Consider the following 57,671-nt stretch of genomic DNA (forward strand, 5'->3'; position numbering starts at 1 on the left):
ATTTAGTGAGGCCGGCAGTGAAGCTCGGGAGCCAGTCGCGCAGGCCCGGGCCGAGGTCGTCGCTGTCAATGGCAAGCTGGACGCAGGCTTTGAGGTAGCTGAGTTTGTCACCGGTATCGTAACGGCGGCCGCGGAACACCACTCCATAAACGCCGTAGCCCTCGCCGCTTCCGGCAGCCAGTTCCTGCAGCGCGTCCGTCAGCTGGATTTCACCGCCGCGGCCTGGACCGGTCCGCTCAAGCACTTCGAAAACTTCAGGGTGCAGAACGTAGCGGCCAATGACTGCCAGGTTGGAAGGTGCCTCATCCACGTCGGGCTTTTCGACGAGCTTGTTGATCCTGACGTAACTTTCGCCGTCGATGGACTGAACGTCCGCGCAACCGTATGCACTGATCTGGGAGGGCTCAACCTCAATGAGGGCCACCACGGAGCCGCCCGTCTTGGCCTGGACTTCAATCATGGTGCTGAGGAGTTCGTCCCGGGCATCGATCAGGTCGTCGCCGAGCAGGACAGCAAAGGGCTCGCGGCCCACGTGCTGCTTTGCACGAAGGACAGCGTGGCCCAGGCCGTTGGGATCGCCTTGCCTCACATAGTGGATGTCGCCGAGGTTGCTTGCTGCCTGAATCGACTCAAGCTTGGCCAGGTCACCCTTGGCTTCGAGGGTGTCCTCCAGTGACGGAACCCTGTCGAAGTGGTCCTCCAGGGCGCGCTTGTTGCGGCCTGTGATCATTAGGATGTCGTTGAGACCAACACTGACGGCCTCTTCAACCACGTACTGGATGGCCGGCTTGTCCACCACCGGGAGCATTTCCTTTGGCATCGCCTTTGTGGCTGGCAGGAACCTGGTTCCGAGCCCTGCGGCGGGAATTACGGCCTTGCGTACAGTCTGCTGAGAGGTAGTCACTGGACTAATCTAACGGAGGGGCTGGTCATTCAATAATTGTTGGCCACCCAAACCTGGCACACTGCATCAGCGCACCCCCGGTTGGGACGGCGGCGCCGGCATAGGAAAGAAGGAACGGCATGTCCGACGGCGACAGGGCGGCAAAGGCCGGCATCCGTGCACTCCATCGCGAGCGCCGCACCGCGACCAACCCTGACCAGCGCGATGAGGCAGGTGCCGCCCTTGCGGCCCACGGCGCCGCCTGGGCCAAACAGCTGACGGGTGGAACGCCGTCGACCTTTTGCGCCTACTTTGGCGTGGAACCCGAGCCTCCCACCCTGCCCCTGATCCGCGAACTCCACCGCCACGGCCACACCGTCCTGCTCCCTGTCTGCGAGCCGGGCCGGCGGCTCAGCTGGGCACATTGGACCCCGGAAGCCGAGTTTGTCCGAAGCCGCTACGCCCCCGTCATGGAACCCGCCGGCACCCGCCACGACCACGACATCCTGGCCTCCGTGGCGGGGCTCTTCATCCCTGCCACCGCGCTGGACCGCAGCGGGAACCGAATCGGCCAGGGTGGCGGCTATTACGATGTCCTGCTGGGCTCCCTGGACAGCAGGGGGCTGGACATCCCGCTGGCCGCTATCGTCTTTGAATCCGAAGTGCTGCCCGCCGGAACAATTCCCGCCGAAGAGTTTGACCGGAAGATCCCTTTGGCCTTGACCCCCTCAGGCCTGGTGGCACTCACCGTCCCTTCCTGAGGGGCGCCCCGCGGCACTCTGGAGGGCCACGCGCCGGGGGTGATAGAATTGGCACTCAGGCCCTGCGACTGCTAATGGACGGCCCGTCCGTTCACGGCAACACAGGACCTCTCGTTTGCCCAAGAGGAGGAGCATCAGTGCCCACTTACGCCTACGCCTGCAAGGATTGCGGCCACGCCTTCGACGTTTTCCAGTCGTTCACGGACAGCACCCTGACGTCCTGCCCGGAGTGCCAGGGAGCCTTGCGCAAAAAGTTCAACAGCGTTGGTGTGGTGTTCAAGGGCTCCGGTTTCTACCGGACGGACTCCCGGGACGCCAAGGGAAGCACCGTTTCAGCTGCCCCGGCCGCCGCACCCGCCCCGGCAGCAGCACCGGCACCCGCCGCTGCTGCCGCCGCCAGCTGACCTTTCACCCACTCTGGCGCGGGCTGATCAGCCCGCGCTAAGGCTGGTGCCTCCGCGCTCCGGAAGGACGCGTCCGACGCCGCCGGGAGAGTTGTCCACATAGGCACCATTGCTGCTGTCTGGCGCTGCCCCGCGAAAGTAGCGTGGGTGCCATGCCCGCCACCCTTTTCCGCCCCAGCCGCCGGTCCGTTCTGCCCGCACGCGGGAGCCACCGCCCGCTCTCCGCACGCCGCCCTGCCGGCCGGGGCGGCAGCCACAGACTCGTGTCGTGGCTGAACCGGAACCGCCGCCTCGCCATCGCCCTCCTGCTGTGCGCAGCTGCAGGCATAACGGTCCACCAGCTCACTCCCCCGCCTGCCGACACGGCGATGGCGCTGGCCGCAGCGCGGGACCTGCCAGCGGGCACAGCGCTGGCGGCAGCGGACCTGATGCAAGTGAAGATTCCGCCGCAGATGGTGCACCCCGGAACCGTAACCGGCGCCGGGGAAGCTACTGGAATGCAACTGGCAGCCCCGCTGCGGAAGGGCCAGCTGCTGACCGATTCCCAGCTGCTGGGGCCGGGGCTCCTCACCGGTTCGCCGCCCGGCTCCGCGGCCGTGCCCTTAAGGATGGCAGATCCTTCCTCGATCCAGCTGGTCTCGCCGGGCCAGTTGGTCAATGTAGTGCTGACCGGTGCCAACGGCTACGACCAAAATTCTTCGTCGGAGGTGCTTGCCGCGTCCGTCCCCGTCCTCTGGACCTCGGGGCAGGGCGGCAAGACCGGGCAGTGGCTCGGCACAGCCGAGACCGACGGGCTGATCGTGGTGGCGGCAGCACCTGACCAGGCTGCCCGCCTGGCTGGCGCGTCCACGCAGGGCAAGCTGTTTTTTGTCCTGGTGGGGCCGTCAGGAGCAGCCGGGTGAAGCGGCGCGGCTTGTCTCAGCCGTGGGCTTTACCCCCAGTGCGGTGGCTTGTTTTCCTTCAGCCAGGCGTCGTGATCGTTGTCGGAATCATCGCCCCAGTTCCTGGCATCGTCCTCGGCAGCCTTGTTCGGCAGGACGCCTGCCGTGCCGCCCTCCTGGTCCCCGGGCACGGGCGACTGCGTGGTGCCTTCGGTGTCCGGGTGGTCGTTGCTGTCAGTTTCGCCCTGGTCGGGGTTCTGTGGGCTCACGGAAGCCTCCTCACTGTCCAGGCGTGCAGCCTGGCCTTCGTTAATGTCATGATGTGCCGCCCCCGTCGTCAAGGGGTCCGCGTCCTCGTCGAAAAAGCCTCCGGAGGCATTGCCGCGGCCGGGTGGAAGGACGTTTTCCAGGCCCAGGTAACCTGCAATGCGGTCAGCGCACGTGGAGGGGTCCGTGAAGACTTCGATGGTCCAGAGCGGCATGTAACGCCAGCCCATCCGTTCCAGCAGTTGCGGGCGGAGACGGCTCCGCTCGCGGACTGTCATGGTGCGGTAATGCTCCGTGCCGTCGGATTCAATGGCTACCGGCCACGGGATATCCGCGTCGTCCTGGCCCATGGTGCTCAGCGGGTCGGCTGCCGCCACCACGTCGATAACACCGTCGTACTGGTGCCAGACCCGGGCGCCGCGGGCGCGCAGCCTGTCACCGAGATCGGCTACCAGCGGATCTGCCCCGAGTGCCTGCTCGCTGGCAGCCGCCCGCGACGCCGGTGTTCCCAGGTCCGTCTTTCCCGCAATCTCACGGTTCAGGAGCTCATAGAAGTCCACGGCACCATAGGAAAGCCGCGTGTGGTCGAGGTCTTCGGGCTGGAAGCACGTCAGGACATGGATGGACCGCCGGGCACGCGTCATAGCCAGCGCGAATTTCTCACGGCCCCCCTCAGCAGACAGCGGACCGAAGTTGTGCAGCGCCCGGCCGTGCGGGGTACGGCCGAAGCCGGGCGAGAAGATGATGTGATCGCGCACCAGTCCCTGTGCCCGTTCGAGGTCAACCACCCGGAACGATTCCGGCCCCCCACCGAAGAACCCGGCGAGGGTTGGGTGGTTGGGCAGTTGCAGCCGGATGGACTCACCGATCCGGGCCGCGTGGCGCAGGCTGGCGGTGACCACGGCGAGCGAGGTGCGGGAGCGCAGCCGCGCGTGTTCGAACACGAGCTGCACCACCCGGTTCACTTCGGCCACCACGGACTCGACACCCTCGTGGTCGGCGCTCGGCAGTCCGGTCCCGTCCGGCAGGTACTCCACTGTCAGTGCGCGGTCCAGGCCGGTGGCGGCCTGGCCCTCGGGGAGCCGGCGGAGCCCGTCGTCGTAGAAGTTCTTGCTCAGTTGCAGGACCAGGTCCTCGTCCACGGCACGGTAGACAAAATTCAGCCGCCACACGGGCAACACCGCGGAGAGCGCAGAGAAGGCACTTTCCACCCGCTGGTGCGGTGCCTCGCCAACGGCCAGGCGCTCCACCCCCACAGTGAAGGTCCGCGGGCTGGCGATTTTGGCGTCACCGAAGGCAATGACCTGCTTCGCCCGCGCAATGGACGGCAGGACAGCCTGCAGCGACGTCGCCTCAGCATCCAGGATGACCACCGCGTCAAAGCGCTGTTCGGCCGGCAGAAGCCCGGTCATCAGGTAGGGGCTCACCGACCAGACGGGAACCAGCATGGGAACAAGGTCCGGTGCCTGGGCTGTCAGCGCGGCGAGGGTCACCCTGCCGTCCTTGAGTAGGCTGCGCAGCAGCTGGGCCTGGCGCGGGTGTTCGGCCAGCGCCGCCTGCCACCGTTCGGAAAGATCCCAGCGAAGCCGCGCTGCACCGCTGGCAATGTGGGCATTGTCGGCGAGCCGGTATTCGGCCTCCAATTGCCGGAGGGCGTCGCCGTCGGACATGGCAAGGTAATCGTCGCCGCTGATCATCGCTTCAAGTGCGGACTGCCACCAGGCGAGCTCAAGCTCGGCGCCCACACACGGCGCGGCTACCTCCCGCTCGGCCAGATCGTCAAGAAGTTCACCCAGGCCGTGCTCGCGCATGTTTTCCACGAGCAGCGTCCGCTCCGGCAGGGTTTTCAGCGTCTGGGTGTCCGCGACCAGCCGCTCAAGCCGTTCCATGAGTTCCTCGTAGCGGGCGGTGGCCAACGAGCCGCCGGCGCGGGTGTGCCGAAGGGCCTCCCCCAGCTGCGTCAGCTCCCCGTCCAGCGAACGGTACATCACGTTCATTTCGGCGAGGCCGGACGGAACAGCCGGGTGGCGCTGCGAGGTGGCGTAACCGGACCAGAGCGCCCGCTGCTCCTGCACCAGCACCAGCGAACTGTGGAGGTCAGCAATGTGGACGCCGGGCCGGACGTACTCCTTGGCCACACGCCGCAGCCGGGAACGCTGCATGGACGCCATCTCAACGTTCCGCTCCCGGCGCCATGCGGAGGACGCAGTGGCGGAAATCAGGTCGTGGACGGGCCTGTCGAAGATGTCCGGGGTGAATTTGTCCAGGCTTTCGCGGACGGCAACGAGCAGCTCGAGCTGTTCGCCCCATTCAGCAAAGGATGTGCCCAGCCGGATCTCGGCGTGCTCGGCCACGCTGTGCATGCGGTCCCGCAGGACCGGGAGGTTCTCCGCCACGGAGCGGGCCAGCTCCTGGGCTTCCTCAGTCTCCTTGCGGGTGAGGAGCCTGGCGCCGTGCCATGGGCTGGTGGTGGAAGCCCGGCTGAAGCTGCCAAGCTCGGCGGCGCGGCGCAGCCTGCCCGCGAGTTCGTTGCGGTCACGGATGCTGTCCAGCACGCTCCGCTTCAGCCGCACCGTGGTGGCGGGGGACGGGTGAATGGCTGTCAGCTCGGCAAGCGACTGCATGGCCTGGTACGGCGAGCAGCCCCAGCGCTGACGCACGTTGTGCAGGGACGCCACATGGTCCATCAGGGCGTGCCGGTGTTCGGTCAGGGTCTTGTGGAGGTTCCCCAGCTGCGGTTCAAGCGATTTTTCGTTCCGCACGATGGCGCGGACCAGCTGGGCCTTGAGCTGCTGCGGGGTGGCGGTGCCGGAAAGCTGGAACAGGATGGATTCCAGGCCCAGGGACTCCAGCTGTGCAGACACTTCGGTGAGGCTGGCCCGCCGGTCACCCACGACCAGTACCGAGCGTCCCGCATCCACCAGGGCGCCGATGGTGTTTATGGCAGTCTGGGTCTGGCCCGTGCCCGGCGGCGTGCTGACCACCAGGGAGTCCCCGGCGCGCGCAGCGTCAATGACGTACTGCTGGTCCGGGTCGGCATCCAGCAGCAGCAGTTCGTCGGCGGGGTGCCGCTCGTCGACACTCGGAAAGCGGGACGGGTCCGGTTCCTCAACGTCAACCACTTCGCCGCCCGCGGCCGTAGCCAGCGCGTTGATAAGGGGGTTGCCGTCGTTGATCCAGGGGTCGTCGAGGTTGCCCGAAAGATCGGCAAAGGTGGACACGAGCAGGTTGTGCTGGGCTTCCGCGCCATGGATGGGCTTGATGAGGGACGCAAGCTTGTCCAGGACCGGCTGCGGGTCAAAGCGGGCGGTGCTGTAGGCGAGGCGCGTGACGGCGTTCACGTCAAAGACAATGCCGTGGATGGTCTTCAGGTGCCGGACCAGTGCGGGATTGATGTGCGCCTGTTCGGTGAGTTGAAGCTCGTAGTCGTCCTCGCCGGGACGGACTGTCAGCGAGATTGCCGTGAGCATGACCGGCGCGGAAACGCGCTGGGGCTTGCCCCCGACGGCGGAGGTCCACACCACAGTGCCCGCAGAAAAGTACCCGGCATCAATGCCGCGGTCGTTGGCCAGTTCGAAGATTTTGGAGCGGATGTTCCGCGATGCCCGCGCCGCCACGACGTACTGCTGCTGGTCCCGGATCAGGGTGGACAGCCGTGTCCTGCGGCCCGCCATCAGCTGGGCGAGCCCGGACGGGTGGGCATGGGTCAGGTCAATTGACCCTTCCGGGGTCTTGGTGAATCGCAGCATGGTGTCTGCCCCGGTAACGGGTTTGAGCCCGGACAGCCATTTTCCGAGCTCCTCAGAACCCTCCGGGTGGCCTTGACCAACTGACACTACTGCCTTCTTTTCTGCGTTTGCACGTGACGCCCTGGACCATACCGGCATGCTTTCGAGCGTAGCCGCAAAAGGGACCGGGATGAGAGACCGCAACACTGGGACAGGGCAAATTAGGGGATTTGAACGGAGGAAAGCAATGGCCGGACTCCGCTGACGGAGGCCGGCCATTCACACTGCTATTCCCACTCGATGGTTCCCGGCGGCTTGCTGGTGACATCCAGCACCACGCGGTTCACACCTTCCACCTCGTTGGTGATCCGGTTGGAGATCCGGGCCAATAGATCGTAGGGCAACCGGGACCAATCAGCCGTCATCGCATCTTCGGACGAGACGGGACGGAGCACGATCGGGTGGCCGTACGTGCGGCCGTCGCCCATGACGCCGACGCTGCGGACATCGGCGAGCAGGACCACAGGCATCTGCCACACCTCGTTGTCCAGGCCGGCTGCGGTCAGCTCGGCGCGGGCAATGGCATCCGCCTTACGGAGCAGGTCCAGGCGTTCCTTGGTGACCTCACCGACGATGCGGATTCCCAGGCCGGGCCCGGGGAAGGGCTGGCGGCCAACGATTTCCTGCGGCAGTCCCAGTTGTGCGCCGACGGCGCGGACCTCGTCCTTGAAGAGGGCGCGCAGCGGTTCGACCAACTCGAACTGCAGGTCCTCGGGAAGACCGCCCACGTTGTGGTGGCTCTTGATGTTGGCTGCACCTTCGCCGCCGCCGGATTCAACGACGTCCGGGTACAGCGTGCCCTGAACCAGGAATTTGATCTTCTCACCGTGCGCGGCAGCCTCGGCGATGATGGCCAGTTCGGCTTCCTCGAACGCGCGGATGAACTCGCGGCCGATGATCTTGCGTTTCGTTTCCGGATCGCTGACGCCGGCGAGGGCTGCCTGGAAGCGCTCCTGCTCGTTGGCAACATAGAGCTTGACGCCGGTTGCGGCCACGAAGTCGCGTTCCACCTGTTCTGCTTCGCCTTCGCGCAGCAGGCCATGGTCAACGAACACACAGGTCAGCTGGTCGCCGACGGCGCGCTGGACCAGTGCCGCGGCAACCGCAGAGTCAACGCCGCCGGACAGGCCGCAGATGACCCGGGCATCGCCGATCTGCTTGCGGATCCGGTCCACCTGCTCCTCGAGGATGTTCCCAGTGGTCCAGTTTGGTTCCAGCTTGGCGCCCTTGAACAGGAAGTTCTCCAGCACCTGCTGGCCGTAGGCCGAGTGCTTCACCTCGGGGTGCCACTGCACGCCGTAGAGGGACTTCTCCTCGTTGGCGAAGGCAGCCACTTCAGCGCCGGCGGTCGTCGCGAGCACTTCAAAGCCTTCGGGAGCGGTGTGGACGGAGTCCCCGTGGCTCATCCAGGTGTTTTGGTGCTGCGGCATTCCCTCCAGAACGGAGCGGCCCTCACCGAGGATGGTGGTCTGGGTGGAGCCGTATTCGCGCAGGCCGGTCTTGTCGACTTTTCCGCCCAGGGCGTTCGCCATGGCCTGGAAGCCGTAGCAGATGCCGAAGACCGGGATTCCCGCTTCGAAGAGGTCGGCGCCGACGGAGGGGGCCCCGTCAGCGTACACGCTTGAGGGGCCGCCCGAAAGGATGATGGCAGCGGGGTTCTTGGCCAGAAGCTGCTCGGTGCTGTAGGTATGCGGAACCACTTCCGAATACACATTCGCTTCCCGGACGCGGCGGGCAATCAGCTGCGCGTACTGGGCACCGTAGTCAACAACCAGCACCGGCTTCTTGGAAGTTTGGGATGCAGTGGGAGTAGTCACCGTCATAGCCTACTTTGCGCGGTTGCCCCGCCGCACGTTCGGGGCGGGGGGTGTGACGGATCCGACGTCCGACGGCGGGCCTCCCCTGCCGTTGGAACGCTTAGTACCGCTGGGCGGCCTGCGGGTGCGCGGCAAGTTCTGCCTCGACCTCAGCATGGAACTTCTTCTCCACGAAGAAGGAGAGGAACGGCACCACGCCGCCGAGTGCCAGCAGGATCAGCTTCAGGAACGGCCAGCGCATCAGCGTCCACAGCCGGAAGTTGGAGATCAGGTACACAACGTACATCCAGCCGTGCACAATCAGCACCGCGACGGACAGGTTAATCCCGCCTTCGACGCCCTTGGGTTCGGCATCGGCAAAGCCCAGGCCGAACGGCTGCCCGGTCACGGCGTTTGTTCCGCCAGCAAACAGGTACTGGCCAAAGGCGTAGCGGGCGATGAGCTCGGCGCAGAGGAGCAGCAGCATGCCGCCGGTCAGGTAGGCCAGAACCTTGTAGAACTTCAACGCGGAGCGGATCTGCGCCTCGGTGCCGCCGAAGCGGCGCTTCTTGGTTTTTCCCTGTACGGAATCCTGCTGGATGGCCGGTTTCGGTTCGATCATGGCTTTACCTTTTGTTGGAGCTGTTCGGAAGTTGGCTGGCTGGGCGGGGTGTCGTCGTCATGGTCGTCATCGAGCTCGTCTTCGAGTCCCCTCTGGTAGTCGTCTTTCACCATCCGCCACCAGATAAACAGTGCGAACCCGGCAAACACCACCCACTCCACGGAGTAGAAGACGTTGAGCCAGTTGACTTTCTGGGCCGGCGGCTGAGGGCCGATGTTCAGCGGTTTCAGGTCGCCGCCAACCGAGGCCGCGCTCACGTCGGAGCCTTCAGCCATTTCGGACGTGGCCGCGATAAACCCCTGGTAGCTGCTGACGTCCCAGTAGTTGATGAGTTCGGCCACAGACACCGCGGTAGCGCGCCCGGGTTCCGGCGCCGTTTCCGGCAGCGGCGATTCGGACGGCAGCAGCCGCCCGGTCAGCCGGACAACGCCCGACGGCGGTGCGGCGGCGTCGTCGGGGTCCGCTACCCAGCCGCGGGCTACTGGAATCCAGGTCTGCGGGGAGGCTGCGCCGCCGGTGAGTGCGGGCGCACCCGTCACGGAAAAGGCGGACACCACCCAGTAACCGGTGTTGCCGTCCTTCAGCCGGCCCGGCACGAGGACCTGCTTTGCGGGGTCATAGGTGCCCTCGGCGGAAACCATCTGGTCCGAGACCGATCCGGGGAAGAAGCCTCCGGGCGTCAGCGTTTCCGTGAGCGGCCTGGCCTGCTCAGTGGCCGGGGTGACGGGAGCCTCGGCTTGCACGGACCGCCCGAACTGCCACTGGCTCAGCAGGACAAACACCCCGGAGACGAGTATGGCGAACACCAGGCCGGCGATCCATCGGGGCTTCAGGGCTGTTTTCCACACCCCTTAACCGTACTTCGTTACGCCGTAGAACAACTAAACGCACTGGTCCCTGCCCACCGGAATGAGCCTGCCCCAAGCTTCAGTGGTCGAAGAACACCAGGCTGGAGTTGATGAGCTCGGAGATGACCTCGGCATCGTAGGCCCGCCGGAGGGATTCGCGGAAGGACTCCTTGGAAAGGGACCGCGCCAGCGTGGCCAGGACTTCCAGGTGGTCGGAGAACGAGCTTGCCGGGGTGGCGATGAGCAGGATGACGGTGGCGGGCCCGTCGGAGGCGCCGAAGTCCAGGGCATGCCCGTACTTGGTGATTCCCACCGCGATGGACGTCCGGGAGACAAATTCGCTCCGGGCATGGGGCAGGCCGACGCCGCCCGGCAGGCCGGTGGCGAGCTGGTGTTCCCGGGCGTTGACGTGTTCCAGGAAGCGCGGGAGGTCCGTGACCCGGCCTGCCTCGAAGAGCCGTTCCGCGAGTTGCGCCGCAGCGTCCGCCTTGTCCGTGGCCTCCAACTCCAATATCACCAGTTCAGGTGTGGTGAGATCGGCATCGTACCGGTCAAGTGGTTCCGCCAAGGCGTGTCCCTTCAGTCAGGAGAAGTGGTGCTGCTCGGGCCCCTCAGCGCAAGGGGACAATGTCATCCACGCCCAGGCGGGCGGCGTCGGCTGATTCGTCGTCCGGCTGCTGCTGGCTTAGCCGTTCGGCCTCAACGCGCGCGATGTAGTGCTTTATTTCGTTCTCGCGCTGCGCATCGCTCCAGCCAAGGACTTCGCCCATCAGTTTAGCGACTACCGGCACCGCCGACACGCCACGGTCCCACGCCTCAATCGAAATCCGCGTTCGGCGGGTCAGCACATCATGGACGTGCCGGGCACCTTCATGGGTGGCGGCGTAGACAGCCTCCGCCTGCAGGTAATCGTCAGCGCCGGGCAGCGGCTCTGCCAGCTCGGGCCGCTCCTTGATGATGGCGAGCACTTCCGGGGTCATGGACCCGTAGCGGTTGAGCAGGTGTTCCACCCGGGCCACGTGCACGCCATATTCCTCGGCTGTCCGGCTCCTGCGGTTCCAGGCGGCTTTGAAGCCGCTGGCCCCCAGCAGCGGGATGGTTTCGGTGCAGCTCGGCGGAACACGCTCGTCCATGGTGCGGGTGGCCTCATCCACGGCATCCTTGGCCATCACGCGGTAGGTGGTCCATTTGCCGCCTGCCACCACCACCAGGCCGGGCACCGGGTGCGCCACCACGTGTTCCCGGGAGAGCTTGGCGGTGGAGTCGTTCTCACCGGCCAGCAGCGGACGCAGGCCCGCGTAGACACCTTCGACGTCTTCGCGTGTCAGGGGCCGCTTGAGTACGGTGTTGACGTGTTCGAGGATGTAGTCGATGTCTTTGCTGGACGCTGCCGGATGGGCCTTGTCCAGGTGCCAGTCGGTGTCCGTGGTGCCGATGATCCAGTGCCGGCCCCAGGGGATGACAAACAGTACTGACTTCTCGGTACGCAGGATCAGGCCGACGGTGGACTGGAACCGGTCCCGCGGCACCACAAGGTGGATGCCCTTGGACGCCCGGACCTTCAGCTGACCGCGGTCCGTGACCATGGCCTGGGTTTCGTCGGTCCATACACCGGTGGCGTTGATGACCTGCTTTGCCCGGATGTTGAACTGGGAGCCGTCCTCGTGGTTGACCACCTTGGCCCCCACAACGCGTTCACCCTCCCGGAGGAAATCCACCACCGCCATCTGGTTCACTGCATGGGCGCCGTAATGGGCCGCGGTCCTGATGAGGTTGGCGCAGTATTTGGCGTCGTCTACCTGGCCGTCGTAGTAGCGGATTGAACCCACAAAGGCATCTTTTTTCAGGCTGGGCGCAGCCCGGAGGGTTCCCCGACGGCTGAGGTGTTTGTGGAACGGAACGCCGCGCCGGTGCCCGTTGGAGATGGACATCAGGTCATACAGGGCGATGCCGGCTCCGACATAGGGCCGTTCGAGGAAAGGCTTCGTCAGCGGATACAGAAAAGGCACCGGCCGGGCCAGGTGGGGGGCGAGCTCGGAAAGCAGCAGCCCACGCTCCTGCAGTGCCTCCTTGACCAGCCCAAAATCAAGCATTTCGAGGTAGCGCAGTCCGCCGTGGATCAGCTTCGATGACCGCGAAGACGTGCCCGCCGCCCAGTCGCTCGCTTCCACGATCCCCACGCTGAGGCCACGGGTCACGGCGTCCAGGGCCGCTCCGGTGCCCACGATCCCGCCGCCGACAATAAGGATGTCAAGTTCGTTGCCCGGCTCGGACGTAGCCCTGAGCCGGGCAATCGATGCTTCCCGGGCTGCGGGCCCCAGGGCACCGCCTTCGTTTAGAACACTGTTCATGGAACGCCTCCCCTTGCCGCTGCTGCCGGTAGTAAACCCACACTACTTCGTTGCCGCGCGGATGGGCAGGCGTCCACCAGCCCTTAGTTGCCGGTGTAGGGCGATACCACGACGTCGACGCGCTGGAATTCCTTGAGGTCCGAATACCCTGTGGTCGCCATCGAGCGGCGGAGCGCCCCGACCAGGTTGGACGTGCCGTTGGTGTGGTGCCCCGGCCCGAAGAGGACCTCTTCGAGGGATCCGACGGTCCCCACGTTGGCGCGGTCCCCGCGCGGCAGCTCCAGGTGGTGGGCCTCCTGGCCCCAGTGCCAGCCCTTCCCCGGAGCCTCTTCGGCCCTGGCGAGCGCGCTGCCCAGCATCACGGCGTCGGCGCCCATGGCAATGGCCTTGACGATGTCACCCGAGGTGCCCATGCCGCCGTCGGCAATTACATGGACGTAGCGTCCGCCGGATTCATCCATGTAATCACGGCGGGCGGCCGCGACGTCGGAGATGGCGGAGGCCATGGGCGAGTGGATGCCGAGCGCGCGGCGCGTAGTGGCCGTGGCTCCCCCGCCGAAGCCGACCAGGACGCCCGCGGCGCCGGTCCGCATCAGGTGGAGCGCGGGTGTGTAGCCGGCGGCGCCGCCAACGATCACCGGGACGTCGAGCTCGTAAATGAACTGCTTGAGGTTCAGCGGTTCATCTTCCTTTGAGACGTGCTCGGCGGAGACGGTGGTACCGCGGATGACAAAGATGTCGACGCCGGCGGCCACCACCGTCTTGTAGTGCTCCTGGGTGCGCTGCGGGGTCAGGGCACCGGCCACCGTCACGCCTGCTGCGCGGATCTCGGCGAGGCGGGAGGTGATCAGTTCCGGCTGGATGGGTGCCCGGTAGAGCTCCTGCATTCGCCCTGTCACTGCGGGACTGTTGACCTCATCGGCGAGGGCACCGATCTCGTCCAGGACGGCCTGGGGGTCCTCGTACCGGGTCCAGAGGCCCTCAAGGTCCAGCACGCCGAGCCCGCCCAGCCGCCCGAGGGCGATGGCCGTCTCCGGGGACATGGCTGAATCCATGGGTGCCGCGATCACGGGCATGTCGAACTTGTAGGCATCAATCTGCCAGGAGACAGACACGTCCTTGGGGTCGCGGGTACGACGGTTGGGGACGATCGCAATGTCATCCAGGGAGTAGGCACGACGCCCACGCTTGCCACGGCCGATCTCGATCTCGTAAGTCACTGCTCTAGGTTATCCCAGCCCCGGCGTTGTCCTTGGCCGGAGCTAAGATGCCGGGATGGGCAACCGCTGGATCTTCGATGGGCACATAGCCGGCATTGGCACCGCGTCAGGACTGCGGGCGGTGGTGGGCGTGTGGCAGGAGTCCCCGTTCGGGTCCTTCGCCGATGTTATGGTCCAGCAGCCCTCCGGGCACCGGCTGCTGCTGGCCCCCACCCGGGAAGTAGCCGCCTTCATCGCGGCGACGTACAGCTTCGATTCGGTGCAGCTGGTGGACGTGAATGCAGTGTTCGCAGATCACCGCCTGACGGTGGACGCCGGCCCGCTGCAGCTAAGCGCCGGCGTGGGGCGCAGAACCCTCCTGGGCACAGCACTGCGGGCAGTACCAAGGCCCCTCGCCGTGCACCCGGCCTGGCTGCAGGCAATCAGTCCCCTGGCCGGGCTGCTCAGTCCTGGCGCCCGGACCTCGGGCAGCGCCGGAAGCGGCAGGCTGGAGTATTACGGGGTGAGCGACCTGCACCACATCAGCTCCGCCGTCGTTCGCTGGAACGGTGCGCACGCCGGGGAGCTGGCACCGATTAATCCTGCCGTGACCTTCGGCTTCAGCAGTGTTCCCGCCCGGCCCGGCCTGGCGAGGGTCCGCACCACCGTGCTGGACGCGGCCGGGGACAAGTCCCCATCGCGGCGTCCGGCCGAATAACGTAGTTTGGGCACAAAGCGGAACAGCAGGGTCCGCTGCGCTAAGAATTTGGGGGACGCAATGGCGCCTGGCATCTACGGTGCTGACATCGAACAACTCCGGGCATTGTCCCAATCGCTGGGCAGGTCCGGGACACGGCTGAAAAGCGTCGAATCCACGGTCAATTCCCTGGTGCAATCCTCAGCGTGGAAGGGCACGGACGGGGACAGGTTCCGCAGCGAATGGTCATCTTCCCTGCGTCCCATGCTGAGCCATACCTCGGAGGCTTTGCAGGATCAGTCCAGGTCGCTGCTGAAGCACGCTGACGAACAGGAGCAGGCCAGTGGCGCGGGTTCTTCTTCCGTGCCGGCCGGGTCCGGCGGCGGCAGCGGCTCCGCGAACAGCTCCAACCCTGGACCCGGCTGGGGTGATGCCTTCACCGATCCCAACTACCAGCACGCGTCGTCGGGCATTGAGTGGCTCCTCGAAAAAATGGGAGTCGGGGATGGCAGCGCCGCGTCGGGAATTGCCTCGGCGCTGATGTTCGTGGCTGACAAGTTCAACTGGAACCTGGAGCTCGCGCAGGTGCAGGCAGGCGTCAGCAAGTTCTTTGACTTCATGAAAGGCGCCGGAAAAGTACTGGGCGTCCTGGGCGGCGCAATCGGCGTCCTGGATGTCCTCTCCGGGATCGACGGAAAGGACCCGTTCAGGATTGCCGACGGGCTGATTGGCGGCGGCTTGTCCGTAGCCGCCCTTGTTGCCACAGGAACCATTGTGGGAGCACCTGCCGGCATAGTCCTGGGCGGACTCGCCCTGGGGTGGGGCCTGTTGGGCATGATGTCAGGAGACGTCCCGGTCACCAAGAGAATCTGGGACTTCGGGGCAGGAGTAGTGGGCGCCGTCAAGGACGTTGCCTCTGCGGCCAGCGACGCTGTCGGATGGGTTGGCGGTAAGCTCGGTTTCGGCTGAGGCCCCGCCTGCACCATCCTGAGCCAGAACCATAGATGACGTAAGGAAATCATGACAGCCTCCACCACTCCGGAAACCGTTCCCGGTTCCGACCTGCCTCCCGCGGCGTACCGGATGACCAGCCACGAAATCCTGGCACTGCTGGCGTTTGAACCTGGTGCCGGGACTGCCTTGACCCGCCGGGTACTGGGCCTGGCCGAGCTCCCGGATGACCACGACCTTGTCCGGGCCGGAGTGGGGACCTTGAACATTCGGGACACCGTGGAGATCAACGGCGAGGAGGTCACCCTGCTTGCTGAGGCAAAAGTTCTCGCAAGAATCTTCAGCACTTCCTCCGAGTGGTTCGACATCACCCGGATCGGGTCCCAATACGCCTCACCGAGCTACCTCGTGGACTCCCCCGCGGGCCGGGCGGCGGTCTTCCTCCGCCCCCTGAGCGAGTACCTCTGCCTTCCCTTGCGGGACGACGTGGACCTGTTCGACTTTGTGCAGGCCCAGGTAGATGAAGCAGTTGCCACACTCGGCAGCGAGGGCGGCGGCATCGTTACTTCGAGGCGGTACAGCGTCCGGACGCAGGAACCTGTTGTCGCCAACATTAAAATTCACGAAGCCGGCCCGCACCAGCTCGCCTCGGCGCCGCTGGACGAGGACGGCCAGCTTGGCGTCCGGGATTTGGAGCCCGCTGAGCAACCCGGCCTGGTGGTCCGCGGGTTGCTGGCAGCCGCCTCGTGATGGATACCGCGGCATCCGGCACCGCCAGCTTTCCGCAGCGTGCGCTGGGGTACGCCCATCGCCGCGCGCGTGTCTTCTGGTTCTGGTGGATGGGCATGATCTTTGGCTTGCCCGGGCTGGCACAGGCAGCCGTCCTGGCGGCCACAGGTCAAAGCCCCGAGAACGGCCTGGTGCTGGCAGGCCTGGGTCTGGCCATCTCCGGAGCCGGCTGGCTGATGGCCATTGGGCCACGGTTTACGCGCACGGATCCACGCCCGGCTGACGATGTGAACCGCGCCGAACAGTACGTGCGGATAGCCCCTGGTTCGGCGATTGGCATGATAGCGGTCATGGTGGCCATCGTTGTGGCCCTCATGTTCGCCACCCCGCGGGGCACGGCACCGGACGTCCTGCCCATCCTCGCGCTTTTGGTGGTCTTTCCGTTGCCGGTGGCGGCCGGGTTGCTGTATTCCGCGCACCTGCACCGTCACCGGGAACGCTTCTTCGCCGGCTGGCTGGAACGCCGGTAGCAGAACGCCCGGCAATACTCAGCATTCAGGGCGAAGGCCTCCATGACGACTCAACCTGCCTTCGCGGCAGGTCAGCGACCTTGCGTGGGTTCTGGTCCTCGGCCCGTTGAGAGCCGCGCTGGGCGTCTTCCGGTGGAAGCGGGTACGGGCCTGGGCACGTGGCGCGACCCTTACGGAAATGCGGCCTACGGTCCGCTTTGAGCGTCAAGGCTGAGCTGTGACTCGAACATCCTGAAATAGCGGCCACGCAGTGCCACAAGCTCCTTGTGGGTGCCCTGCTCCACGATCTGCCCGTCCTCGAGCATGTACACAATGTCGGCCTTCTCGATGGTGGCCAGTCTGTGGCTGATGGCAATGATGGTGCTGCTGCGGTCCGCGAAAAGCCTGCTGAAAATCCTGTGTTCCGCCAGTGCATCGATGGCCGAGGTTGGCTCGTCCATCACCATAAACGACGCGCCCCGGTAGAAGTTCCGAGCCATGGCAAGCCGCTGCCACTGCCCGCCGGACAGCCCGCTGCCCTTCCGGCCGCGCGGATCTTCCATCCAGTTGCTGACGTGGTTCTCCAGCCCGTTGGGCAGCTTGTTGATGAATTCGAGGGCCTCGGCGTCGGCCGCGGCCCGCCGGATCCGGTCCTCGTCGCGCGGCGAGTCCACGTCACCAAAGCGGATGTTGTCCGCGGCCGTGGCGAACTCGTACTTCAGGAATTCCTGGCTCAGCACTGCCAGATGACGGTGCCAGGAGGTGACATCGACGGCGGCGAGGTCGACGTCGTCGAGCATTACCTGTCCTGAGTCCGGAGCGTACAGCCCGGCCAGGATTCTGATCAGGGTGGACTTTCCGGCTCCGTTCTCCCCCACGATGGCGATGTGCTGGCCTTCACGGATGGTCATGCTGATACCGCGGATCACCTCAAGGTCGCTGCCTGTATAGGTGAAGCGGATGTCCCGCAGCTCCACGGTCCTGGGAGCCTGCAGCAGCGGCGGCGCGTGGCGGGAATGGACCGGAAGCGCCATGAACACTTCATAGTCCTTGAGGTTCGCCAGGTCCTCATCGATGGAGCTCAGGGACGAGACAAGGCTGTTCGCTGTGGACAGGGCGCGGCTGACGATCTGCTGGACATACAGGAACTGGCCCACCGGCTGGGCACGGGCAATGATCTGGCCCACCACCCAGATCAGCGAGACCACTTCGGCGCCGTACTGGAGCGCGTCGGCGGCGAGCTGTTTCGGGATATAGCGCTTCTGGAAGTCCAGGCGTCGGCGCTCGTCAGCGTCACGCAGCCGGGACCGGAAATCCATCAGGTAGCCCACGATCCCGTACAGGCGCATTTCAGCGATGTGCTGCGGTCGGAGCAGGTTCGTTTCGATCATCCGGCGCTGCCGGCGTGAATCCACCTGCGTGTTCCAGTGCGCGATCTGCTCCCGGGAAAGCTTGAACTGCAGGTAGACACTCGGCACGATCGCCACCAGGACAATGACGGCGATCCACCAGCTGACCAGCAGCAGGGCCCCGACGGCCAGGATCACCGACACCAGCTGGGTGAAGATCGCGGCGATCCGGTCCAGGACCCTGGCATACGAGTCGGAGAACCGCTTGGCGCGGTCGTACAGGTCGACTGTCTGTTTGTCGTCGTAGCGCCAAAAATCCAGGGCCAGGAAGCGTTCGTACATCTGGTCGCCCACGATGGCTCCGACCTTGAAGCTCATCAGCTGCTGGATGTAGCGGTCCACGCTGCTGAAGGCACCCCAAAAAAGTCCCAGGGCGGCGGTGATGATGACATAGACGATGGCTTGCTGGCCCGCCGCGGCATCACCCGAGTAGGCGGCCGCCAGCGCGGTGGTTGTCAGCGCGGCGAAGAACGTGGTCACCAGCGGCAGCGTGGCCGAAATCAGCGACCCCATAACTTTCATGACGACGGCGCCCGGTGAGGCCCGGAAGCTGACGCGCAGCACCTGCGCCACGGCGCGGGCATAGGGCCTCAGTGCCAAACGCCGTCGAGCGTCCCTTTTCGGGTTCAGTTCGGCAGGGTGGCGTGATTCGGACATGGATTCAGCCTAGTGCCGTCCACAGATACAAATAGGCCGCGGGGAAACTTCCCCGCGGCCTATTTTGGTTTGTTTAGCGCGAACCGTAGTTCGGGGCCTCCACTGTCATCTGGATGTCGTGGGGGTGCGATTCCTTGAGGCCTGCCGGGGTGATCCGGACGAACTTGCCGCGGGCCTTGAGCTCAGGGACGGTGGGAGCACCGGTGTAGAACATGGTCTGGCGGAGGCCGCCCACCAGCTGGTAGGCCACGGACGCGAGCGGTCCGCGGTAGGCGACGCGGCCTTCGATGCCCTCGGGGATGAGCTTGTCATCACCGGAAACGTCCGCCTGGAAGTAGCGGTCCTTGGAGTAGGACGTGTTCTTGCCGCGGGTCTGCATGGCCCCCAGGGAGCCCATTCCGCGGTAGAGCTTGAACTGCTTGCCATTGACGAAGATCAGGTCACCCGGGGACTCATCGCAGCCGGCGAGGAGGGAGCCCAGCATCACCGTGTCGGCACCTGCAACCAGCGCCTTGCCGATGTCGCCGGAGTACTGCAGGCCGCCGTCGGCGATCAGCGGAACGCCGGCGGGGATGGCAGCCTTGGCGGACTCGTAGATGGCGGTGATCTGCGGGACGCCCACGCCGGCAACCACGCGGGTGGTGCAGATGGACCCGGGACCGACGCCCACCTTGATGCCGTCGGCACCGGCGTCGATCAATGCCTGGGCACCTTCGCGGGTGGCTGCCTGACCGCCGATGATGTCCACGTGGGCCGCCACGGGATCGGACTTGAGCCGGCGGATCATGTCAAGCACCCCCTGGGAGTGGCCGTTGGCGGTATCCACGAACAGGGCGTCAACGCCGGCCTCAATGAGGGCCATGGCGCGTTCCCAGCCGTCGCCGAAGAAGCCGATGGCGGCACCGACGCGGAGCCGGCCCTCGTCGTCCTTGGTGGCCAGCGGATACTGCTCGGCCTTAGTGAAGTCCTTGGTGGTGATCAGGCCCTTGAGCCGGCCCTGCTCGTCAACGAGCGGGAGCTTTTCGATCTTGTTGGTGGCCAGCTTGTGGGAGGCTTCCTCACGGCTGATGCCAACGTGCCCGGTGATCAGGGGCATCTTGGTCATTACGTCACTGACGAGCCGCAGCGGGAAGTCGGACTCAGGGACAAAGCGGGTGTCGCGGTTGGTGACGATGCCGAGCAGCCGCATGCCCTCATCCACCACGGGCAGGCCGGAGACGCGGTACTGCGAGCAGATCTCATCCAGTTCAGCCAGTGTGGCCTGCGGGCCGATGGTCAGCGGGTTGGTGATCATTCCGGACTCGCTGCGCTTGACGCGGTCCACCTGGTCGGCCTGGTCCTGGATGGAAAGGTTGCGGTGGATCACGCCCAGCCCGCCCTGGCGTGCCATCGCAATGGCCATCCGGGATTCGGTGACGGTGTCCATGGCGGCGGACAGCAGCGGCGTGTGCACGGAGATCCGCTTGGAAATCCGCGACGACGTGTCGGCTTCGGACGGGATGACGTCCGTGTGGCCCGGGAGGAGCAGGACGTCGTCGTAGGTCAGGCCGATGAAGCCGAAGGGGTTGTGCTCGGGCTGGGTCATGAGTGCGCCTCTTACCTTGGGTATTTTGTTCACGGGTAGGGGTTGCAGCTGATGACCAGCCCGTCATTACGGGACTGGTCGGTGCAGGGGCCTAATAAGTTTGTGCCTCGCGCACGGAAGCCATGCGGAAAGCTTTGAGTAAATATTAGAACCTCGCAGCCAATCCCCCTATTCCGGCAGTCCATTGTGAGCAAGGGCACCCCGGGTACACGTCACGTCCAGCCGGTTGCCGACAGCAGCCGCTCCTCAAACATGGGGATCATGCTTTCCACGTAGGTCCGGCTGAGATGGTTGTCGTCCTTGTACACGTAGACGTTTCCCACCACCGCCGGGCAGATCCCGCCGGCACAGATGAAGTCGCTCAGGTCCATCAGGTAGAGCCCGTCAACTTTTCCGCGGTAACTCTCCAAGGGCGAGGGGTCCACCAGGGATTCGTTCAGTGGCGGGTTGCAGGCCGGGGCGTCCGGTGCGTTGCGCTGGACGCATTCCGGCATGCTGAACGTGAACCGTGGGTTGTCCCGGATGCCCACCACCTCGATGCCGGCGTCGGCGAGCGGCTGGATTCCTTCCAGGTAGGCGGGCACCTCGGTCTCGAACGGGGCTTCCTCGTGGGTCAGGGTGGCCACGGTGAAGACAGCATCCGGCCGGTGCTCCAGGACATAGGCGGCACTGGCGCGGTTGTAGGCGTTGCATTCGGCATTCCGGGTCTCCGATTCGGCCCCGAAGCGGCAGGCAGGCATGAGCAGGGTGACCAGCTCCCAGCCGCGGGCTTCCGCGATGGGAGCCAGCGCGGCCAGGTACTGCTGCGCGTGCGAGTCGCCGAGCACCACGATCCGTTTGGTGACCTCACCGGACGGAACTGCCTGGCGGCATCCTTCCAGCACCGGATCCGGGGTGGCGTTTGCCTCGATGCAGGGCGCGTGGATTCCCGCCCAGTCGTTATCCAGGGCCGCCGGAGCCGGGATGATCCGGGCCGCGGGTGCCGGTGTGCCGCCGTTTCCCGTGGTCAGCTGGGCAGCCCCGGGCGTCAGTTCGCGGGGCTGCGCTGCGGTGGCAGCCTCCTCGGCGGAGAGGCTGGTCTGCCACACTGCCACGGGCCCTGCAAGGAGGGCGCAGCAGGCAACCACGACGACGGCGGTCCGCCAGCTGCGCACCTGCGGCCAGTGCCACTCGCGGAGCGGCTTTTCCACAAAACGGGTGGTGAGGACAGCTAACGCTATGGAGGCGGCGATGATGGCGGCGCCCTGGATGAGGGTGGGTGCCTCAACGCCGGTGGCGGCCAGGGCCAGCACCAGGACGGGCCAGTGCCACAGGTACAGCGCATAGGAGTTGTCTCCCAGCGAGACCAAGGGCTTCCAGCTCAGGAGGCGGTCCACGCCGAAGCGGCTGCCGCTCTGGCCGGCCACAATGATCGCTGCCGCCGCAAGGGTGGGCCACAGGGCCACGAACCCCGGAAAAGCGCGGTCCACTGTCAGCAGCAGGCCGCAGGAGACCATGGCGGCCAGGCCGGCCCAGCCGAGGATCAGGCGGAGGACTTTGCCCGGCTTAAGCAGGGGCAGGCCCAGTGCCAGGAGCGACCCCAGGGCGAATTCCCACAGCCTGGTCCGGGTGTCGAAGTAGGCATACGCCTGGTTGGTGGCCGTCTGGTCCACCGAGAAGCAGAGCGAGGCGGCGAGGATGGCTGCGAACGCGGCCGCCAGCAGGCCGCGGTAACTGGCGTTCCACCGCCGCCGGAGCAGCTTCCACACCACTGCCGAGGCCGCGAAGACGAGCGGCCACAGGATAAAGACCTGCCCTTGGATGGACAGGGACCAGAAGTGCTGCAGCGGGCTTGCTGCAGCGTGGTCCTGGGCGTAGTAATCCACGGCGGTGTCCGCGAGCAGCCAGTTCTGCCGGTACAGCAGCGACGCCCAGGCCTGCTCGAGCACCATGGGCCAGCGGCTTTGCGGAAGGATCAGCCATGTTCCGGCCAGCACCCCAAGGATCACCACGACGGCGGCGGGCAGCAGCCGCTTGAAGAGGTGCAGCCAGTGGCGGAGGAGGTTGAGGGAAGTTCCCGCTTCGACCTTCCGGACGAAGGACAGAGTCAGCAGGAAGGCCGAGATGAGGAGGAAGATATCCACCCCGCCCGATACCCGTCCGAGCCACACGTGATAGGTCACCACCATGAGGACGGCGAGCGCACGGAGACCCTGGACTTCGGGACGGAAAGTGGGTTTCCGGCGGGCACTGCCCGTATCCGCCGCACCGCCCGGGGCAGCCTCTGTTCCCGCAATCAACACAAATGACCCCTAAAAACCGGCTGGCAAAAACATCAAGCCTACGGACAGGCGCGGCCCAAGGCCAATCAGATCCCGCCAAAGCCGCACACTTCACAAACTATGCTGGCCACTATCAGGGAAGGGAGCGGACGTGATTGTCCAGCTGCGGATTTTTGTGCCCGAGGAGCTGTCGGCAGTAGTCCTGCGGGCATGCAAGGACCAGGTGGGGACGGCTGAGACGGCGTTTTTCCCCGGCGCGTCCGTGGCTCCACAGGGCGATGTCATCGAGGTTCAGGCCGCCAGGGAATCGGTTGAGGAACTGCTCGAGAAACTCCACGTCCTCAAGGTGGAGGAGGTGGGCTCGATCATCATAGCCATGCCGGAGCTGGTGTTGTCGCGGCGTGCGGAGAAAGCGGAATCGTCCGCACCCGGAGACGGCGCGGACGCCCTGATCTGGGACGAAGTCAGCCACCAGACGGGCGAGGACTCCAGGCTCACGTGGAGCTACCTGGCATTTCTGGTACTGGCTACACAGCTCGCGGCGATCGGGATCGTGACGGATTCCACCATCGCTATCGTCGGGGCAATGGCCGTGGGGCCGGAGTTCGGCCCCTTGGCTGCGCTGGCAGTTGCGTTGGCGAGACGGCAGTGGGCCCTGGGGCGCCGGGCTGCAGTGGCACTGGCAGTGGGTTTTCCTGTTGCCATGCTGCTGGCGGCACTGACCGCCTGGCTGTCCGTCCCCCTGGGCCTCTTTCCCACCGATGCATTGGATACCGGGTCTGCCGTCGAATTCATCTACCACCCGGGCCCGTACTCGCTGATCGTTGCGGTCCTGGCGGGAGCCGCCGGCATGCTTTCCGTCATTAGCCGCCGTTCAGCGGCGCTGATCGGTGTTTTTATCTCGGTCACCACCGTCCCTGCGGCCGGTTTCGTGGCGGTTGCCCTGGTCCTGGGTGAATACCAGAAAGCGGCGGCGTCAGGTTTCCAGCTGCTGCTGAATCTTGTGGGCATCGTTGTGGCCGCCGTGGCCGTCCTCCTCTTCTACCGTGTGGTCTCCAAGCGGCTGCCCGAGGCAACGGCCCGGCAGCTCAGGTGGCAGCTACGGCGGACCCGCGGCTGACAGGGGCCGGAATCTTCGCTGCAAGGTAGCGGGCGTCGCGGCCGATGCCGGGAAGGGTGTCCGATGCCTCGGCGTACAGAAAGCGCTGGCCGAGGAAGAACAGGCCCGGGGTGTCAAGTGCCACGCCGCGCCACTGCCGGGGCAGCGCGCCGTCGTCGAGCAGTGCCGGATCCATCCAGCTGAAATCATCCTTGAACCCGGTGCACCAGATCACGTTCGCAACGTCCAGCCGCGTGCCGTCTTCAAGGACCGGAAGCCCGGACTGCACTCCGGTGACCCGCGGAACCCGCTGGACGCCGGCGGCGGCCAGATGCTTGGTCTTCGTTCGGATCAGGGGTTCGGCATGGGCCTTCATGGCTGGCAGCAACCGGCGCCCGATCGGCGTCCCCAGGGTGAGCACATGGAGCCCGACGATGCGCACCACCGGGAAGGCGAAGCGCGCCGCGACCCGGCCGTGTTTCACCGGGAGCTCCGCCGTGGGCTTGCCGGCGACGTAGGTCACATGGGTCCGGGACACCTCCCTGGCGATTTCCGCTCCCGAGTTCCCCAGCCCCACCACCAGGACAGGGCCGTCCTGCAATTGCAGGACGTTGCGGTAGTGGCTGGAGTGGAACTGGACGACGGCGGGCGCCAGGTCCGCAGCGAAGCCCGGTACCTTGGGCGTCTGGGTGGAACCGGTCGCCACCACGACGTTGTGCGCCTCCCAGCGGTGGCCGTTGGACGCTGCAATGAAGCGGTCCGCGTCCCGCCAGAGGCGTTCGACGCGGACGCCCCTGGAGACGGGAAGGTCGAGTTGTGCGGCATAGCCTTCGAGGTATCCGGCGATGTCATCCTTGGTGGGGAAGTTCAACGGATCGCCCGGGAACGGGACGCCGGGGAGTCCGTCGAATTTCGCGGGCGTAAAGACCCGGAGCGAGTCCCACCGCTGCCGCCACGAGTCACCGGTCCGTGAATTGGCATCCAGGATCCGGAATGTCCGGTTTTGCTCCTTCAGGTAGTGGCCCAGGGTAAGGCCCGCCTGTCCCCCACCGATGATGAGGATGTCCAGCGTGCCGGTCACGCCGCTGGTATCCATGGCTGTTCTCCTTTGCGGTTAAGTTTTTGGGTTCCTGCGAGGACTGGAAGGTTCATGTTTTGAGGCTACGGGCGCAGGCCGGATGCCCGCGTCGGCCGAAGTATGCAATTACTGCCAAGGCCCCGATGGGTATTTTTATGCAGCGGCTCCGGACCGCGCGGTGCTGTTCAGCCCACCAGCCCGTGTTCGTAGGCGTAGCTGGTGGCGGCTGACCGGGAGGACAATCCCAGCTTCAGGAAGATGTTGCTGATGTGCCGGGCAACGGTCTTTTCGCTCAGGTACAGCTGGCCGGCGATGGCACGGTTGCCGCCGCCCGCGGCTACAAGCCTCAGCACTTCCACTTCCCTCGGCGTCAGGGGTCCTGCAGGAGTCCGGGAACCCGTCCGCAGCAGCGACGCAGCCCAGGCTGCGGCCGGGGCCGCGCCCAGTTCCAGGAACTCTGCGTGGGCTGCTTCGAAGTCCATCACGGCGGACAGCTCATCGCCGAGGGCGCGGCACGCGGAACCGAGCAGCACCCGGCTGCGGGCGGCCTCGAAGGGCACCCCAAGTTCCTGCCACAGCCGCCATGCCTCCTGGAGCGGTTTCAGGGCAGCGGACGGGTCTCCGCCGGCCAGCCGGACAGCGCCGTCTGCCTGGCAGGCAACGGCCCGGATCATGGGCATAGGGCTTTCGACGGCCAGGGCTTCCAGCTCTTGGGCCCCCTGGCTGGCGGCTTCCAGGTCGGCGGCAGCAAGCTCGATCTCCACCACTGCCGGCAGCATGTTCCGGCGGGTTGCGGCGTCTGCGGCACCAGCTGCCCGCCGGATCATCGCTTGCGCCTGCTGCGGATTTCCCCGGGCCAGCCAGAGCAGCGCGAGGCCAGGCTGCGGATCGTAGCCGGACCGGGCAGCCTGCCGGTAGGACGATTCGGCGTCGTCCAGTTGTCCCCTCAGCCGTTCCACCTCTCCCTGCTGGTAGTGGCCGCCGTACAGCGCCTGCGGATCGCCCCGGACGGACAGTGCTTGCGCTGCGGCGGCCGCCTCCAGCGCTTCGGCCCAGGCACCGTGGAGCAGAAAGAGCTCGGCCCTGTGTGATTGGCACTGGCCGCTGAAGGTCACCATGTCAGGCCGTTCAGCGCACCAGCGGTCCAGGGCTGCCGTCCACGCCAGTGCCCGCTCCAGGTCCAGGGCCAGGTGGCAGGTGCCGATCACCGCGCAATAGATGATTCCTGACGGAATCGGGGAGAGCTCACCTGCCGTGACGGCCACCATGACCTCGTCGAACATGTTGAGTCCCTGCTCAGGGTGGCCAAGCATCAGGGTGGCCTGGCCTGTGCCGAGGAGGCCAAGCGCGGACAGGTCCCTGTCGTGGAAACGCTGGCCCAGGCCGGCAACGGTGGAGAAGGCCTCCAGCGCGCCGGCCGGGTCGCCGCCATAAAGTTTTTCCAGGCCCAGCGGGAGGAGCAGCAGGCCCTGCACAGAGCTCGGCCCCGCCTGTTCGTCCACAAGCCGCTGGGCGCGGGCAAACCACCCGCCGGCCCGGGCCTGCTCCCCCATGAACATCAGTTGCATGCCCATCCAGCCCGCGCACCGGGCGGCACTCTCGACGTCGCCCATCACCAGATACTCCTCGTGGGCGCGGGTCAGGGTCTCCAGCCCCGTGGTGCTGTCCCCGGTCAGGATCTCGGCCGTCGCCAGCTGCTCAAGATCGGCAGCCGGCAGTCCGCCGCGCCGGTCGGCTTCACGGAACGTCTGGCGGGCCTCTGTCCAGCGATGTTCCTGGAACGCTGACCGGCCCTGATCGATACCGCTCCCCGCTGACACCCAAGCCTCCCCTCGGTCACCCTGCACCGCCTGACACGGGCGGCCCGCAACCGGCATAACTCCGGGCCGCGGCAGGCCCGCGTCGGCTTTAAGCGCCACGGTACGCCCGCGGGAGAACCGGCACAAGCTAGGGACGGAGCAGCGTTCGCAGCGTCTGGATGGTGTCAGCCTCAGCCGCTGTTTTGTCGTCGCGGTAGCGCTTGACGCGTGCAAACCGCAGGGCGATTCCGCCCGGGTAGCGTGTGGATTGCTGCACGCCGTCGATGGCGATCTCCACCACCGTGACGGGCTCCACCCAGACGGTACCGGCCGTGCGCCGCACCTCCAGCTCCTGGAACCGCTCCGTCTGCCAGCGCAGCAGCGCGTCGGTGAGGCCCTTGAAGGTTTTGCCCACCATCACGTAGCCGCCGGGTTCGCCGAACTCTCCGGCCGGGTCCAGCGCACCCAGGTGCAGGTTGGACAGCAGCCCGGTGCGGCGTCCGGATCCCCACTCGCAGGCGAGCACCACCAGATCGTACGTGAGCACCGGCTTCACCTTGATCCAGTTGGAACCACGCCTGCCGGCCGCGTAGGCCGAACCGACTGCCTTCACCACCACACCCTCATGGCCGGCGGCAAGAGCATCGCGCGACACCCTCTCAGCCACCGCTGCATCCGCTGTGATTTCCCCTGGAATCCTGTGCTCCGGGGCGATGCGTTCGAGGACGCCGATGCGCGCGGACAGCGGCTCATCCAGCAGGTCGCGCCCGTCAATATGGAGGACGTCGAAGAACCAGGGGTGCAGCACGGCCGCCCGCTCCACGTCCGCCCCGAACCTGGACATGGTTTCCTGGAAGGGCCGCGGGACGCCCTCCTCGTCGAGGGTGAGGGTTTCGCCGTCGAGGATCACGTCCCGCACCGGGAGTCCGCGCACCACCTCCACCACCTCGGGCAGCCGGTGCGTCACCTCCGCCAGGGTGCGTGTGTAGATGCGCACCTCGTCGCCGGCCCGGTGCACCTGGATGCGGGCGCCGTCGAGCTTGTATTCCACGGACGCCTCCCCCGTGATCTCCAGCGCCGCGCCGGCACTCGAGGCAGTCGCGGCGAGCATGGGCTGTACGGGACGGCCGACGACAAGGCCGACGGCGTCAAGCTGGGCTGCCGTGCCCGTGAGCGCCAGCAGTGCCGTCCCGCCGAGGTCCCCGGAAAGCATCGCGGCGCGGCGTACCGCGTCCACGGACCTGTCCGCGGCGCGGGCAATCGCGTCGGTCAACACCCCCTCCAGGGCACCGGTGCGCAGTTCCCCCAGCAGCACACCGGCGATGAAGGCCTGTTCGCGTTCGGTGGCTGCCGCCGTCAGTGTCCGGAGCGTTGCGGCGCGTTCCGCTGCTGACCCGGCGCCTGCGGTGGTCAGCAGCCGGTCCAGTGCTGCGTCGAGATCGGCGACAGTAAGGCCCGGCCCGGCGGCCGGCTCCCCCATGGCCGCCGATATCCCGCGCCAGCCCACCCCTACCCGGCCCTGCCGCGGCCTGGCGGTGAGTAGGCCGACCACCGTGGCGATGTCCGCCGGATCAAGCCGGCGCAGCAGTTCCGCCAGGGCGTCGACCTTCGCGAGCCGGGAGCGTGTGGACGTAACGGTCTCCGTGGTTCTCACGAGCTCATCGAGCAGCATGGCATCAGTCTGCCACGGCGGCTGGCTCTGGACAGTGCCCCGCCGCCGTTCCAGACTTGGTGGATGGGTATCATCGTGGCGAACCTGTTCCTCACCCTCGACGGCGTCTACCAGGGGCCCGGCGGCCGCGAGGAGGACACCGAAGGCGGTTTTACCTTCGGCGGCTGGCAGTTACCGGTGTCCGATGCCGAAGCTGAGGCAGCCATCGAGGCAGGGATCGGCCAGATCGATGCCCTGCTTCTCGGCCGGAAGACCTACGACATCTTCGCGGCCTACTGGCCGCACCAGTCCGATGACATTGGCGGCACGCTCAACCGGGTGCCCAAGTTCGCCGTCTCCAGCACCCTGACTGATCCGGCCTGGGAGGGAACGACGGTCCTCCCGGACGCGGCGGCCGCGGGCCGGCTCCGCGACGAGTACAACCAGGTACACATGTTCGGCAGCGGCGTCCTCATCCGGTCACTCCTTCAGGCAGATGTCCTGGACCGCCTCCACCTGTGGCTCTATCCGGTCACGCTCGGGCAGGGCAAACGGCTTTTCGACGCCGGGACCGTTCCCGCCACGTTCCGCCTCGCCGAGCCGGCCCGCACCTTTCCGAAGGGCTCGGTGTCCCTGGTCTACGAGCGCGCCGGCGAAGTCCGGACGCAGGACATGCCGGGAGCGTAGGCCCGGAACGGGCGGTCCCGGGCAACAAAAAACCGGCCCAGCGGAAGCTGGACCGGTTTTTGTGCGGAGCCGGTGGGCCCACGCCGAAGAGCAGACGCTAGTGGCTGTGGCCTGCGTGCTCGTCCTCGTCGGCCGGCTTCTCCACCACGAGGGTCTCCGTGGTGAGAACCAGCGCAGCGATGGACGCCGCGTTGCGGAGGGCCGCACGGGTGACCTTGACGGGGTCGATGACGCCGGCACGGATCAGGTCTTCGTACTCGCCCGACTTGGCGTTGAAGCCGTTGTTGGTTTCGAGTTCGGCAACCTTGGCCGTCACAACGTAGCCGTCGAAGCCGGCGTTCTGGGCGATCCAGCGCAGCGGCTGGACCAGCGCGCGGCGGACAATGCCCACAGCTGCGGCGGCGTCGCCTTCAAGGGCCTTCACTGCGGAGTCCTCGTCGAGGGCCTTCAGCGCGTGGATCAGTGCGGAACCGCCACCGGCCACGATGCCTTCTTCGAGGGCGGCGCGGGTGGAGGACACAGCATCTTCGATGCGGTGCTTCTTTTCCTTCAGCTCAACCTCGGTGGCTGCGCCAACCTTGATCACGCCGATGCCGCCGGCCAGCTTGGCCAGGCGTTCCTGGAGCTTTTCACGGTCCCAGTCGGAGTCGGTGCGGGTCAGCTCGGCGCGCAGCTGGGCGACCCGGGCTGCGACGTCTTCTGCGGAACCGGCGCCGTCAACGATGGTGGTGTTGTCCTTGGTGACCGTGATGCGGCGGGCGGTACCCAGCACCTCAAGGCCGACGGTGTCCAGGCTGAGGCCCAGTTCCGGCGAGACAACCTGCGCACCGGTGAGGGTGGCGATGTCCTGCAGCATGGCCTTGCGGCGGTCGCCGAAGCCCGGGGCCTTGACGGCAACAACGTTCAGGGTGCCGCGGATGCGGTTGACGATGAGGGTGGACAGTGCCTCGCCCTCGATGTCTTCGGCAATGATGAACAGCGGCTTGGAGCTCTGCAGTGCCTTCTCCAGCAGCGGCAGGAAGTCCTGGACCGAGGAGATCTTGCCCTGGTTGATCAGGATGAGGGCGTCCTCAAGGACGGCTTCCTGGCGCTCGGTGTCGGTCACGAAGTACGGGGACAGGTAGCCCTTGTCGAACTGCATGCCTTCGGTGAGGACCAGCTCGGTCTGCGTGGTGGAGGATTCCTCGATGGTGATCACACCATCCTTGCCGACCCTGCCGAACGCCTCGGCGAGGAGCTCGCCGATTTCGTCGCTCTGGGCCGAGATGGCGGCAACGTTGGCAACCTGGGTGCCTTCAACCGGGCGTGCGTTCTCAAGCAGGCGGGCAGCAACGGCTTCAACGGAAACCTCGATGCCGCGCTTGATCTGGCCCGGAGCGGCGCCGGCAGCAACGTTGCGCAGGCCTTCCTTGACCAGGGCCTGGGCCAGGACGGTGGCCGTGGTGGTGCCGTCGCCGGCAACATCGTTGGTCTTGGTGGCTACTTCCTTGGCCAGCTGGGCGCCAAGGTTCTCGTACGGGTCATCAAGCTCAACTTCGCGGGCGATGGTGACGCCGTCGTTGGTGATGGTGGGTGCACCCCACTTTTTGTCGAGGACAACGTTGCGGCCGCGGGGGCCGAGCGTCACCTTGACAGTGTTGGCGAGCTTGTCGATGCCGGCTTCAAGAGACCGGCGTGCAGCGTCATTAAACGCAAGCTGCTTTGCCATGGTTTTGTCCTTTCAAGACAGAACCCCGCGCAGCTGACCAGCGGGATGCAAGGTCAGCGGCACGGGGATCCAAAAAGTTACTTTACGACGATCGCCAGGACGTCGCGGGCGGACAGCACGAGGTACTCGGTGCCGCCGGTCTTGACTTCGGTTCCACCGTACTTGGAGTAGATCACAACGTCGCCAACGGCTACGTCGACAGGTACGCGGTTGCCGTCTTCGAAGCGACCGGGGCCTACTGCAACAACTTCACCCTCCTGCGGCTTCTCCTGTGCGGAGTCCGGGATAACCAGGCCGGAAGCCGTGGTCTGCTCGGCTTCGAGCGGGCGGACAACAATACGATCCTCAAGAGGCTTAATAGAGACCGACACTCGGACCTCTCCTTCTACGTCAGCAAAAATTCATGGACAGTTGAGCTGCTTCACCATGGCTGGCAAACCGTCGTCGCGGTGCCGGCAGCAGCCTGGCTGGAAGCTCTTCATGTGTTAGCACCCTCCTAGGGAGAGTGCTAATGACGACTCTATGTAAGTGGTTAGCACTCGGTCAAGGCGAGTGCCAGAATTATGTCCCTGGTGAACAGCGGCGAACTGGTTCAGCGGCCGGCGAGGTCGTCGAAATCCACGTCTTCGTCGCCCTCGTCGCCTTCAGTGGCGGTGCCCCGCTTGAGGTAAAGCACCACGGCCCCGCCGACGGCAGCCAGCAGCGCAATCACCAGCAGGATGATCCCGCCGATGCGTGCGCCGGAGTAGAGGCCGCGGATGTCACGGGCTTCGTCGGTGGCGTCCTGGATATCCTTGCCACCCACGGAGTACACGGTGGCGTTGAAGGTGTCCAGGAAGAAGATGATCACCAGCAGGGCAATGCAGATCACGGCTACTGCGGAGCCGGCAATCAGCGCGGGGCGGGCTATCTTCACCCAGTCCGTGGGGGTGGTTCGGGGTGGTCCGGACGGCTGGGTGCCTGCACTGTCTTCCATGCCTTCAACCCTATCGGGAACCGGGCTCCGGGCCGCCTCCACTAGGCTTGACGTCATGCCCCAAGCACCGCAGGACCAGATCGCCCCACTGCTGACCAGCGAAGGGTGGGAGCTGCTGGCGTCGCTGGGGCCGTACCGCGAGGACGGCGCCTTCGAGCTCAATTCGGCCCTCCGCAAGGCCGGGCACTCCCCCGAAATGGTCTCCGCTGTCCTCACCCAGTCCAGGCTTCGTACTAAGGCTGAGGCGAAGTTCGGGGAGTTCGCCCGGAGCATGCTGTTCACCCAGGCGGGCCTGGAGCAGGCCACCCGGCTCAACGTGGCGGCCCGGCACGCCGAACGCTTCGCGCAGGCCGGCGTCCGCCACGTGGCGGACCTGGGCTGCGGACTCGCCGCCGACTCCCTGGCCCTGGCATCGATGGACATCACCGTCACCGCCGTGGAAATGGACGAGACCACCGCCGCCTGCGCCATGGTCAACCTCATCCCGTTCCCCAACGCCACGGTGGTCCACTCCGACGCCACCACCGTTCCGCTGGACGGGATCGACGGCGTCTGGCTGGATCCCGCACGGCGGGTCACCTCCAGTTCGGGCACCAAGCGGATCTGGGATCCTGAGGCGTTTTCGCCGCCGCTGTCCTTTGTGGAATCCCTCGCGGCCACGGGGCGCGCCGTCGGGGTCAAGATGGGTCCCGGCATGCCGCACGAATCGGTGCCCGCCGGCTGCGAGGCGCAGTGGGTCTCGGTGGGCGGCGACGTCACCGAGGTGACCCTCTGGTTCAACTCCGTGAGCAGGCCGGGGATCCGCCGGGCCGCGTTGCTGCTCGGGCCGAACGGAGCCGCGGAGATCACCAGTGCGGAGGATTTCGGCGGCGGTCCCGCCGCCCCGGTGGGCCCGGCAGAGGGCTACCTGTACGAGCCCGATGGCGCCGTGATCCGCGCAGGCCTGGTGGCCGACGTCGCGCTTGAACTGGGCGGGCACCTGCTGGACGAGCACATCGCCTACATCTGCGCCCCGGAACTCGTGGACACCCCGTTCGCGCGGGCCTACAAGGTCCTGGAGGTGATGCCGTACAACGTCAAGGCACTCAAGTCCTGGGTCAAGGAGAACGGCATCACTGTCCTGGACATCAAAAAACGCGGCACATCCGTCACGCCCGAAGAACTGCGGAAACAGCTGTTCGCCGGCAGCAAGGCGAACAGCAAAAAGAAGGCCGGAACCAAAACAGCCACCCTCGTCCTCACCCGCATCGGGGAGGACCGGGTGGCCATCTCGGTGGAACCCGTCTAGAGCCGTCTGCCGTTAGGCGTCCGGCGGAGCACGTCCTACTGGGCGCGCATGAAGGCCTCGGCGGCCCGGACCTGCTCGTCGGTGGGACGCACACCCGTGTAGAGGACAAACTGCTCAAGCGCCTGGATGGTGGCCACCTCCGCTCCGGTGATGACCTTCTTCCCGGCCGCGCGGGCCGCCTTGATCAGCGGGGTCTCGGCCGGCAGCGCCACGACGTCGAACACCACTGTGGCCGCGGCAATCGCCTCCTCCGGGAAGGACAGGGAGTCGACGTCGGGACCTGCTGCCATCCCAATGGGCGTGACGTTAATGATCACGTCAGCCGTGCCGCCGTCGAGCGCTGCCCGCCACCGAAAGCCGTACTGGTCCGCGAGCGCCCGGCCCGTTGTTTCGTTCCGCGCGATGACAGTGACGTCGGAGAAACCGGCGTCACGCAGCGCGGCAACCGTGGCCTTGGCCATGCCGCCGGCGCCCTGGACCAGCACCGAGTAATCAGTGGGCACGGCGTTGGTTTTCAGCAGCTGTTCAATCGCAGTGTAGTCGGTGTTGTAGGCCTTCAGGTGACCGTCCGTGTTCACGATGGTGTTGACCGAGTCGATGGCCTTGGCCGAGGGATCCAACTCGTCCACGAGGGCCATCACGTCCTCCTTGTAGGGCATGGATACGGCGCAGCCGCGGATCCCCAGGCCGCGGACCCCGGCAATGGCCTGGGCCAGGTCCGTCGGGGCGAACGCCTTGTAGATCCAGTTCAGGTCCAGCTGGTCGTAGAGGTGGTTGTGGAACCGGGTCCCGTTGTTACTGGGCCGGGCCGACAACGAGATGCAGAGGGTCATGTCTTTATTAAGAATGGGCACCCGTCCATTAAACGCCCCTCCCAACTAAGTAGCGCTAACTGTCGTTATGAGGCGTCAAAACGACAGTTAGCGCTACCTAGTTGGGGTTAGGGGCAGCCGGTGCCGGCCGGGAAGCTTCCGACGGCGGCAGGCAACTTCCCGGGGGCCGTCGCCTTGCCGGTGAGCACGGCAACCAGGGCATCGAAGGCGCCCGGCGTCCTGCCGTACAGGGCGACCTTCACGGACGCGGCGGAACCTGCCAGCGGCCAGGGTGCATCGAGCGTCACGGCGACGTCGCCTCCCGCGGGACGTCCGCCGTAGCCGATCAGGGTGACCAGCGGACCCTGCCCAACAGCAAGTCCGTCCTTGGCCGCAGCCGCCGCGAACCGTGCACGGTCCTGGTCAGAGCCGCCGGCGATCCGGATGCCGGGGGACGCGATGGGCCCGGCACAGTGCCCGGACAGCACAGTGACGGCTGCGGCGGAGACCCGTGCCGAGGTGTCGCCACTGCTGCCCGGGGCGGCTCCCGGTGTCGTCATACCCGGCGTGGCTGCGGCGCGGCCGCGCCAGGTCATCATCGTGGCCACCCTCGTGGCCGCCTCATCAAGGCGCGCCGCAGGCACTGTTCCGGCAGCCACCGCGCCCACAATGGCCGCATGGGCCTGCCCCACGTCGGCGGGCATCAGCAACAGGTCCGCGCCGGCCGCGAGGGCTACGGGAGCGGCCGAGCCGCCCGGATATTGCTTCTGGATGGCACCCATGTTCAGGGCGTCTGTCACGGCCACTCCCTTGAAGCCCATGCCCCGCAAGGCAGCGTACGTCGGCTTTGATAACGACGCCGGGACGCCGGGTTCCAGCGCGGGCACGGCAATGTGCCCCGTCATGATCATCGGGGCACCGGCGGCGACGGCTGCCCGGAACGGTTTCCAGTCGCGGGCCTCGAGGTCAGCGATGCTGGCGGGCTGAACCGGGAGGTCCTGGTGGGAGTCCACGGTCACCGAGCCGTGGCCCGGGAAATGCTTGATCGCCGGCAGGACGCCGGCCTCCTGCATCCCTTGCGAAAACTCCACGGCCAGCTGCCCGGCCTGGTCAGGGTTTCCGGTGAGTGACCGGGCCCCGATGGTCGGATCCGCCGGGCCGATGGTGACGTCGGCGTCCGGCGCGAAGTCAACCGTGAAGCCTAGCGGCGCGAGCTCGGCCGCCATGGCCCGGCCGGCGTCCCTGGCAAGCGGACCGTTGGCTGCCGCTCCATAGCTCATGGGTGTTGGCCACTCGGTCAGCGGCGCGCCCAGCCGGGCCACGATTCCGCCCTCCTGGTCCACGCCGATCAGCCCGGGCCATGGCCTGCCGTCGGCGCGCGCAGCCTGCGCGAGCCGGGCGTTTACGGCTGACATTGCTGCAGGGTCAGCCCGGCCGCCCGCGTCCAGGGGGATGTTATCGCCCATAATGATGGACCCGGCCAGGTGCAGGCGTTCGATGGTGGCAGCCTGGGCTGCGGGGTCGGCCCCGGGGTACACGGGCATCAGCACCTGGCCTGCCTTCTCCGCCACGGTCATCTTCGCCACCGCTGCCGCGGCAACACTGTGGTCCCGCTGCTCCGGGCCCCAGCCCAGCGGCTTCAGCCCGGGGTCAGGCGAGGGCGAGGGCGAAGCGGAAGGAGGTGCCGCCGTCGGACGCTCTGATCCGGACGGTGAGGCGGTCGCGGAGCCCGGAGACGCGGGCCCGGTGGCCGGAACCGCGGTGCAGGCAGCCAGCACGGCTGCAGCAGCGGCGGCCGCGAGGGGGAGGGTGATTTTGTGAATACTGTCACGGGTACGCACGAACAAAGCCATTAGGACGATGCTACCCCTGCACTAGACTTGGACGCGGCGCATGCCCACGGAAACCGAACAGTTAGGAACGCATTTGAAGATTGATTTCGCTTCATCGAAGCAATCAACTCTTGGTGTGGAATGGGAGCTGGCCCTGGTCAACGGCCAGACCGGCGAACTGGCATCGGTGGCCAACGAGGTGCTGCGCGGCGTATCCGCCAAACACCCCGAACTCAATGAAGACGACGAGCACCCCCACATCAAGCAGGAACTGCTGCTGAACACGGTGGAACTTGTCACCGGGATCTGCGAGACCGCCGCCGAGGCCAAGGAAGACCTCAGCAGGTCCCTTGCCGCCGTCCGCGAGATCACCGATCCCATGGGCGTGGAAGTTTTCTGCGCAGGCAGCCACCCGTTCAGCCCCCCGCAGCTGCAGCCGGTTACGGACAAGGCCCGCTACGCGAAGCTGATTGACCGCACGCAGTGGTGGGGACGGCAGATGGTCATCTACGGCGTGCACGTGCATGTGGGCCTTGACCGGCGCGAAAAGGCCCTGCCGGTACTCGACGGCCTGGTCAACTACTTCCCGCATTTCCAGGCCCTCTCGGCCTCAAGCCCGTACTGGGGCGGTGAGGACACCGGCTACGCCTCCCACCGCGCCCTGATGTTCCAGCAGCTGCCGACGGCGGGCCTGCCCTTCCAGTTCCGGTCCTGGGAAGAATACGAGTCCTACGTCCAGGACATGTTCACCACCGGCGTGATCGACACCCTGTCCGAGATCCGCTGGGACATCCGCCCCGTACCCAACCTGGGCACTATCGAGATGCGCATCTGCGACGGCCTGGCCACCCTGGAGGAAGTTGGCGCCATCGCCGCCCTCACCCAATGCCTCGTGGACGAGTTCTCCACCACGCTGGACAACGGCGGGACCATCCCCACCATGCCGCCGTGGCACATCCAGGAGAACAAGTGGCGGGCCGCCCGCTACGGCATGGAAGCCATCATCATCCTTGACGCGGCCGGCAACGAGCAGCTTGTCACCGACCACCTGCTGGAAACCCTGAACCGGCTCGAACCCGTGGCCGCCAAGCTCGGCTGCCCTGATGAGCTGGCCGACGTCGAGAAGATAATCCGCCGCGGCGCCGGCTACCAGCGCCAGCGCCGCGTTGCTGCCGAGCACGGCGGGGACCTCCAGGCCGTGGTCCTGGACCTGGTCAAGCAGATGCGGAACGGGCCGACGGGCTGATCCCCCGCACGGGCCGGCGCCGTGGACCGTCAGGAAGTGCGCCAAGTACCTTCCGGCGTTGCGGAACGGAGCGCTGCAACCACAGGCGCGGTCCCATCTTCTGTGGCGAGGCCCGCCGACAGACGGCGTGCGCGCGCGGCGTAGTCCGGCGTCGAAATTGCCTGCCTGATTGCCTCCGCCAGCCGTTCCATGGTGAGTTCCCTGTAGGGCACCGGCTGGGGGCCTGCGCCGAGCGAAGCGATCCGGGCCGCCCAGAACGGCTGGTCCGTGTAGATCGGCACGCTGACCGTCGGCACGCCGGCACGCAAGCCTGCCGCCGCGGTCCCGGCTCCGGCGTGGTGGACCACCGCTGCCATCTGCGGGAACAGCCACTCATGGGGAACCGCTCCGATGCTGATGGCCTTACTCCCGGAGACACCCTGAACGCCCTGCAGGACGGCCCGCACCCCGGCACTTCGCGCAGCGTCGAGCATAAAGTCGACGTCCAGCGCCGCGCTGCTGCCGAAACCGAAGAAGACCGGGGGCGGTCCGTCCGCAAGGAACGCTGCCAGTTGGCTGGATGGCTGCCAGCCCGGCTCCGCGTGCGGCCACCAGTAGCCGGTCAGGGCGAGGCCGGACCGCCAGTCCGCCGGGCGGCAAAACACCGTGGGGCTGATGCCGTGGAGGACGGGGCTGTTGGCTTTCCTTCGGTCCCGTTCGGAGGCAGCCCGGGACCTCCCGGGCAGGCCGAGCACCTGCCGCACCCGGGCGCTTGGGGCGTCATACGGCGCTTTCCCGGCTGCTATCAGCGAACCAAGCAGCCTATTACCGGCCGGCCCCAGGCTGCGGGCCGACCCCAGAACCACGGGCGGGTACGCGCCGCTGGGCTCAGTCGGCTGCAGATGGGCGCCGATGGCGGGAATCCCGAGTGCTTCGGCCACGTCATAGGCGAACGGGGCCACCGAGTTGGCCAGGACCACGTCGGCTCCCGCTTCGACGGCCGCCAGCGTGCCGGTTGCGGCCAGCTCAAAGTAGTCACCAAGTTCGCGCATATAGCTGCGCAGATCCGCGCCTGTCTCTTTCCGTCCTGGCGGCGCAGGGCTGACCAGATGGCTCATGTCCCCGGGCAGCTCCCGATGCTCGCAGCCGGCGCTGGTGACCACCGGGGCATAGGCGGCATTGGAGGCGATGGCGACATCAAACCCCAGGGTTCGAAGCCTGCTGCCCAGCCCTGCCATCGGGGCGACATCGCCTCGGGTGCCGGGCGTGATCATGAGTATCTGCATGCCGTGCCTCATTCCGCTTAATTGCGAACACTGATCGCAGTAAGAATATAGTGGAATGGAGGCGGGGACAAACGCGACGGACAGGATGAGGGGCGGATAAGGGATGGCGAAGGATCACCCTGTAGATGTCTGGCAACGGCCGGAGCGTTCGGGCGTCGGGCCAAAACCGGGGCACTCGCGGCATGGAATCGCCCTGGCGGCGATCGGGATCGCCGACCGGGACGGACTGGCATCAGTGTCCACCCGCAGTGTCGCTGCAAGCATCGGAGCCGGCGCAGCCACCCTGTACCGCTACCTGAAATCGCACGACGAGCTCGTTGAAATCATGATGGACACGGCCAGTGCTGAATACGACCTCGGCCCTTCCAGTGAACCACCAGGCATTCAACTGCTGAACCTGGCGCACCAGGGCAGGGCTATCATGCACCGGCATCCCTGGCTGGCCCCGCTGCTGCTGACCCGTCCGTCCCTGGGGCCTAATACCCTCCGCTACCTGGAGCGCGCCTTGGCCGCCCTCCAGCCCGTGGACCTGCCCGGACCCGCCAAGATGCAGACGGTGGCCATGCTGACGGCCATCACATCCGCCTATGTACAGAATGAACTCGCCGCCGCGGACTCAGGAAACGGCGACGGCGTTGCACTGGCACGCTCGAAATATGTCGCCGAGGTCCTGCAATCAGGTGACTACCCGCTGCTGGCCAATGCACTTGCCGGACAGCAGGAAACCGGGATCCCGGACAAGGTATTTGCCGGTGTGATTACCAATTACCTGGCGGGGGCGGGCGTTGCGGTTGCCACAGTTTCCGATTGAAAGCTAGCCGGGCGGTTCAACCTGCCCTAGGCGGGCAGGGACACCGCGGTGACCGGCATGGATGAGTCGGGAGCGAAGCGGATCCCGCTCGGCCCGACCCCCGCCATCACCAGCTGCGCTCCCAACGCCGCCACCATGGCCCCGTTGTCCGTGCACAGGTCCAGGGGCGGCACGTGGAGTCTGATGCCGGCGGACGCACACCGCTGGCCGGTGAGCTCGCGCAGCCTCGAGTTGGCCGCCACTCCCCCGCCCAGCAGCACGTCCTTAATGCCGTGCTCCCGGCAGGCCAGCACGGCCTTGGACGTAATGACGTCCACCACGGCTTCCTGGAATGCCGCGGCAATGTCCGCCACGGGGACCGCCTCGCCCCGGGCTTCGAACTGCTCCACGCAGCGGGCGACGGCGGTCTTCAGGCCGCTGAAGGACCAGTCGTAGCGGTGCGGGCCGGGTTCCTCGGCGGTACCCATGTATTTCGGCTGGCTGAGGCCGCGCGGGAAACGGATGGCCTTGGCGTTTCCGGTGCGGGCCAGCTTGTCGATGGCCGGGCCGCCCGGATAGCCGAGGCCCAGGATGCGGGCCACCTTGTCGTAGGCCTCGCCGGCGGCGTCGTCGATGGTTGAGCCGAGGAGCCGGACGTCGTCGGTAATGCTGTTGATCTTCAGGATCTCGGTGTGGCCGCCGGAGACCAGCAGCGCGCCGAGGTTTTCCGGGAGCTCCGGGGCAGCCGCGGCACCGTCCAGCAGCCCGACGCCGACGTGCGCCACCAGGTGGTTGATCGCATACAGCGGTTTGCCCGTGGCCACGGACAGTGCCTTTGCAGCACAGACCCCCACCATGAGCGCGCCGGCGAGCCCTGGTCCCGAGGTGACGGCGATGGCGTCGACGTCGACTAGCGTCACGCCGGCATCGGACAGGGCCTGCCGCAGCGTTGGCACAAACGCGTCAAGGTGCGCGCGGGACGCGATCTCAGGGATGACGCCGCCAAAACGGACGTGCTCGTCCATCGAGGAGGACACGGTGTTGGTGAGCAGCGTGGTGCCGCGGACGATGCCCACGCCGGTCTCGTCGCAGGAAGATTCGATGCCCAGCACCAGTGGCTGCGAGCGGTTCATGCCTGGTCTGCTTTCGTTGGTGAGCCGGCTTCAGGTGTGGGGTCGGCGGCGCGCGTGGGGTCGGCGGCGCGCGTGGGGTCGGCGGGCGCAGAGCCGGGCACAGAGCCGTCGGGCACCAGCTGCAGCCGCATAATGAGGGCGTCAACGCCGTCGCGGTAGTACTTTCGCCGCACATGGATCTGTTCGAAGCCGAACCGCACGTACAGCTGCTGCGCCCGCGGGTTGTCTTCGCGGACCTCCAGCAGCACATCGGCTGCGCGGCGGCGGCGTGCCTCGTCGATCAGCCGGGTCAGGAGGGCCGAGCCGATGCCCCGTCCCTCGTGTTCAGGCACGACGGCGATGGTCTGGACGTCCGCGATGGGTTCGATGCACATCAGGCCGGCGTAGCCCACAATGCCCCCGCCGCTTTCTGCCACGAGGTAGCGCCGTGTCCCGGGCTGGGCCAATTCCGCGAGGAACATCTCCAGCGGCCAGGCATCCGCCGGGAACAGCCGCTGTTCGAGGGCATTGACCGTGGGAACGTCCTCCAGGGTCATGTCCCGAAAGACCACGCCGTCGTCGCCGGAGCGGCCGGTACCGCCGGGCGTGCTCATAGCGCCCGCTTCCGCGGCCCGGGCACCTGGGCGTCCGATTCCCGGAGGTACAGGGGTGTGGAGTCCAGCAGCTGCCCGCCGGACGCGAGCCGGGCCAGCGCGAACTGCCCGAGGTACAGGGCGTCGGGCTGTTCCGTGCTGAAGTCGGGGTCTGCCCGCAGGACGTCACTGTACAGCCCGGCACCGGCGCCGTACGCCGGCAGATCCGGCAGGTCCGCGGCAAAGCCCACGTGCGGGCCGTCTTCCAGCTGCGGAAGCTGCCCCTCGGCAAGGCTGTAGCGGGCCCAGTAAACCTCTTTGCGCCGCGCGTCGGTGACCACCAGGAACTCGGCAGCCGCGTCGGTGGATTCGGCCACTTCCAGCGCGACGGCGTCGAGGCTCATCAGCCCGTAGAGCGGCTTGTCCCAGACGAAGGCGAGGGTCCGCGCGGTGGCTATCCCTGAGCGCAGGCCGGTGAACGGGCCCGGGCCCACGCCCGTGACAATCGCGTCGATGTCCTGTCCGGTGACGCCGGCCGAGGCGAGCAGGTCCTCGATGCCGGGGGCCAGGACTTCGGCGTGGCTGCGGGTGTCTTCCGTGGCGAAGCTGGCCACCACGCCTTCGAGGGCATCGTCCGAGACCAGGGCGGCGCTGGCGACGGCCGAGGTGTCGATGGCAAGGATGAGCATCAGGATGTCCCTTCGAATCCGCCGAGGACGGGCTTGGTGCTCCAGCGGGGGCCGAAGCCGCGCATCACGATGGTGCGCGGTTCGTCGTCGTCCCCGGTGTCAAAGTCCAGGACGTCGGTGTGACCGGGGATCGGCTCGGAGGCTCCCACCGCGTCGAGTCCGATAGGGCGGTGCAGGTCCACTTCCAGGCGGCTGTCGGTCAGGTGCTCCACCCGGCCGCGCCCCCACTCCACCACCGTCACGGACGAATCCAGCGTGTTTTCCAAGTCGATATCGTCAATTTCCGACGCCGAGCCCAGCCGGTACGCATCAACGTGCACCAGATCCGGGCCGCCGGGGCGCGGGCCGTCAGGCAGGTTGGGATGGATCCGGACCAGGACAAACGTGGGCGAAATGATGCCCGCGCGGACGCCCAGGCCCTCACCGAGGCCCTGGGTGAACGTGGTTTTCCCGGCACCCAGCTCGCCGGTCAGCACCAGCAGGTCCCCCGCCTGCAGCATCTCGCCCAACGCCGCGCCGAGCGCGTGGGTCTGGTCCGCCGTCGTCACCTTGAGCGTCTGTTCCCAGGCAGGCACCTCCGCCTGCGCCGACGCCGTCACGGCGTGACCTGCGCGGCGGACTGCGGAGCAGCGGAACGACCGACGGCGGAACTTTCGTTAATGACGGGGCTTTCGTTTACGAACCGGCGCGGCACCCGGGGGCTGATCCGGGTGACGATCTCGTAGTTGTTGGTCCCGGCGGCGACGGCCCAGTCGTCAGCTGTGGGACCGTCGTCGTCCCCGTTGCCGAACAGGACGGCCTCGGCGCCGAAAAGGTCCGCGCCGGCGGGGCCGATGTTGCCGACGTCGATGACCATCTGGTCCATGGCGATCCGGCCCACCACGGGGTAGGTCCGGCCGGCCACCCGGACAGGCCCGCCGGTAGCCACGCGGGGCACGCCGTCCGCGTAGCCCATCGGGATCAGGGCCAGGGTGCTCGGTCCGCTGGTGTGATAGCGCAGGCCGTACGAGACACCCTGCCTGTCGGGGACGTCCTTGCACTGTGAAACCAGGGTGCGCAGCGTCATCGCCGGACGGAGGCCCAGCTCGGCGGACGTCTGGCCTTCAAACGGCGAGAGGCCGTAGATGCCAAGCCCCACACGGACCAGGTCAAAGTGCGTATCGGGGCGGGAAAGCGTGGCCGGAGTGTTGGCCAGGTGCCGGACTTCGGGGTCCACGCCGGCGTCCTCGGCCACGGCCACCACCTCGCGGAAGACGGCCAGCTGCTCGTCGGTTTCGGGCCGTTCGGGCTCGTCGGCAACTGACAGGTGCGAGAAAATGCCAACCACACGCAGGAGGCCCTGGTCCTGATACTCCATGGCCTCGCCCACCAGCTGGTCCCATGACGCGAGGGTTGCGCCGTTCCGGCCCAGGCCCGTGTCCACCTTCAAATGGATCCGGGCAGGCCGCTCCTGGTCACGCGCGGCAGCAACAATACGGTCCAGTTCCCACCCTGAGCAGCCGATGTCGACGCCGGCAGCCACCGCCGCGGCAAAGTTGCTTTCCGTGGTGTGCAGCCACGCCAGCAGGGGCGCGTCGATGCCCGCCGCCCGAAGCGCCAGGGCCTCGGAGATATGCGCAACGCCCAGCCAGGAGGCACCGGCGTCGAGGGCCGCACGGGCAACGGGAACCGCGCCGTGCCCGTAGGCGTCGGCTTTCACCACGGCCATGACCTTGGCAGGTGAGGCCACATCGGCCAGCCGGCGGACGTTGTGCCGGATGGCGTCCAGGTCGATCACGGCGGACCGCTCGTACAGCGGATCCGTCCCTGGGGCCGCGCTGAAATCTCCGGTTGCTAGGGGGTAAGTCACGTTAGTGATTCTAGTGCGGCCTGTCAGGGCGGGATAATCGGCGTGCCGCTGCGGCGACGCCCCGTCGTCGGCCGCTACGCGTCGGAGAGGTGCGCGATGGTGGCACTGGCCCGGCGCTGGGCCGCGAGCGGGACGTCGCTGACAATGTCCGCGAGGAAGCCGAAGCGGCGGAGCCACTGGCTGCTCTGGCGTTCGGGCCGGGCGTTGGCCCGCTTCCACCAGTCGGCAATGTCGCCCCAGCCGGGCGCGGCCAGCGAGCCGCCCACCTCCTGCACGGCCAGCGAGGCGCACAGGTTGGCGAAGCGAAGCCTGTTCCCCAGCGGCCAGCCCGCGAGGCTGCCCACAATAAAGGCGGCATCGAAGCAGTCGCCGGCGCCGGTGGGATCAAAGGCGGTGACCGGCAGGGACGGCACCCACTCTTCCTCCCCGGTTTCGGAGTCCACGGCCATGGCACCCTGGGCGCCGAGCGTCACCACGGCCACGGGCACGCGGTCGGCCAGGGCGTAGAGCGCGGACCACGGGTTGTCCTTGCCCGTGAAGGCCATCGCCTCGCGCTGGTTGGGCAGGAAGGCGTGGAAGTACTGCAGGTTCTCCAGCCTGACCGGGGCCCATTCACCGCTGGGGTCCCAGCCGACGTCGCCGAACAGTTTGACCCCGGCCTGGTGCGCCGCCTTGGCCCACGGTTCAATCTCGACGCCGAGCTCGGCGATGCCCGCGAGCGCCGGAGGCGGCGGCCCGATCAGTTCCGACGCCGTGACGGGGGCGGGGTGGCCGTGCGTCACCAGCGACCGGTCGTGCTGGACGCTGAGCGAGACGGTGACCGGCGAGTGCCAGCCCGGCACGCGGCGTGACAGGCTCAGGTCCACGTGCTCCTGCCCCGCCAGGATTTTCCAGTTGTAGTCCCCGTACCCGTCATCCCCGAAGGCGGCAGCGAGCCCCGTCTTTAAACCGAGCCTCGCCGCGGCAATCGCCTGGTTGGCCACGCCGCCGGGACAGCTGCCCATCCCTTCGCTCCAGATTTCGGTGCCGGGCTCGGGCGCGTGCGGCAGGCCCGTGAAGATGATGTCCTGGAAAACTGTGCCCGCCAGGATGAGGTCGAACCCGCCATCGGTCTGTGAACGGACGGCGGCAAGCGGATCGAAACGGCGGTCCGGAGTGACGTCCATGTCCCGCAGACTACGCCCTGCCACCGCGCTGCGGTAGTGGTGCGCCCGCGGGGCCTACACTGCTGACTATGCGGCTCATGATTGCCGGCGGCGGCGGATTCCGTGTGCCCCTTGTCTACCGGGCGCTGGCCTCTGGCCCCTTCGCCGGGCTGGTCAGCGAACTGGTGCTCTACGACGTCGACCCCGGCCGCCTCAGTGCCATCGCCGCGGTCCTGCGCGCGATGCCTGTGTCCGGCACGCCAACGCCCGACGACGGTGCTGCCGCAGGTGCGCGGCCGCCCGCCGTCCGAACCACCACGTCGCTGCGGGAGGCATTACGCGGCGCCGACCTGGTGTTCGCCGCGATCCGCCCCGGCGGTACGGCCGGCCGGGTTGCCGATGAAAGGGTGGCCCGGGATCTCGGGCTGCTGGGCCAGGAAACCACCGGCGCCGGCGGCATCTCCTATGCCCTGCGGACCATCCCGGAGATGCTGCACCTGGCACGGCAGATACAGGAACACTGCCCGGACGCGTGGCTGATCAACTTCACCAACCCGGCTGGCATGGTCACCGAGGCGCTCGTTCCGGTGCTCGGCAACCGGGTCATCGGGATCTGCGATTCCGCGGGCGGGCTGGTGCACCGGGCGGCGCGGGCGTCAGGGCTGTCCCTTCCTGACGGGAGGCTCGACGGCGTGGGCTACTACGGGCTGAACCATCTCGGCTGGCTGTACCGGCTGGAGTTCGGGGGCCGGGACCTGCTGCCCGGGCTCCTCGCCGACCAGGCTGCCCTCGCGTCCTTTGAGGAAGGCCGGCTGTTCCCCCAACCGTTCCTGGCGGAGCTCGGCGCCCTGCCCAACGAATACCTCTATTACTACTACCAGCGCGAGAGCGCCGCCGCAGCCATGCGCTCCATGGCGGTCACGCGGGGCGAGTCCATCCACCACCAGCAGGCGGGGCTGTACCCGCGGCTCGCCTCTGCCGGAGCAGACGCGTTCACGCTGTGGGACGCTGCCCGGCGCTCCCGGGAGGAAGGCTACCTCGCCGAGGCACGCACGCATGGTGAGCAGCGGGACGAGGCCGATCTCGCCGGCGGCGGCTATGAACGGGTCGCCCTCGCCGTGATGCGTGCGCTGGCGGACGGGCCATCCGGCCCTGGCCGCGACCCGGGCGCGTCCGAAACCCAGCTGATCCTCAACACGCCCAACACCCTTCCTGCACAGGCGGCCGCCGCTGCAGGAGCTGCTCCGCAAGCGGCCATTCCGGGATTGCCGGCGGACGCCGTCGTCGAGGTCCCCTGCACGGTAACGCCCGACGGCGCCGTGCCGCTGGCGCAGTCGGCCCCGCCCCCGGAGCAACTCAGCCTGCTGCGCCGGGTCAAGGACGTGGAACGGCTCACCGTGAGGGCCGCGACGCAGGGCGACCGGGCCGCCGCCGTCGACGCCTTCAGCAGGCATCCCCTGGTGGACTCGGCTGAACTGGGGGCGGCACTGTTATCCGCCTATGAGCGCGCCTTCCCTGCGCTGGGTGCACTGTGGCGGCAGGAGTAGTGTTTTACCGAGTGGATAACAGCCGGGGCGGACGCCGCTCCGGCGGCGGGAAGGAGGGGCCATGACACTGATCCGCAGGGTCGCGTTACTCTCCCTCCACACCTCCCCCATGGAGCAGCCGGGCTCCGGCGACGCCGGCGGGATGAACGTCTACATCCGCGAACTGGCCGCCGCGCTCGCTGAAACCGGCGTGGAGGTGGAAATCTTCACCCGGTCCACGTCAGCCAAGCAGCCCGCCGTCGAGCATCCCAGCCCCGGTGTGTGCGTCCACAACGTGCTGGCCGGGCCGCCGCGGAAGATCCCCAAAGAAGAGCTGCCAGCACTCCTCCACAGCCTGGTGGCCGAAATCGACCGTATTCGCCAGCATCAGCTGCACGGCCGGTACGACGTCATCCACTCGCACTACTGGGTGTCCGGGATTGCCGGCCTGGAACTTGCGGAGCTGTGGAACGTGCCGCTGATCCACACCATGCACACCATGGCCAAGGTCAAGAATCTCCTGCTCCAGTCCGGCGAACAGCCCGAACCGCGGCGGCGCGAGGAGGGCGAGCACCGGATTGTGGACGGCGCCGCCCGGCTCGTCGCCAACACCAGTGCAGAGGCCAAGGAACTCGTCTCCCACTACGGGGCCGACGCCGACCGGATCGATGTGGCTCCGCCGGGCGTGGACCTCACCACCTTTACCCCTGCGTTCCGGGCACGGTCCAGGGCGGAGCGGGGCATCCCGCCGGAGACCTTCCACCTGCTCTTCGCCGGCCGGATACAGCGGCTGAAGGGTCCGCAGGTCCTGCTCAAGGCAGCCGCGCTGCTGCGGAAGCGGCGGCCTGAGATCGATCTGCGGCTCACCATCCTTGGGGCGTTGAGCGGGAACAAGGACTTCAACCTCCACCAGTTGATTACGGAAGCAGGCATGGACGACGTCGTGACGCACCTTCCGCCGGTGAGTGCGCCGGAGCTGGCGTCCTGGTTCAGGGCGGCGGACGTTGTGGTGATGCCGTCTTACAGCGAGTCCTTTGGCTTGGTGGCCATTGAAGCGCAGGCCTGCGGAACCCCGGTGGTGGGAACGCGCGTGGGCGGCCTGTCCCGTGCGATCTGCCATGGCCGGACCGGACTCCTGGTGGAGGGGCACCACGCCAGGGACTGGGCGGACGCGTTCGAAGCCCTGTACGACGACCCGGAAACCCGCGCCGACATGGGCCGGGCCGCCGCCATCAGGGCCGAGAACCTGGGCTGGAACCGCACCGCGGCCATCACGCTGGAGACTTACCACACCGCCGTCGAACAGCACCGGGCAAGCCGGCTGATCCCGGACGTCCACACCATCGCGGCGGCAGCGGCCGTCGCGGCGCCCTAAGGAGCCTCAATGACCGGCCTGAATTCCCTGAGCGACCTGGAGATCGCACGGCGGGCCATCATCAGGCCAATTGCCGATATCGCAGCGGCGGCCGGCATCAACGCGGCATCGGTGGAACCCTACGGACGGTACAAGGCCAAAGTTGATCCCTCCCTCCTGACCGCGCCCGCGCCTTTCGGGAAAGTTGTGCTGGTCTCGGCAATGTCGCCCACGCCGGCCGGGGAGGGCAAGTCGACCACGACCGTGGGGCTGGCCGATTCGCTGGCCCGGGCCGGGCACAAGGTGATGATCGCGCTGCGGGAACCGTCGCTGGGCCCCATCCTCGGCATGAAAGGCGGTGCCACCGGGGGCGGCTATTCCCAGGTCCTGCCGATGGACGAAATCAACCTGCACTTCACAGGCGACTTCCACGCCGTGACGTCGGCGAACAACGCGCTGATGGCGCTCGTGGACAACCACATCTACCAGGGCAACGAGCTGAACATCGATCCGCGGCGGATGACGTTCAAACGGGTGCTGGACATGAACGACCGGTCCCTCCGCGAGGTGATCATCGGCCTGGGCGGGCCCACGCAGGGTGTGCCGCGGCAGGACGGCTTCGACATCACGGTCGCCTCGGAGATCATGGCTGTCTTCTGCCTCGCCACAGATCTGGCCGACCTCCGCGAGCGCCTGGGCCGGATCACGTTTGGCTACACCTACGCCCGGGTTCCCGTGACGGTGGCGGACCTCGGTGTCCAGGGTGCGCTGACCCTGCTCCTGAAGGAAGCCATCAAGCCGAACCTGGTGCAGACCATCGCCGGCACCCCTGCCCTGGTCCACGGCGGTCCGTTCGCCAACATCGCGCACGGCTGCAATTCGCTGATCGCCACCCAGACCGCCCGGCGGCTTGCGGACATCGTGGTCACCGAAGCGGGCTTCGGCGCGGACCTGGGCGCTGAGAAATACATGGATATCAAGGCCCGGATGGGTGGCGTGGCGCCCTCCGCCGTCGTGGTGGTGGCCACTGTCCGCGCGCTGAAAATGCAGGGCGGCGTACCCAAGGACCGGCTCACCGAGCCCGATCTTGAAGCGCTGCAGGCCGGCGTCGCAAACCTGCGGCGGCACATCCACAACGTGGAGAAGTTCGGGGTGGCGCCGGTGGTGGCCATCAATAGGTTCTCCTCCGACACCGATGAGGAGCTCGACTGGCTGTTGGAGTGGTGCGCGTCCGAAGGTGTGCAGGCAGCGGTGGCCGACGTGTGGGGGCGCGGCGGCGGCGGTGACGGCGGCGACGAACTGGCCGCGAAGGTGGCGGCGGCGGTTGCTGCGCCATCGTCATTTCGGCACCTCTATCCGCTGGACCTGCCTGTGGAGGAGAAGATCCGGACCATCGCCCAGGAGATCTACGGTGCCGACGGCGTGGACTTCTCCGTCCCGGCCCTGAAGCGCCTGGCCGACATCGAGAAGAACGGCTGGTCCGGGCTGCCGGTCTGCATGGCCAAGACCCAGTACTCCTTCACCGACGACGCCTCCCGGCTCGGCGCGCCCAAAGGCTTCACCATCCACGTGCGCGACCTCATCCCGAAGACCGGCGCGGGCTTCATCGTGGCGTTGACGGGAGCGGTCATGACCATGCCCGGCCTGCCTGCCGCCCCGGCCGCGATGCGCATGGACGTTGACGACGCCGGCAACCCGGTCGGCCTCTCCTAACCCCGGACGCTCTCTCACTTAATGCGGGTTTTCCGGCGACGCTCTCTCACTTAATGCGGGTTTTCGCCCAACCCTCTCGCACTGCCGGCGGCGTTACGAACGCGCGCGGGCCGGCGTCACGTTGGCGGCAGCAACAGTACGCGCCGGTCCACCTGCCCGGCCGCCCCGCTTCAGCGATACGAAGATCGCCACAGTGCTCAGCACCACGAGGCCGCACACAAAAACCACGGAGGCGGGATCGGTGGCGAGCAACGCCGGAATGGCACGGCCCGGCACTGTCACAGCAAAGGCGAAGGCCACGGCAATGCCGATGTAGCTGCCAATCATGTTCCCCAGATGCGACGCGATATTGCCGCGAATGGCGCTCACCAGGCCGAGCGTGACGGTCACGATGGTGAAGGCCGACAGCCCGTGAAGCCAGCTGAAATGCCCATCGGAGACAATCCAGAAACTGCTGAAGCAGACGTAGTACATGGCTGAGACCCACACGTAGCCCATGGTGCGGTGGATCCGGTCCCGACGCCTGCGCAAGATCTGCAGGGGACCGATGGCCAAGACAAAAAGCGCGGCAATAACGTGGCTGACAAGTAGGACATTCCAAGGCTCCATAGCATTAGGATAGAGCCACTATCCATGGCTGTACATCAGGATAGCGGGAACCCGCTTGACTATCCCGGCGGGCCACGGAAAGAGGGCGGAATGCAGCTCAAGCAACTGAGCGAGCGGTCGGGAATATCGCCGGCGAGCATCAAGTACTACCTGCGGGAAGGCCTGCTGCCGGGCGGTGAGGCCATCCACGCAACCCGTGCGGAGTATTCAGCACGGCACCTCGAACGCCTCGACTTGATACAGGCACTCCGCAAGATCGTTGGCCTGAACATCGCGCAGATCCGCGGTCTCGTGAAAATGGCCGACGGCGTGCCCCGCCTTGATCTCCTCGCCGCGGTTCAGCGGGTGGTTCTTAACCTTGAAAACTACACCACGGCGGTCGGCGGGGACGCCGCAGCGGCGACTGACGCCGTCGTACGCCTTCGCGGTTGGCCTGATTCCCCCAGTGACGCACGGAGCGCCCTGACGGCCCACCTGGAACTGATGGCGAGCCTCAACATTCCGGTCTCAGAGGACGAGCTGGAGACTTACAGCAAGGCAGCGGACGACGTCGCGCGGATCGACATTGCCGCCACTACCGCGCCGGAGAGTGTCGACAAGCTCATCCTCACGGCGGCCGTCGGCATGCACACACACAGCCAGCTCCTTTTGAAGCTGCTGGCACTCGCACAGGCCAGCCACGCCATCCGCCGGTACCTGGGTTAACGCCTGCGACGCTCCCCCGCCGTTAAGTGAGAGAGCGTCGCAGGAAAACCCACATTAAGTGAGAGAGGATCGCCCGAAAACCCACATTAAGTGAGAGAGCGTCCGGGGTGGGGTTAGCGCTCGAGGTCGCCGCGGATGAAGGCCTCGACCTTTTCCCGGGCGAGGTCGTCGTTGAACTGCTCCGGCGGGGACTTCATGAAGTAGCTCGAAGCGGAGAGCAGCGGGCCGCCGATGCCGCGGTCCAGGCCGATCTTGGCGGCGCGGATGGCGTCGATGATCACGCCGGCGGAGTTGGGTGAGTCCCAGACTTCGAGCTTGTATTCGAGCGACACCGGAGCGTCACCGAAGTTGCGGCCCTCGAGGCGGACGAAGGCCCACTTGCGGTCGTCGAGCCACTGGACGTAGTCGGACGGGCCAATGTGGACGTCCTTTGCCGCCAGCTCGGCTTCGACGTTGGAGGTCACGGCCTGGGTCTTGGAGATCTTTTTGGACTCCAGGCGGTCGCGCTCCAGCATGTTCTTGAAGTCCATGTTGCCGCCGACGTTCAGCTGGTACGTGCGGTCCAGGGTGACACCGCGGTCTTCGAAGAGCTTGGCCATGACGCGGTGCGTGATGGTGGCGCCGATCTGGCTCTTGATGTCGTCGCCCACGATGGGGACGCCGGCGGCGGTGAACTTGTCCGCCCATTCCTTGGTGCCGGCAATGAAGACCGGCAGGGCGTTGACGAAGGCCACGCCGGCGTCGATGGCAGCCTGTGCGTAGAAGTGCGCAGCATCCTCGGAACCAACCGGCAGGTAGCAGACCATAACGTCGGCCTTGGCTTCGCGGAGCGCGGCGACGATGTCAACGGGCTCTGCGGGAGACTGCTCGATGGTCTCGAGGTAGTACTTGCCGAGGCCGTCCAGGGTGTGGCCGCGCTGGACGGTCACGCCGGTGGGGGGAACGTCGGCGATCTTGATGGTGTTGTTCTCGCTGGCCAGGATGGCGTCGGCAAGGTCAACGCCGACTTTCTTGCCGTCGACATCGAAAGCGGCAACAAACTGGACATCGTTGACGTGGTACTTGCCGAACTCAACGTGCATCAGACCCGGAATCGTGGCCTGGGGATCGGCGTCGCGGTAGTACTGCACACCCTGGACGAGCGAGGCGGCGCAGTTACCCACACCAACGATGGCAACACGAATCGGATTTGCAGACACGGAACTCCTTTGAAGAAAACCTCAGCCGCCAGGACGGTCAATGCCGGAAAATACGACGGCGGCGCGCTGGCAGTGCGCCAATCGGCGCTTTATCATCTTACCCAACCAAGCAGGGGCCGGGATTGTTCCCGGCCCCTGCGTGAGGTGTGTGACAAAAGGCAGCGTTATTTCTGCTTCCAGAGGTTGATGTCCGATTCCACGGCGAACTCGTCGATGGCCTGCAGCTCATCGTCCGTGAAGTCGAGGTTGCTGACCGCTGTGAGGCTGTCTTCCAGTTGACGGACGCTGGACGCGCCGACCAGTGCCGAGGTCACCGAAGTGCCCTTGCCCTGCTCGCGGAGGATCCAGGCGATGGCCATTTGCGCCAGCGTCTGGCCGCGGCCCTCGGCGATCCGGTTGAGCCCGCGGATACGGCCAAGGTTTTCATCGGTGATCATGCCCTGGTCCAGGGACTTGTCCTGCGCGGCCCGGGAATCTGCCGGGACACCCTGGAGGTAGCGGTTGGTGAGCATCCCCTGGGCCAGCGGCGAGAAGGCGATGGATCCGGCTCCCACCTGCTCCAGGGTTTCGTAGAGGTTGGGCCGCCCGTTCTCGGTCCAGCGGTTCAGCATGGAGTAACTCGGCTGGTGGATCAGCAGCGGCGTTCCAAGTTCCTTGAGGATCCGGGCCGCCTCCAGGGTCTGCTCGGGGGTGTAGGAGGAAATCCCGGCGTAAAGCGCCTTGCCGGAGCGGACGGCGTGGTCCAGTGCGCCCATGGTCTCTTCGAGCGGCGTCTGGGGATCCGGCCGGTGGCTGTAGAAGATGTCCACGTAATCCAGGCCCATGCGCGTCAGCGACTGGTCCAGGCTGGCGACCAGGTATTTACGGGAGCCCCAGTTCCCATACGGCCCGGGCCACATGTCGTAGCCGGCCTTGCTGGAGATGATGAGTTCGTCCCGGTACGGCCTGAAGTCGTCCTGGAAGTGGCGGCCGAAGTTGGTCTCGGCGCTGCCGTAGGGCGGTCCGTAGTTGTTGGCGAGGTCGAAGTGTGTGACGCCCAGGTCGAAGGCGCGGCGCAGGATGGCGCGCTGTGTCTCGAAGGGTTTGTCGTCGCCGAAGTTGTGCCACAGTCCCAGGGAGATGGCCGGGAGCCTCAGGCCACTGCGTCCGACGCGGCGGTAGGGCATGGATTCATAGCGGTTTTCCGCGGCTGAATAAGTCATACGTTCCATCCTGCCATCTGTGATGCAGGCAACAGGACGGTGCCGCCCTGTTACGCCGCGGGCTGACAGAAGCCAGCCCGCGGCGGTCAAACCTAGTCCAGCACGACGGCGGCACTCCACGACGCAAGGCTGAGTGAGCCGCCTTCCGCGTGCACCGCTTCGTCAGTCGCGAGCAGCACCGTTTTGCCGACGTTCTCCAGCCGTACCGCCTCCGGGGAGAAGTTCAGCAGCACCTCCACGGATCCGCGCCGGAAGCGCAGCCACCCGGCGTCGTCGTCGAACGTCACGTCGGTTTCGGCGAAGCCCAGGTCGGCAAGTTCAGGGTGGGCGCGACGCAGTGCGGTCAGTGACCGGTACAGCGCCAGCAGCCGCGCGTGGTCACCTTCCGAGGCTTCGGCCCAGTCCAGCTTGGAGCGCCGGAACGTCTCGGGATCCTGCGGATCGGGTACGACGGCGGGATCCCACCCCATGCGCTCGAACTCACGGATCCTGCCCTCCGCCGTCGCCTTGCCCAGCTCAGGCTCGGGGTGCGAGGTGAAGAACTGCCACGGCGTGGAGGCGCCGAACTCCTCCCCCATAAACAGCATGGGCGTGAACGGGGAGGTCAGCGTCAGGACGGCGGCCAGAGCCAACGGCCCGTAGGAAAGCGACTGCGACAGCCTGTCCCCGGTGGCACGGTTGCCGATCTGGTCATGGTTCTGGCTGCACACCACCAGCGCGGCGGGGTGCACCAGCGACGCGTTGATGGGCCGGCCGTGATGGCGCCCGCGGAAGCTCGAGTAGCTGCCGTCGTGGAGGAAACCGTCCTTGAGGACCTTGGCCAGCACCCCGAGCGACGCAAAATCGGCGTAGTATCCCGCCGTCTCGCCGCTGACGTTGACGTGGACGGCGTGGTGGTAGTCGTCGCTCCACTGCCCGGCGAGGCCGAAACCGTTCACGTCCCGCGGGTACAGCAGCCGCGGATTGTTCAGGTCTGATTCCGCGATCAGCGTCTTGGGCAGCCCGGTTTCGGCGGAAATGGCATCGCCCAGCGCCCCGAACTCCTCCAGCAGATGCACGGCCCGCTCGTCCCGCAGCGCGTGGACAGCGTCAAGGCGCAGGCCGTCCACATGGTAATCGCGCAGCCACAGGGCGGCGTTGTCCAGGATGTATTCACGCACGACGTCGGAGCCGGCGGCGTCGAGGTTGACGGCGTCGCCCCACGTGTTGGCGTCGCCCTGCTTGAGGTAGGGGCCGAACCGGGGAAGGTAGTTGCCGCTGGGCCCGAGGTGGTTATAGACCACGTCCTGGATAACGCCCATGCCGGCTGCGTGTGCGGCGTCCACAAAGCGCTGGTAGGCCGCAGGACCGCCATAGAGCTCGTGGACGGCGAACCACTGCACGCCGTCGTAGCCCCAGTTGTGGGTGCCGTTGAAACCGTTGACCGGCAGCAGTTCCACAAAATCCACACCGAGGTCCGCGAGGTAGCTGAGCTTGCCGGCCGCTGCATCGAGGGTTCCTTCGGGCGTGAAGGTTCCCACGTGAAGTTCATAGATGACCGAGCCGCGCAGTTCCTTCCCGCGCCAGCCCGCATCCTGCCAGGTGTGGGACCCGGGATCATACGTCCGGGACAGCGCATGGACGCCCTCCGGGACGCGGCGCGACCGGGGGTCCGGCAGAGGGGTGGTGTCGCCGTCGAGCAGGTAGCCGTAGTCCACTTCGGCATCCTCCGGGGCATCCGGCGCGGACCACCAGCCTTCCGCGCCAGGGACAGCGGCGACCTGTTTCATGGGGTACCGCTCACCGTTCGCGAGCAGCACCACCTCAGAGGCGTCCGGCGCCCAAACGTCGAACCGGCCGGAACCTTCGTTTACCAGGGTCATGCGTTGTCTCCATCCACCGGTACCAGCAAAGCCACCGGGTAGGTACCCAGGACGTCGGCCACCGAAACCGTACCGGCCCCGTAGCTGGTGCCGGTGAGCTCGTCCTTCATCGCGGTGGAAAGGTCGACGGCGGTGTCCCGCCACCCGCCGTCGTGTTCCAGTCCCACGGGGAGCCGGGTAGCGATGGTGAGCGCCCCAGAAGCGCCGCGCTGGAACGCCAGCACGTGCCGGGAGGCGGCCCCGGTTGCGGTGACCGGACGGTAGTCCTGGAAAAGGTCGGGCCGGTCGCGGCGGAGCCGCAGTGCACGGGACGTCACCAGCAGCTTGCTGGCTTCGGTGCCTGCCGCGGGCAGGGTGCCGGCGTCGATGGCTGCCAGCTCCATTTTCCGCCGGGCAAAGTCGACCGGGCGCCGGTTGTCCGGGTCAGTCAGCGACCGCTCCCAGAACTCGGACCCCTGGTAGACGTCCGGAACGCCGGGCATGGTCAGCTGGACGATCTTGGCTGCCAGAGAGTTGGACGCGGCAGCGGAGTCGATCCGGGACACGAAGTCCTCCACCACGGTGGTGACGCGGACGTCGTCGAACGCCGCATCCACGGCCGCCTGGACGCGGGCCTCAAAGTCCGTGTCCGGGTTGGTCCATGTGGTGGAATTCCCCGCCTCGCGGGCAGCCTTTTCGGCGTAGCCCTGCAGACGTTCCCGTGACGCCGGCCAGGCACCCACGATTGCCTGCCACAGCAGGTTTTCATAGGGTCCGTCCGGAATCGGGGCCAGTTCACGGAGCGTGGCCAGCGTGGCGGTCCACTCGTCCGGCAGTTCGGCGATGACCGAGATTCGGGCCCGCGCGTCTTCGCTGCGCTTGGTGTCGTGCGTGGACAGCGTGGTCATGGACAGGGGCAGGTCCTCGTGCCGGCGCCGCATCCGGTGATGGAATTCCTCGGCGGACACAGCGAACTCGGTGGGTTCAGCGCCCACCTCGGTCAGGGTGCCCAGCCGGGTGTAGCGGTAGAACGCGGTGTCCTCCACGCCCTTGGCCATGACCATCCCCGAGGTCTGCTGGAAACGCACGGCGATGGGGTTGGCGGGGTCCAGCAGCAACGGCAGCAGGACGCCCACAGCCGGAGCGAGGTCCGGACGGTGCTCTGCCGCTGACCCGCACGCTTCCTTCAACACCTCGGCGCCCACCGGCAGGTAGCTGCGGTAGACCGGGAACGAGGCGATGATTTCGGCGATCGCGTCCGCTGCAGCCTCAACGGACAAGCCGTGGGATGCGGGCACCAAACGCGCCAATCGAAGCACCTCGGACCGCAGGATGCCGTCAGCGATCATCCGTTTGGTGCCGCGGATCATCTCCGCGTAGTCGGCCGGAGCACCGGTACCCCGCAGGGCGGCGTCCAGCTGATCGAGTCCCTGCTGGCCGGCAGGGTCCACGAGCACCCGGTCCACGTCCGCCAGTGCGTCGTAGCCGGTGGTGCCCTCGCAGGCGAAGTCTCCCGGGAGCTCCTCCCCCGGCTCCAGGATCTTCTCAACGAGCACATACGCACCGCCGCTGGCTTCCTTCAGCCAGCGCAGGTACCCGGCGGGATCCGCCAGGCCGTCGGGGTGGTCCACACGAAGCCCGTCCACCAGGCCGTCGGCGAACCAGCGCTTGACTTCCGCATGGGCCTGGTCAAAGACCCAGCGGTCCTCCACCCGGATGCCCGCCAGCGTGGTGACCGCGAAGAACCGCCGGTAGTTCAGCTCCGCGTCCGCGCGGCGCCAGTCCATGAGCTGGTAGTGCTGGCGGCCGTGGACGTCCTGCGGGGAGTCGCCGTCGGCGTAGGTGCCTGGCGCTAGCGGGAAACGGTGGTCGTAGTACCGGAGCTCGCCGTCCTTGACCTCCAGCTTGTCCAGGTCATCGTCCGAGCCCAGCATGGGCAGGCGGATCTTCCCGCCTGCCAGGTCCCAGTCGACGTCGAACGCTGCGGCGTAAGGCGAGCCCTGGCCCTCCTGCAGCAGCGACCACCACCACGGGTTCTGCGCCGGTGAGGCCACGCCCACGTGGTTGGGGACGATGTCCACCAGCACACCCATGCCGTGGGCACGGGCGGCCTTGGACAGAGCCAGCAGCCCTTCCGGGCCGCCCCGCGCCGGGTCAACAACCGAAGGATCCGTCACGTCATAGCCGTGGTCCGAACCCTGTTCCGCGGTGAGGATGGGCGAGAGGTAGACCCAGTCCACACCCAGCGACTTCAGGTATGGCACCGTGTCCGCGGCGTCGAAAAGTGTGAAGCTGCTGCGGATCTGGAGCCGGTAGGTGGACGCCGGAACCTTCACTTGGCTGGCTCCTTCGGCGCCCTGACCTTCTTTGTTTTCCTGGGCTCCGGCACCGTGGGTGTGCTCAGGGCAGCGGTTTCGGCGGTAGCCGTCTGGGACAGTGCAGCAAGCGAGGCCGCAACAGAGTGGTCCGGCTCGGTCTCCTCCACGGTGTGGGCGCGGAGTACCACCAGGGACTTTGCGGCGACAGGCAGGGCCTCACCGGCCTTGACCGGTGCAGTGTCCGCGTTGTGACCGGCAGTGTCGATGATGATGTCCCAGGCCGGGGCATACTCATCGGAGGGCAGGGTGAACGGCACGGTGTCGTCGTGGGCGTTGAAGTACAGGACGAAGTTCACGTCCGTGATCCTGCGGCCGCGGTCGTCCTTGCCCTGGATGCCGTCGCCGTTGAGGAACACACCAACGGAGCGGCCAAAGCCGCTGTCCCAGGCCTCGGGCTCCATGGTGTCGCCTGAGGGGTCCAGCCATACGATGTCCGGCAGCCGCTCGCCTTCGCCTCGCAGCACGGGCCGGCCGTCGAAGAACCGGCTCCGGCGGAAGGTGGGGTGCTTGGCGCGGAGCGCGTTGACTGCGGCCGTGAATTCGATGAGGGGCTGGTCGATGTTCTCCCAGTTGATCCAGGTCAGTTCCGAATCCTGGCAGTAGCCGTTGTTGTTGCCCTGCTGGGTGCGGCCCAGTTCGTCGCCGTGCAGCAGCATGGGAACACCCTGGGAGAGCAGCAGCGAGGCGATGAAGTTCCGCTGCTGGCGGGCGCGCAGCCCCAGGACGGCGGGATCGTCGGTGGGACCTTCGGCACCGCAGTTCCAGGACCGGTTGTGCGATTCGCCGTCGTTGTTGTCCTCGCCGTTGGCATCGTTGTGCTTCTCGTTGTAGGAGACCAAGTCTGCGAGCGTGAAGCCGTCATGGGCGGTGACAAAGTTGATGGACGCCACCGGACGGCGGCCCGAGTGTTCGTACAGGTCAGCGGAC

At 66.8% G+C, this 57,671-nt stretch carries 48 protein-coding genes (2 of these 48 only partly in view); 16 read left to right on the forward strand and 32 right to left on the reverse strand.

The annotated features are described in order from the left end of the window. Positions 1–904, reverse strand: partial view of a UTP--glucose-1-phosphate uridylyltransferase GalU gene (galU, locus tag IDT60_RS13365; protein ID WP_191079413.1) — the 5' portion only. The gene continues 2 nt to the left of window position 1, outside the view; the window shows 904 of its 906 coding nt (coding positions 1–904); its start codon is at positions 902–904; only part of the stop codon is in view: it crosses the left edge, with 1 base visible at position 1. A 119-nt stretch (positions 905–1,023) separates the two neighbouring features. On the opposite strand from galU, the gene IDT60_RS13370 reads away from it, so the two are divergent. From IDT60_RS13370 to cpaB, 3 genes are all read left to right on the forward strand, one after another. Beyond that, positions 1,024–1,644 (forward strand): 5-formyltetrahydrofolate cyclo-ligase, encoded by a 621-nt coding sequence (locus IDT60_RS13370; protein ID WP_191079414.1) that lies wholly within the window; start codon positions 1,024–1,026, stop codon positions 1,642–1,644. A 137-nt stretch (positions 1,645–1,781) separates the two neighbouring features. Further along, positions 1,782–2,048 carry an FmdB family zinc ribbon protein gene (locus IDT60_RS13375; RefSeq protein ID WP_164198708.1) on the forward strand — a complete coding sequence of 89 codons (267 nt, stop codon included), beginning with the start codon at positions 1,782–1,784 and terminating at the stop codon, positions 2,046–2,048. Positions 2,049–2,200: 152 nt separating this feature from the next. Then, positions 2,201–2,950 carry a Flp pilus assembly protein CpaB gene (gene cpaB / locus IDT60_RS13380; RefSeq protein WP_191079415.1) on the forward strand — a complete coding sequence of 250 codons (750 nt, stop codon included), beginning with the start codon at positions 2,201–2,203 and terminating at the stop codon, positions 2,948–2,950. 29 nt (positions 2,951–2,979) lie between these two features. Here the strand turns inward: cpaB and IDT60_RS13385 are convergent, their stop codons facing one another. The 7 genes from IDT60_RS13385 to IDT60_RS13415 form a co-directional block, all read right to left on the reverse strand. Then, entirely contained in the window at positions 2,980–7,083 is a 4,104-nt protein-coding gene (locus IDT60_RS13385) for an AAA family ATPase (RefSeq protein WP_191079416.1), read from the reverse strand. Between the two features lie 128 nt (positions 7,084–7,211). Further along, positions 7,212–8,807, reverse strand: coding sequence for a glutamine-hydrolyzing GMP synthase (gene guaA / locus IDT60_RS13390; protein WP_191079417.1), 1,596 nt, complete (start codon positions 8,805–8,807; stop codon positions 7,212–7,214). Between the two features lie 94 nt (positions 8,808–8,901). Then, on the reverse strand, positions 8,902–9,402 hold the full coding sequence (locus IDT60_RS13395) for a DUF3817 domain-containing protein (protein ID WP_191079418.1): 501 nt from the start codon (positions 9,400–9,402) through the stop codon (positions 8,902–8,904). Further along, the gene (locus tag IDT60_RS13400) at positions 9,399–10,250 is read right to left on the reverse strand and encodes an SURF1 family protein (RefSeq protein ID WP_191079419.1); all 852 of its coding nucleotides are present in this window, start codon (positions 10,248–10,250) and stop codon (positions 9,399–9,401) included. The genes IDT60_RS13395 and IDT60_RS13400 overlap by 4 nt, the downstream gene beginning before the upstream one ends. A 79-nt stretch (positions 10,251–10,329) precedes the next feature. After that, the gene (locus tag IDT60_RS13405; RefSeq protein ID WP_164206040.1) at positions 10,330–10,818 is read right to left on the reverse strand and encodes a PTS sugar transporter subunit IIA; all 489 of its coding nucleotides are present in this window, start codon (positions 10,816–10,818) and stop codon (positions 10,330–10,332) included. Positions 10,819–10,861: 43 nt separating this feature from the next. Then, positions 10,862–12,601, reverse strand: coding sequence for a glycerol-3-phosphate dehydrogenase/oxidase (locus IDT60_RS13410; RefSeq protein WP_164206038.1), 1,740 nt, complete (start codon positions 12,599–12,601; stop codon positions 10,862–10,864). A gap of 83 nt (positions 12,602–12,684) precedes the next feature. Further along, on the reverse strand, positions 12,685–13,821 hold the full coding sequence (locus tag IDT60_RS13415) for a GuaB3 family IMP dehydrogenase-related protein (RefSeq protein WP_191079420.1): 1,137 nt from the start codon (positions 13,819–13,821) through the stop codon (positions 12,685–12,687). A gap of 55 nt (positions 13,822–13,876) precedes the next feature. On the opposite strand from IDT60_RS13415, the gene IDT60_RS13420 reads away from it, so the two are divergent. From IDT60_RS13420 to IDT60_RS13435, 4 genes are read left to right on the forward strand one after another with little or no spacing between them, the layout of a single operon-like run. Further along, positions 13,877–14,518, forward strand: a complete 642-nt coding sequence (locus tag IDT60_RS13420) for a hypothetical protein (protein WP_191079421.1) — start codon at positions 13,877–13,879, stop codon at positions 14,516–14,518. A 60-nt stretch (positions 14,519–14,578) separates the two neighbouring features. Beyond that, a complete protein-coding gene (locus IDT60_RS13425) occupies positions 14,579–15,466 on the forward strand; it encodes a WXG100 family type VII secretion target (protein ID WP_191079422.1) in 888 nt (295 codons plus the stop codon). A 51-nt stretch (positions 15,467–15,517) separates the two neighbouring features. After that, positions 15,518–16,198 (forward strand): hypothetical protein, encoded by a 681-nt coding sequence (locus IDT60_RS13430; protein WP_191079423.1) that lies wholly within the window; start codon positions 15,518–15,520, stop codon positions 16,196–16,198. Beyond that, positions 16,198–16,707: a hypothetical protein gene (locus IDT60_RS13435; RefSeq protein WP_191079424.1), complete on the forward strand. Its 510-nt coding sequence runs from the start codon at positions 16,198–16,200 to the stop codon at positions 16,705–16,707. The genes IDT60_RS13430 and IDT60_RS13435 overlap by 1 nt, the downstream gene beginning before the upstream one ends. Before the next feature lie 185 nt (positions 16,708–16,892). Here IDT60_RS13435 and IDT60_RS13440 read toward each other — a convergent pair whose 3' ends face one another. The 3 genes from IDT60_RS13440 to IDT60_RS13450 all read right to left on the reverse strand — a co-directional run bounded on the left by IDT60_RS13440 (position 16,893) and on the right by IDT60_RS13450 (position 22,616). After that, a complete protein-coding gene (locus IDT60_RS13440) occupies positions 16,893–18,752 on the reverse strand; it encodes an ABC transporter ATP-binding protein (protein WP_191079425.1) in 1,860 nt (619 codons plus the stop codon). 73 nt (positions 18,753–18,825) lie between these two features. Then, a complete protein-coding gene (gene guaB, locus IDT60_RS13445) occupies positions 18,826–20,337 on the reverse strand; it encodes an IMP dehydrogenase (RefSeq protein ID WP_164206023.1) in 1,512 nt (503 codons plus the stop codon). Between the two features lie 212 nt (positions 20,338–20,549). Further along, entirely contained in the window at positions 20,550–22,616 is a 2,067-nt protein-coding gene (locus IDT60_RS13450; RefSeq protein ID WP_223883984.1) for an acyltransferase family protein, read from the reverse strand. Between the two features lie 133 nt (positions 22,617–22,749). Here IDT60_RS13450 and IDT60_RS13455 point away from each other — a divergent pair, with 133 nt between their 5' ends. Then, on the forward strand, positions 22,750–23,718 hold the full coding sequence (locus IDT60_RS13455; RefSeq protein ID WP_191079426.1) for a DUF389 domain-containing protein: 969 nt from the start codon (positions 22,750–22,752) through the stop codon (positions 23,716–23,718). Here the strand turns inward: IDT60_RS13455 and IDT60_RS13460 are convergent. The 3 genes from IDT60_RS13460 to IDT60_RS13470 form a co-directional block, all read right to left on the reverse strand. After that, the gene (locus IDT60_RS13460; protein ID WP_191079427.1) at positions 23,687–24,793 is read right to left on the reverse strand and encodes an NAD(P)/FAD-dependent oxidoreductase; all 1,107 of its coding nucleotides are present in this window, start codon (positions 24,791–24,793) and stop codon (positions 23,687–23,689) included. The genes IDT60_RS13455 and IDT60_RS13460 overlap by 32 nt on opposite strands. Before the next feature lie 167 nt (positions 24,794–24,960). After that, positions 24,961–26,595 (reverse strand): response regulator transcription factor, encoded by a 1,635-nt coding sequence (locus tag IDT60_RS13465; RefSeq protein ID WP_223883721.1) that lies wholly within the window; start codon positions 26,593–26,595, stop codon positions 24,961–24,963. A gap of 127 nt (positions 26,596–26,722) precedes the next feature. Continuing rightward, positions 26,723–28,246 carry an ATP-dependent DNA ligase gene (locus IDT60_RS13470; protein WP_191079428.1) on the reverse strand — a complete coding sequence of 508 codons (1,524 nt, stop codon included), beginning with the start codon at positions 28,244–28,246 and terminating at the stop codon, positions 26,723–26,725. 63 nt (positions 28,247–28,309) lie between these two features. Between IDT60_RS13470 and IDT60_RS13475 the strand changes: the two genes are divergently transcribed. Beyond that, positions 28,310–28,912 carry a dihydrofolate reductase family protein gene (locus IDT60_RS13475; RefSeq protein WP_191079429.1) on the forward strand — a complete coding sequence of 201 codons (603 nt, stop codon included), beginning with the start codon at positions 28,310–28,312 and terminating at the stop codon, positions 28,910–28,912. Between the two features lie 97 nt (positions 28,913–29,009). Here IDT60_RS13475 and groL read toward each other — a convergent pair whose 3' ends face one another. The 3 genes from groL to IDT60_RS13490 all read right to left on the reverse strand — a co-directional run bounded on the left by groL (position 29,010) and on the right by IDT60_RS13490 (position 31,596). Beyond that, a complete protein-coding gene (groL, locus tag IDT60_RS13480; protein WP_191079430.1) occupies positions 29,010–30,620 on the reverse strand; it encodes a chaperonin GroEL in 1,611 nt (536 codons plus the stop codon). Positions 30,621–30,697: 77 nt separating this feature from the next. Continuing rightward, positions 30,698–30,991 carry a co-chaperone GroES gene (groES, locus tag IDT60_RS13485; protein WP_003805290.1) on the reverse strand — a complete coding sequence of 98 codons (294 nt, stop codon included), beginning with the start codon at positions 30,989–30,991 and terminating at the stop codon, positions 30,698–30,700. A 221-nt stretch (positions 30,992–31,212) separates the two neighbouring features. After that, positions 31,213–31,596 (reverse strand): hypothetical protein, encoded by a 384-nt coding sequence (locus tag IDT60_RS13490; protein ID WP_164206010.1) that lies wholly within the window; start codon positions 31,594–31,596, stop codon positions 31,213–31,215. 55 nt (positions 31,597–31,651) lie between these two features. Between IDT60_RS13490 and IDT60_RS13495 the strand changes: the two genes are divergently transcribed. Beyond that, a complete protein-coding gene (locus tag IDT60_RS13495; RefSeq protein ID WP_191079431.1) occupies positions 31,652–32,884 on the forward strand; it encodes a class I SAM-dependent methyltransferase in 1,233 nt (410 codons plus the stop codon). A gap of 35 nt (positions 32,885–32,919) precedes the next feature. Here the strand turns inward: IDT60_RS13495 and IDT60_RS13500 are convergent, their stop codons facing one another. Together IDT60_RS13500 and IDT60_RS13505 are read right to left on the reverse strand one after the other, a co-directional pair. Next, positions 32,920–33,738 carry a shikimate 5-dehydrogenase gene (locus tag IDT60_RS13500; RefSeq protein WP_255527059.1) on the reverse strand — a complete coding sequence of 273 codons (819 nt, stop codon included), beginning with the start codon at positions 33,736–33,738 and terminating at the stop codon, positions 32,920–32,922. 86 nt (positions 33,739–33,824) lie between these two features. Further along, entirely contained in the window at positions 33,825–35,273 is a 1,449-nt protein-coding gene (locus tag IDT60_RS13505) for a glycoside hydrolase family 3 N-terminal domain-containing protein (RefSeq protein ID WP_223883985.1), read from the reverse strand. Positions 35,274–35,622: 349 nt separating this feature from the next. On the opposite strand from IDT60_RS13505, the gene IDT60_RS13510 reads away from it, so the two are divergent. After that, positions 35,623–36,774, forward strand: coding sequence for a glutamate--cysteine ligase (locus IDT60_RS13510; protein WP_164206007.1), 1,152 nt, complete (start codon positions 35,623–35,625; stop codon positions 36,772–36,774). Positions 36,775–36,803: 29 nt separating this feature from the next. Here IDT60_RS13510 and IDT60_RS13515 read toward each other — a convergent pair whose 3' ends face one another. Next, on the reverse strand, positions 36,804–38,039 hold the full coding sequence (locus IDT60_RS13515) for a glycosyltransferase (RefSeq protein WP_191079433.1): 1,236 nt from the start codon (positions 38,037–38,039) through the stop codon (positions 36,804–36,806). 103 nt (positions 38,040–38,142) lie between these two features. On the opposite strand from IDT60_RS13515, the gene IDT60_RS13520 reads away from it, so the two are divergent. Further along, positions 38,143–38,850, forward strand: a complete 708-nt coding sequence (locus IDT60_RS13520) for a TetR/AcrR family transcriptional regulator (protein ID WP_191079434.1) — start codon at positions 38,143–38,145, stop codon at positions 38,848–38,850. Positions 38,851–38,876: 26 nt separating this feature from the next. Here the strand turns inward: IDT60_RS13520 and tsaD are convergent, their stop codons facing one another. The 6 genes from tsaD to IDT60_RS13550 form a co-directional block, all read right to left on the reverse strand. Then, entirely contained in the window at positions 38,877–39,962 is a 1,086-nt protein-coding gene (gene tsaD, locus IDT60_RS13525) for a tRNA (adenosine(37)-N6)-threonylcarbamoyltransferase complex transferase subunit TsaD (RefSeq protein ID WP_191079435.1), read from the reverse strand. Further along, the gene (rimI, locus tag IDT60_RS13530) at positions 39,959–40,555 is read right to left on the reverse strand and encodes a ribosomal protein S18-alanine N-acetyltransferase (protein WP_191079436.1); all 597 of its coding nucleotides are present in this window, start codon (positions 40,553–40,555) and stop codon (positions 39,959–39,961) included. Before rimI ends, tsaD begins: the two co-directional genes overlap by 4 nt. Further along, entirely contained in the window at positions 40,552–41,223 is a 672-nt protein-coding gene (gene tsaB, locus IDT60_RS13535) for a tRNA (adenosine(37)-N6)-threonylcarbamoyltransferase complex dimerization subunit type 1 TsaB (protein WP_164206001.1), read from the reverse strand. The genes rimI and tsaB overlap by 4 nt, the downstream gene beginning before the upstream one ends. Further along, the gene (gene tsaE, locus IDT60_RS13540; protein WP_191079437.1) at positions 41,223–41,822 is read right to left on the reverse strand and encodes a tRNA (adenosine(37)-N6)-threonylcarbamoyltransferase complex ATPase subunit type 1 TsaE; all 600 of its coding nucleotides are present in this window, start codon (positions 41,820–41,822) and stop codon (positions 41,223–41,225) included. Before tsaE ends, tsaB begins: the two co-directional genes overlap by 1 nt. Then, entirely contained in the window at positions 41,819–43,072 is a 1,254-nt protein-coding gene (gene alr, locus IDT60_RS13545; RefSeq protein WP_191079438.1) for an alanine racemase, read from the reverse strand. Before alr ends, tsaE begins: the two co-directional genes overlap by 4 nt. A gap of 74 nt (positions 43,073–43,146) precedes the next feature. Further along, complete coding sequence (locus tag IDT60_RS13550; protein ID WP_164205998.1) at positions 43,147–44,238, reverse strand: carbohydrate kinase family protein; 1,092 nt, start codon at positions 44,236–44,238, stop codon at positions 43,147–43,149. Between the two features lie 68 nt (positions 44,239–44,306). On the opposite strand from IDT60_RS13550, the gene IDT60_RS13555 reads away from it, so the two are divergent. The 3 genes from IDT60_RS13555 to IDT60_RS13565 all read left to right on the forward strand — a co-directional run bounded on the left by IDT60_RS13555 (position 44,307) and on the right by IDT60_RS13565 (position 48,810). Continuing rightward, entirely contained in the window at positions 44,307–45,764 is a 1,458-nt protein-coding gene (locus IDT60_RS13555; RefSeq protein WP_191079439.1) for a 6-phospho-beta-glucosidase, read from the forward strand. A 61-nt stretch (positions 45,765–45,825) separates the two neighbouring features. Beyond that, entirely contained in the window at positions 45,826–47,118 is a 1,293-nt protein-coding gene (gene mshA, locus IDT60_RS13560) for a D-inositol-3-phosphate glycosyltransferase (RefSeq protein WP_191079440.1), read from the forward strand. A gap of 9 nt (positions 47,119–47,127) precedes the next feature. Continuing rightward, positions 47,128–48,810 carry a formate--tetrahydrofolate ligase gene (locus IDT60_RS13565; RefSeq protein WP_191079441.1) on the forward strand — a complete coding sequence of 561 codons (1,683 nt, stop codon included), beginning with the start codon at positions 47,128–47,130 and terminating at the stop codon, positions 48,808–48,810. 93 nt (positions 48,811–48,903) lie between these two features. On the opposite strand, the gene IDT60_RS13570 is transcribed toward IDT60_RS13565, so the two are convergent. After that, positions 48,904–49,419, reverse strand: coding sequence for a DUF2306 domain-containing protein (locus tag IDT60_RS13570; RefSeq protein WP_191079442.1), 516 nt, complete (start codon positions 49,417–49,419; stop codon positions 48,904–48,906). Between the two features lie 90 nt (positions 49,420–49,509). On the opposite strand from IDT60_RS13570, the gene IDT60_RS13575 reads away from it, so the two are divergent. After that, the gene (locus IDT60_RS13575) at positions 49,510–50,124 is read left to right on the forward strand and encodes a MerR family transcriptional regulator (RefSeq protein WP_191079443.1); all 615 of its coding nucleotides are present in this window, start codon (positions 49,510–49,512) and stop codon (positions 50,122–50,124) included. 113 nt (positions 50,125–50,237) lie between these two features. Here the strand turns inward: IDT60_RS13575 and IDT60_RS13580 are convergent, their stop codons facing one another. From IDT60_RS13580 to glgX, 5 genes are all read right to left on the reverse strand, one after another. After that, on the reverse strand, positions 50,238–51,323 hold the full coding sequence (locus IDT60_RS13580) for an inositol-3-phosphate synthase (protein ID WP_164205986.1): 1,086 nt from the start codon (positions 51,321–51,323) through the stop codon (positions 50,238–50,240). Positions 51,324–51,487: 164 nt separating this feature from the next. Further along, positions 51,488–52,525 carry an L-glyceraldehyde 3-phosphate reductase gene (gene mgrA / locus IDT60_RS13585; protein WP_191079444.1) on the reverse strand — a complete coding sequence of 346 codons (1,038 nt, stop codon included), beginning with the start codon at positions 52,523–52,525 and terminating at the stop codon, positions 51,488–51,490. 92 nt (positions 52,526–52,617) lie between these two features. Further along, entirely contained in the window at positions 52,618–54,387 is a 1,770-nt protein-coding gene (gene treZ / locus IDT60_RS13590) for a malto-oligosyltrehalose trehalohydrolase (RefSeq protein WP_191079445.1), read from the reverse strand. Continuing rightward, positions 54,384–56,702, reverse strand: a complete 2,319-nt coding sequence (gene treY / locus IDT60_RS13595; RefSeq protein ID WP_191079446.1) for a malto-oligosyltrehalose synthase — start codon at positions 56,700–56,702, stop codon at positions 54,384–54,386. The genes treZ and treY overlap by 4 nt, the downstream gene beginning before the upstream one ends. Further along, positions 56,699–57,671, reverse strand: the 3' portion of a protein-coding gene (gene glgX, locus IDT60_RS13600; RefSeq protein ID WP_164205978.1) for a glycogen debranching protein GlgX. It continues 1,286 nt past the right edge of the window; 973 of the gene's 2,259 nt are visible here — the last part of the coding sequence; its start codon lies off the right edge, out of view; the stop codon is at positions 56,699–56,701. Before glgX ends, treY begins: the two co-directional genes overlap by 4 nt.

This window comes from Pseudarthrobacter sp. BIM B-2242, from assembly GCF_014764445.1.
Lineage (GTDB): Bacteria > Actinomycetota > Actinomycetes > Actinomycetales > Micrococcaceae > Arthrobacter > Arthrobacter luteus_A.

Coding starts and splice junctions, on each gene's coding strand:
- IDT60_RS13370 (WP_191079414.1), top strand. CDS start 1,024: ATGTCCGACGGCGACAGGGCGGCAAAGGCCGGCATCCGTGCACTCCAT.
- cpaB (WP_191079415.1), top strand. CDS start 2,201: ATGCCCGCCACCCTTTTCCGCCCCAGCCGCCGGTCCGTTCTGCCCGCA.
- IDT60_RS13385 (WP_191079416.1), bottom strand. CDS start 7,083: ATGCCGGTATGGTCCAGGGCGTCACGTGCAAACGCAGAAAAGAAGGCA.
- guaA (WP_191079417.1), bottom strand. CDS start 8,807: ATGACGGTGACTACTCCCACTGCATCCCAAACTTCCAAGAAGCCGGTG.
- IDT60_RS13395 (WP_191079418.1), bottom strand. CDS start 9,402: ATGATCGAACCGAAACCGGCCATCCAGCAGGATTCCGTACAGGGAAAA.
- IDT60_RS13410 (WP_164206038.1), bottom strand. CDS start 12,601: ATGAACAGTGTTCTAAACGAAGGCGGTGCCCTGGGGCCCGCAGCCCGG.
- IDT60_RS13420 (WP_191079421.1), top strand. CDS start 13,877: ATGGGCAACCGCTGGATCTTCGATGGGCACATAGCCGGCATTGGCACC.
- IDT60_RS13425 (WP_191079422.1), top strand. CDS start 14,579: ATGGCGCCTGGCATCTACGGTGCTGACATCGAACAACTCCGGGCATTG.
- IDT60_RS13430 (WP_191079423.1), top strand. CDS start 15,518: ATGACAGCCTCCACCACTCCGGAAACCGTTCCCGGTTCCGACCTGCCT.
- IDT60_RS13435 (WP_191079424.1), top strand. CDS start 16,198: ATGGATACCGCGGCATCCGGCACCGCCAGCTTTCCGCAGCGTGCGCTG.
- IDT60_RS13440 (WP_191079425.1), bottom strand. CDS start 18,752: ATGTCCGAATCACGCCACCCTGCCGAACTGAACCCGAAAAGGGACGCT.
- guaB (WP_164206023.1), bottom strand. CDS start 20,337: ATGACCCAGCCCGAGCACAACCCCTTCGGCTTCATCGGCCTGACCTAC.
- IDT60_RS13460 (WP_191079427.1), bottom strand. CDS start 24,793: ATGGATACCAGCGGCGTGACCGGCACGCTGGACATCCTCATCATCGGT.
- IDT60_RS13470 (WP_191079428.1), bottom strand. CDS start 28,246: ATGCTGCTCGATGAGCTCGTGAGAACCACGGAGACCGTTACGTCCACA.
- IDT60_RS13475 (WP_191079429.1), top strand. CDS start 28,310: ATGGGTATCATCGTGGCGAACCTGTTCCTCACCCTCGACGGCGTCTAC.
- groL (WP_191079430.1), bottom strand. CDS start 30,620: ATGGCAAAGCAGCTTGCGTTTAATGACGCTGCACGCCGGTCTCTTGAA.
- IDT60_RS13490 (WP_164206010.1), bottom strand. CDS start 31,596: ATGGAAGACAGTGCAGGCACCCAGCCGTCCGGACCACCCCGAACCACC.
- IDT60_RS13495 (WP_191079431.1), top strand. CDS start 31,652: ATGCCCCAAGCACCGCAGGACCAGATCGCCCCACTGCTGACCAGCGAA.
- IDT60_RS13505 (WP_223883985.1), bottom strand. CDS start 35,273: ATGACCGTGGCGGAGAAGGCAGGCCAGGTGCTGATGCCCGTGTACCCC.
- IDT60_RS13515 (WP_191079433.1), bottom strand. CDS start 38,039: ATGCAGATACTCATGATCACGCCCGGCACCCGAGGCGATGTCGCCCCG.
- IDT60_RS13520 (WP_191079434.1), top strand. CDS start 38,143: ATGGCGAAGGATCACCCTGTAGATGTCTGGCAACGGCCGGAGCGTTCG.
- tsaD (WP_191079435.1), bottom strand. CDS start 39,962: ATGAACCGCTCGCAGCCACTGGTGCTGGGCATCGAATCTTCCTGCGAC.
- rimI (WP_191079436.1), bottom strand. CDS start 40,555: ATGAGCACGCCCGGCGGTACCGGCCGCTCCGGCGACGACGGCGTGGTC.
- tsaB (WP_164206001.1), bottom strand. CDS start 41,223: ATGCTCATCCTTGCCATCGACACCTCGGCCGTCGCCAGCGCCGCCCTG.
- IDT60_RS13550 (WP_164205998.1), bottom strand. CDS start 44,238: ATGGACGTCACTCCGGACCGCCGTTTCGATCCGCTTGCCGCCGTCCGT.
- IDT60_RS13555 (WP_191079439.1), top strand. CDS start 44,307: ATGCGGCTCATGATTGCCGGCGGCGGCGGATTCCGTGTGCCCCTTGTC.
- mshA (WP_191079440.1), top strand. CDS start 45,826: ATGACACTGATCCGCAGGGTCGCGTTACTCTCCCTCCACACCTCCCCC.
- IDT60_RS13565 (WP_191079441.1), top strand. CDS start 47,128: ATGACCGGCCTGAATTCCCTGAGCGACCTGGAGATCGCACGGCGGGCC.
- IDT60_RS13570 (WP_191079442.1), bottom strand. CDS start 49,419: ATGGAGCCTTGGAATGTCCTACTTGTCAGCCACGTTATTGCCGCGCTT.
- IDT60_RS13575 (WP_191079443.1), top strand. CDS start 49,510: ATGCAGCTCAAGCAACTGAGCGAGCGGTCGGGAATATCGCCGGCGAGC.
- mgrA (WP_191079444.1), bottom strand. CDS start 52,525: ATGACTTATTCAGCCGCGGAAAACCGCTATGAATCCATGCCCTACCGC.
- treZ (WP_191079445.1), bottom strand. CDS start 54,387: ATGACCCTGGTAAACGAAGGTTCCGGCCGGTTCGACGTTTGGGCGCCG.